The 55,147-nt window shown below is 67.5% G+C and carries 59 protein-coding genes (1 of these 59 cut by a window edge); 21 read left to right on the forward strand and 38 right to left on the reverse strand.

Annotated elements, in window-relative coordinates:
• A partial coding sequence (locus CA234_RS16625) for a hypothetical protein (protein WP_164521854.1) occupies positions 1 to 127 on the reverse strand: 127 nt, incomplete at its 3' end.
• Positions 128 to 708: 581 nt separating this feature from the next.
• Here CA234_RS16625 and CA234_RS16630 point away from each other — a divergent pair.
• The 3 genes from CA234_RS16630 (at position 709) to CA234_RS16640 (ending at position 4,874) form a co-directional block, all read left to right on the forward strand.
• Entirely contained in the window at positions 709 to 1,956 is a 1,248-nt protein-coding gene (locus CA234_RS16630) for an EAL domain-containing protein (protein WP_241213550.1), read from the forward strand.
• Between the two features lie 50 nt (positions 1,957 to 2,006).
• A complete protein-coding gene (locus CA234_RS16635) occupies positions 2,007 to 4,418 on the forward strand; it encodes an ATP-binding protein (protein ID WP_126002284.1) in 2,412 nt (803 codons plus the stop codon).
• 69 nt (positions 4,419 to 4,487) lie between these two features.
• Positions 4,488 to 4,874 (forward strand): response regulator, encoded by a 387-nt coding sequence (locus CA234_RS16640; RefSeq protein WP_125977211.1) that lies wholly within the window; start codon positions 4,488 to 4,490, stop codon positions 4,872 to 4,874.
• 3 nt (positions 4,875 to 4,877) lie between these two features.
• Here CA234_RS16640 and CA234_RS16645 read toward each other — a convergent pair whose 3' ends face one another.
• The 3 genes from CA234_RS16645 to CA234_RS16655 all read right to left on the reverse strand — a co-directional run bounded on the left by CA234_RS16645 (position 4,878) and on the right by CA234_RS16655 (position 8,371).
• Positions 4,878 to 6,164, reverse strand: a complete 1,287-nt coding sequence (locus CA234_RS16645) for an MFS transporter (protein WP_125977212.1) — start codon at positions 6,162 to 6,164, stop codon at positions 4,878 to 4,880.
• 192 nt (positions 6,165 to 6,356) lie between these two features.
• The gene (locus CA234_RS16650; RefSeq protein ID WP_241213551.1) at positions 6,357 to 7,637 is read right to left on the reverse strand and encodes an ATP-binding protein; all 1,281 of its coding nucleotides are present in this window, start codon (positions 7,635 to 7,637) and stop codon (positions 6,357 to 6,359) included.
• A complete protein-coding gene (locus CA234_RS16655; protein ID WP_125977213.1) occupies positions 7,634 to 8,371 on the reverse strand; it encodes a response regulator transcription factor in 738 nt (245 codons plus the stop codon). Before CA234_RS16655 ends, CA234_RS16650 begins: the two co-directional genes overlap by 4 nt.
• 222 nt (positions 8,372 to 8,593) lie before the next feature.
• Between CA234_RS16655 and rpsU the strand changes: the two genes are divergently transcribed.
• A complete protein-coding gene (gene rpsU / locus CA234_RS16660; RefSeq protein ID WP_010545388.1) occupies positions 8,594 to 8,800 on the forward strand; it encodes a 30S ribosomal protein S21 in 207 nt (68 codons plus the stop codon).
• A gap of 87 nt (positions 8,801 to 8,887) precedes the next feature.
• Positions 8,888 to 9,469, forward strand: coding sequence for an FKBP-type peptidyl-prolyl cis-trans isomerase (locus tag CA234_RS16665; RefSeq protein WP_125977214.1), 582 nt, complete (start codon positions 8,888 to 8,890; stop codon positions 9,467 to 9,469).
• Between the two features lie 158 nt (positions 9,470 to 9,627).
• Here the strand turns inward: CA234_RS16665 and CA234_RS16670 are convergent, their stop codons facing one another.
• From CA234_RS16670 to wecB, 3 genes are all read right to left on the reverse strand, one after another.
• Positions 9,628 to 10,386 (reverse strand): metallophosphoesterase family protein, encoded by a 759-nt coding sequence (locus CA234_RS16670; protein ID WP_125977215.1) that lies wholly within the window; start codon positions 10,384 to 10,386, stop codon positions 9,628 to 9,630.
• The gene (wecC, locus tag CA234_RS16675) at positions 10,383 to 11,681 is read right to left on the reverse strand and encodes a UDP-N-acetyl-D-mannosamine dehydrogenase (protein ID WP_126002285.1); all 1,299 of its coding nucleotides are present in this window, start codon (positions 11,679 to 11,681) and stop codon (positions 10,383 to 10,385) included. The genes CA234_RS16670 and wecC overlap by 4 nt, the downstream gene beginning before the upstream one ends.
• Positions 11,682 to 11,748: 67 nt before the next feature.
• Positions 11,749 to 12,888, reverse strand: coding sequence for a UDP-N-acetylglucosamine 2-epimerase (non-hydrolyzing) (gene wecB, locus CA234_RS16680; protein WP_126002286.1), 1,140 nt, complete (start codon positions 12,886 to 12,888; stop codon positions 11,749 to 11,751).
• Positions 12,889 to 13,001: 113 nt separating this feature from the next.
• Here wecB and galU point away from each other — a divergent pair, with 113 nt between their 5' ends.
• Positions 13,002 to 13,871, forward strand: a complete 870-nt coding sequence (galU, locus tag CA234_RS16685) for a UTP--glucose-1-phosphate uridylyltransferase GalU (protein WP_125977218.1) — start codon at positions 13,002 to 13,004, stop codon at positions 13,869 to 13,871.
• Positions 13,872 to 13,910: 39 nt separating this feature from the next.
• Here galU and CA234_RS16690 read toward each other — a convergent pair whose 3' ends face one another.
• From CA234_RS16690 to ubiE, 10 genes are all read right to left on the reverse strand, one after another.
• Positions 13,911 to 15,257 carry a nucleotide sugar dehydrogenase gene (locus tag CA234_RS16690; RefSeq protein WP_126002287.1) on the reverse strand — a complete coding sequence of 449 codons (1,347 nt, stop codon included), beginning with the start codon at positions 15,255 to 15,257 and terminating at the stop codon, positions 13,911 to 13,913.
• Positions 15,258 to 15,303: 46 nt separating this feature from the next.
• Entirely contained in the window at positions 15,304 to 16,323 is a 1,020-nt protein-coding gene (locus CA234_RS16695; protein ID WP_126002288.1) for an NAD-dependent epimerase/dehydratase family protein, read from the reverse strand.
• Positions 16,324 to 16,369: 46 nt separating this feature from the next.
• Entirely contained in the window at positions 16,370 to 17,134 is a 765-nt protein-coding gene (gene moeB / locus CA234_RS16700; protein WP_126002289.1) for a molybdopterin-synthase adenylyltransferase MoeB, read from the reverse strand.
• Positions 17,131 to 17,511, reverse strand: a complete 381-nt coding sequence (locus CA234_RS16705; protein WP_125977222.1) for a hypothetical protein — start codon at positions 17,509 to 17,511, stop codon at positions 17,131 to 17,133. The genes moeB and CA234_RS16705 overlap by 4 nt, the downstream gene beginning before the upstream one ends.
• Positions 17,508 to 17,954, reverse strand: a complete 447-nt coding sequence (gene dut / locus CA234_RS16710) for a dUTP diphosphatase (RefSeq protein ID WP_126002290.1) — start codon at positions 17,952 to 17,954, stop codon at positions 17,508 to 17,510. Before dut ends, CA234_RS16705 begins: the two co-directional genes overlap by 4 nt.
• A 2-nt stretch (positions 17,955 to 17,956) precedes the next feature.
• A complete protein-coding gene (locus tag CA234_RS16715) occupies positions 17,957 to 18,688 on the reverse strand; it encodes an alpha/beta hydrolase (RefSeq protein WP_241213552.1) in 732 nt (243 codons plus the stop codon).
• Positions 18,689 to 18,911: 223 nt separating this feature from the next.
• On the reverse strand, positions 18,912 to 20,084 hold the full coding sequence (gene coaBC / locus CA234_RS16720) for a bifunctional phosphopantothenoylcysteine decarboxylase/phosphopantothenate--cysteine ligase CoaBC (RefSeq protein ID WP_126002291.1): 1,173 nt from the start codon (positions 20,082 to 20,084) through the stop codon (positions 18,912 to 18,914).
• Complete coding sequence (locus tag CA234_RS16725; RefSeq protein ID WP_125977225.1) at positions 20,081 to 21,199, reverse strand: hypothetical protein; 1,119 nt, start codon at positions 21,197 to 21,199, stop codon at positions 20,081 to 20,083. Before CA234_RS16725 ends, coaBC begins: the two co-directional genes overlap by 4 nt.
• A complete protein-coding gene (ubiB, locus tag CA234_RS16730) occupies positions 21,196 to 22,728 on the reverse strand; it encodes a 2-polyprenylphenol 6-hydroxylase (protein WP_125977226.1) in 1,533 nt (510 codons plus the stop codon). Before ubiB ends, CA234_RS16725 begins: the two co-directional genes overlap by 4 nt.
• Positions 22,729 to 22,768: 40 nt before the next feature.
• A complete protein-coding gene (ubiE, locus tag CA234_RS16735) occupies positions 22,769 to 23,500 on the reverse strand; it encodes a bifunctional demethylmenaquinone methyltransferase/2-methoxy-6-polyprenyl-1,4-benzoquinol methylase UbiE (RefSeq protein WP_125977227.1) in 732 nt (243 codons plus the stop codon).
• 89 nt (positions 23,501 to 23,589) lie between these two features.
• Here ubiE and mutM point away from each other — a divergent pair, with 89 nt between their 5' ends.
• From mutM to CA234_RS16755, 4 genes are all read left to right on the forward strand, one after another.
• Positions 23,590 to 24,399: a bifunctional DNA-formamidopyrimidine glycosylase/DNA-(apurinic or apyrimidinic site) lyase gene (mutM, locus tag CA234_RS16740; protein WP_126002292.1), complete on the forward strand. Its 810-nt coding sequence runs from the start codon at positions 23,590 to 23,592 to the stop codon at positions 24,397 to 24,399.
• Positions 24,400 to 24,495: 96 nt separating this feature from the next.
• Positions 24,496 to 24,759: a 30S ribosomal protein S20 gene (rpsT, locus tag CA234_RS16745; RefSeq protein WP_125977229.1), complete on the forward strand. Its 264-nt coding sequence runs from the start codon at positions 24,496 to 24,498 to the stop codon at positions 24,757 to 24,759.
• A gap of 434 nt (positions 24,760 to 25,193) precedes the next feature.
• The gene (gene dnaA / locus CA234_RS16750; RefSeq protein WP_125977230.1) at positions 25,194 to 26,573 is read left to right on the forward strand and encodes a chromosomal replication initiator protein DnaA; all 1,380 of its coding nucleotides are present in this window, start codon (positions 25,194 to 25,196) and stop codon (positions 26,571 to 26,573) included.
• The gene (locus CA234_RS16755; RefSeq protein ID WP_126002293.1) at positions 26,570 to 27,058 is read left to right on the forward strand and encodes a GNAT family N-acetyltransferase; all 489 of its coding nucleotides are present in this window, start codon (positions 26,570 to 26,572) and stop codon (positions 27,056 to 27,058) included. Before dnaA ends, CA234_RS16755 begins: the two co-directional genes overlap by 4 nt.
• Here CA234_RS16755 and CA234_RS16760 read toward each other — a convergent pair.
• Entirely contained in the window at positions 27,053 to 27,877 is an 825-nt protein-coding gene (locus tag CA234_RS16760) for a hypothetical protein (RefSeq protein ID WP_125977232.1), read from the reverse strand. The two genes, CA234_RS16755 and CA234_RS16760, sit on opposite strands and share 6 nt — an antisense overlap.
• 205 nt (positions 27,878 to 28,082) lie before the next feature.
• Between CA234_RS16760 and CA234_RS16765 the strand changes: the two genes are divergently transcribed.
• Entirely contained in the window at positions 28,083 to 28,577 is a 495-nt protein-coding gene (locus CA234_RS16765) for a nucleoside deaminase (protein ID WP_125977233.1), read from the forward strand.
• Here CA234_RS16765 and CA234_RS16770 read toward each other — a convergent pair.
• The 9 genes from CA234_RS16770 to flgC all read right to left on the reverse strand — a co-directional run bounded on the left by CA234_RS16770 (position 28,574) and on the right by flgC (position 35,727).
• A complete protein-coding gene (locus CA234_RS16770; protein ID WP_126002294.1) occupies positions 28,574 to 28,891 on the reverse strand; it encodes a DUF3325 domain-containing protein in 318 nt (105 codons plus the stop codon). The two genes, CA234_RS16765 and CA234_RS16770, sit on opposite strands and share 4 nt — an antisense overlap.
• Positions 28,888 to 30,378, reverse strand: a complete 1,491-nt coding sequence (locus CA234_RS16775; protein WP_126002295.1) for a PepSY-associated TM helix domain-containing protein — start codon at positions 30,376 to 30,378, stop codon at positions 28,888 to 28,890. Before CA234_RS16775 ends, CA234_RS16770 begins: the two co-directional genes overlap by 4 nt.
• Positions 30,375 to 30,674, reverse strand: a complete 300-nt coding sequence (locus tag CA234_RS16780) for a ketohydroxyglutarate aldolase (protein ID WP_126002296.1) — start codon at positions 30,672 to 30,674, stop codon at positions 30,375 to 30,377. Before CA234_RS16780 ends, CA234_RS16775 begins: the two co-directional genes overlap by 4 nt.
• 8 nt (positions 30,675 to 30,682) lie before the next feature.
• On the reverse strand, positions 30,683 to 32,773 hold the full coding sequence (locus tag CA234_RS16785; RefSeq protein WP_126002297.1) for a TonB-dependent siderophore receptor: 2,091 nt from the start codon (positions 32,771 to 32,773) through the stop codon (positions 30,683 to 30,685).
• A gap of 101 nt (positions 32,774 to 32,874) precedes the next feature.
• Positions 32,875 to 33,948: a flagellar biosynthesis protein FlhB gene (flhB, locus tag CA234_RS16790; protein ID WP_125977238.1), complete on the reverse strand. Its 1,074-nt coding sequence runs from the start codon at positions 33,946 to 33,948 to the stop codon at positions 32,875 to 32,877.
• Positions 33,948 to 34,706: a flagellar biosynthetic protein FliR gene (fliR, locus tag CA234_RS16795; protein ID WP_125977239.1), complete on the reverse strand. Its 759-nt coding sequence runs from the start codon at positions 34,704 to 34,706 to the stop codon at positions 33,948 to 33,950. The genes flhB and fliR overlap by 1 nt, the downstream gene beginning before the upstream one ends.
• Positions 34,703 to 34,966, reverse strand: coding sequence for a flagellar biosynthetic protein FliQ (locus tag CA234_RS16800; RefSeq protein WP_125977240.1), 264 nt, complete (start codon positions 34,964 to 34,966; stop codon positions 34,703 to 34,705). The genes fliR and CA234_RS16800 overlap by 4 nt, the downstream gene beginning before the upstream one ends.
• Before the next feature lie 17 nt (positions 34,967 to 34,983).
• On the reverse strand, positions 34,984 to 35,307 hold the full coding sequence (locus tag CA234_RS16805; protein ID WP_125977241.1) for a flagellar hook-basal body complex protein FliE: 324 nt from the start codon (positions 35,305 to 35,307) through the stop codon (positions 34,984 to 34,986).
• A 12-nt stretch (positions 35,308 to 35,319) separates the two neighbouring features.
• Positions 35,320 to 35,727: a flagellar basal body rod protein FlgC gene (gene flgC / locus CA234_RS16810; protein ID WP_125977242.1), complete on the reverse strand. Its 408-nt coding sequence runs from the start codon at positions 35,725 to 35,727 to the stop codon at positions 35,320 to 35,322.
• A 116-nt stretch (positions 35,728 to 35,843) separates the two neighbouring features.
• Here flgC and CA234_RS16815 point away from each other — a divergent pair, with 116 nt between their 5' ends.
• From CA234_RS16815 to fliP, 3 genes are read left to right on the forward strand one after another with little or no spacing between them, the layout of a single operon-like run.
• A complete protein-coding gene (locus CA234_RS16815; RefSeq protein WP_121075729.1) occupies positions 35,844 to 36,080 on the forward strand; it encodes a FliM/FliN family flagellar motor switch protein in 237 nt (78 codons plus the stop codon).
• Positions 36,081 to 36,094: 14 nt separating this feature from the next.
• Entirely contained in the window at positions 36,095 to 36,772 is a 678-nt protein-coding gene (locus CA234_RS24650; protein WP_241213553.1) for a flagellar biosynthetic protein FliO, read from the forward strand.
• Entirely contained in the window at positions 36,765 to 37,520 is a 756-nt protein-coding gene (fliP, locus tag CA234_RS16825) for a flagellar type III secretion system pore protein FliP (protein WP_125977243.1), read from the forward strand. The genes CA234_RS24650 and fliP overlap by 8 nt, the downstream gene beginning before the upstream one ends.
• A gap of 188 nt (positions 37,521 to 37,708) precedes the next feature.
• On the opposite strand, the gene trpS is transcribed toward fliP, so the two are convergent.
• The 3 genes from trpS to secB form a co-directional block, all read right to left on the reverse strand.
• Positions 37,709 to 38,713, reverse strand: coding sequence for a tryptophan--tRNA ligase (trpS, locus tag CA234_RS16830; RefSeq protein ID WP_125977244.1), 1,005 nt, complete (start codon positions 38,711 to 38,713; stop codon positions 37,709 to 37,711).
• 137 nt (positions 38,714 to 38,850) lie between these two features.
• Entirely contained in the window at positions 38,851 to 40,419 is a 1,569-nt protein-coding gene (murJ, locus tag CA234_RS16835) for a murein biosynthesis integral membrane protein MurJ (RefSeq protein WP_126002298.1), read from the reverse strand.
• A gap of 93 nt (positions 40,420 to 40,512) precedes the next feature.
• Complete coding sequence (gene secB / locus CA234_RS16840; RefSeq protein ID WP_125977246.1) at positions 40,513 to 41,016, reverse strand: protein-export chaperone SecB; 504 nt, start codon at positions 41,014 to 41,016, stop codon at positions 40,513 to 40,515.
• A gap of 161 nt (positions 41,017 to 41,177) precedes the next feature.
• On the opposite strand from secB, the gene CA234_RS16845 reads away from it, so the two are divergent.
• The 4 genes from CA234_RS16845 to CA234_RS16860 all read left to right on the forward strand — a co-directional run bounded on the left by CA234_RS16845 (position 41,178) and on the right by CA234_RS16860 (position 45,534).
• Entirely contained in the window at positions 41,178 to 41,822 is a 645-nt protein-coding gene (locus CA234_RS16845; RefSeq protein WP_125977247.1) for a Tim44/TimA family putative adaptor protein, read from the forward strand.
• An 8-nt stretch (positions 41,823 to 41,830) separates the two neighbouring features.
• Positions 41,831 to 43,168, forward strand: coding sequence for a murein transglycosylase A (locus tag CA234_RS16850; RefSeq protein WP_125977248.1), 1,338 nt, complete (start codon positions 41,831 to 41,833; stop codon positions 43,166 to 43,168).
• A complete protein-coding gene (locus tag CA234_RS16855) occupies positions 43,165 to 43,770 on the forward strand; it encodes a Smr/MutS family protein (protein WP_125977249.1) in 606 nt (201 codons plus the stop codon). Before CA234_RS16850 ends, CA234_RS16855 begins: the two co-directional genes overlap by 4 nt.
• Positions 43,771 to 43,884: 114 nt before the next feature.
• Positions 43,885 to 45,534 carry an EAL domain-containing protein gene (locus CA234_RS16860; protein WP_125977250.1) on the forward strand — a complete coding sequence of 550 codons (1,650 nt, stop codon included), beginning with the start codon at positions 43,885 to 43,887 and terminating at the stop codon, positions 45,532 to 45,534.
• Between the two features lie 4 nt (positions 45,535 to 45,538).
• On the opposite strand, the gene dapE is transcribed toward CA234_RS16860, so the two are convergent.
• Positions 45,539 to 46,681 (reverse strand): succinyl-diaminopimelate desuccinylase, encoded by a 1,143-nt coding sequence (gene dapE / locus CA234_RS16865; protein ID WP_125977251.1) that lies wholly within the window; start codon positions 46,679 to 46,681, stop codon positions 45,539 to 45,541.
• On the opposite strand from dapE, the gene CA234_RS16870 reads away from it, so the two are divergent.
• Positions 46,681 to 47,142, forward strand: a complete 462-nt coding sequence (locus CA234_RS16870) for a cupin domain-containing protein (RefSeq protein WP_125977252.1) — start codon at positions 46,681 to 46,683, stop codon at positions 47,140 to 47,142. The two genes, dapE and CA234_RS16870, sit on opposite strands and share 1 nt — an antisense overlap.
• Positions 47,143 to 47,274: 132 nt before the next feature.
• On the opposite strand, the gene CA234_RS16875 is transcribed toward CA234_RS16870, so the two are convergent.
• Positions 47,275 to 47,937 carry a glutathione S-transferase family protein gene (locus CA234_RS16875; protein ID WP_125978251.1) on the reverse strand — a complete coding sequence of 221 codons (663 nt, stop codon included), beginning with the start codon at positions 47,935 to 47,937 and terminating at the stop codon, positions 47,275 to 47,277.
• Between the two features lie 122 nt (positions 47,938 to 48,059).
• Between CA234_RS16875 and CA234_RS16880 the strand changes: the two genes are divergently transcribed.
• On the forward strand, positions 48,060 to 50,012 hold the full coding sequence (locus tag CA234_RS16880) for a S9 family peptidase (RefSeq protein ID WP_126002299.1): 1,953 nt from the start codon (positions 48,060 to 48,062) through the stop codon (positions 50,010 to 50,012).
• Here the strand turns inward: CA234_RS16880 and CA234_RS16885 are convergent.
• The 6 genes from CA234_RS16885 to rpmH form a co-directional block, all read right to left on the reverse strand.
• A complete protein-coding gene (locus CA234_RS16885) occupies positions 50,009 to 50,341 on the reverse strand; it encodes a gamma-glutamylcyclotransferase family protein (RefSeq protein ID WP_125978255.1) in 333 nt (110 codons plus the stop codon). The two genes, CA234_RS16880 and CA234_RS16885, sit on opposite strands and share 4 nt — an antisense overlap.
• Positions 50,342 to 50,349: 8 nt before the next feature.
• Complete coding sequence (gene yihA / locus CA234_RS16890; RefSeq protein ID WP_126002300.1) at positions 50,350 to 50,985, reverse strand: ribosome biogenesis GTP-binding protein YihA/YsxC; 636 nt, start codon at positions 50,983 to 50,985, stop codon at positions 50,350 to 50,352.
• A gap of 212 nt (positions 50,986 to 51,197) precedes the next feature.
• The gene (yidC, locus tag CA234_RS16900) at positions 51,198 to 52,916 is read right to left on the reverse strand and encodes a membrane protein insertase YidC (protein ID WP_126002301.1); all 1,719 of its coding nucleotides are present in this window, start codon (positions 52,914 to 52,916) and stop codon (positions 51,198 to 51,200) included.
• A gap of 21 nt (positions 52,917 to 52,937) precedes the next feature.
• Positions 52,938 to 53,150 (reverse strand): membrane protein insertion efficiency factor YidD, encoded by a 213-nt coding sequence (gene yidD / locus CA234_RS16905; protein ID WP_010545929.1) that lies wholly within the window; start codon positions 53,148 to 53,150, stop codon positions 52,938 to 52,940.
• Complete coding sequence (gene rnpA, locus CA234_RS16910) at positions 53,147 to 53,506, reverse strand: ribonuclease P protein component (RefSeq protein WP_126002302.1); 360 nt, start codon at positions 53,504 to 53,506, stop codon at positions 53,147 to 53,149. The genes yidD and rnpA overlap by 4 nt, the downstream gene beginning before the upstream one ends.
• Before the next feature lie 14 nt (positions 53,507 to 53,520).
• Positions 53,521 to 53,655, reverse strand: coding sequence for a 50S ribosomal protein L34 (gene rpmH / locus CA234_RS16915; protein WP_010545931.1), 135 nt, complete (start codon positions 53,653 to 53,655; stop codon positions 53,521 to 53,523).
• Between the two features lie 238 nt (positions 53,656 to 53,893).
• Between rpmH and CA234_RS16920 the strand changes: the two genes are divergently transcribed.
• A protein-coding gene (locus CA234_RS16920) for a YifB family Mg chelatase-like AAA ATPase (RefSeq protein ID WP_126002303.1) crosses the window boundary here: on the forward strand, positions 53,894 to 55,147 show its 5' portion. Its footprint extends 255 nt past the window's final position; 1,254 of the gene's 1,509 nt are visible here — the first part of the coding sequence; it begins with the start codon at positions 53,894 to 53,896; the stop codon falls past the right edge of the window.

A 55,147-nucleotide genomic window follows, 5' to 3' on the forward strand; every position in this document is an offset into this window, starting at 1 on the left:
CATTCTGGTGGAGCAGTTCGATTTTCCGCGCGTCCTTGTCCACGCAGATGACTTCGTGGCCGAAGTCCGAGAAGCAGGCTCCAGATACCAGGCCCACATAGCCCGTGCCGATCATCGCAATGCGCACGATTTTCCCCTGTGCCGAAAGTGCTGTTTCCAGCGGTCCGGCAAAGCTCTTAACCGAACCTGCCGCGACCGCAACCCACTGCAGTGCAGCAATTGCGTCAGGCCGTTGGCCGCAAAAGAAAAAGGCCTGCGGGGGCAGGCCTTTTTCCTGGTTAATGTCAGCTGGCTACCTCGCGGCGCCGGCTTCCATATGGTTGAATTCAGAGCGGGCGGATGTCCGTGCCAGTGACGCCATCACGGAAGAAGAGGGTGAAGAACTTCATTTTTTTGGCTCCCATTTCTGCGCTGTTCCGCGCAAGTCATTTCGTTAATGAAAAATTTACTTTTCCGCAATCGGGGATTCTGCGGAGGGCGAGATTTGCGCATATGTGCAAATTCTCGTTTACCTTTTCTTTAAACGTGTTTCGTAATCCTCCTCGTCCGACGATTCCGGGCGGGTCCGCAGGGATCAGACAGGGGGCGGCAGGCGGCATGCAGTCGTAAAAAATGCCGGTTTTTGGCTGGTTTGCGCATCAGCCAGTAGTTTTTCGCGAATCTGTCCTTTATCGGTGTGTGGCCGAGCAGGCGGCGGGAGGGCATTCGGTGAGCCATGGCTTGAACGTGTCGGCATTGTGCCGCGTGACCAATTTCGAGACAGCGCGCCGCATTCTCGGCAAAAATGGTCTGCACTTTGCCGCCGAGACGCTGGCGGCCCGAATCGTCGCCCTCGCCCCGAGCGTCCAGCTGATCGGCGTCGGCCGAGACCTGATCGAATTCCACGTCGCTGCCGCGGATCGCGAAGAGGCTACGATGCGCCTGCGGTCGCTGCGCCACGACCTCGATGCGCATCAGCGCGATGCCCTGCCGGAAGTCCGGCTGGATTTCGCGATCGGTGCGGCATGTGCCGGGGTCGAGGAGGGCGACACGCTTCGGCTGCTCGAGGTCGCCGAAATCGCGCTGGAGCGCGCGGGGGATGCTGGCGGTTTCGAGCTGATCGATCTCTCGCTGGCCGACCACGCGGTCGATCGCCTGACGCTCATCGCCGATTTGCCGCGCGCGATCGCGGCGGGCGAGCTGTTCCTCCACTACCAGCCCAAGATCAATGTTCGCCAGCAACAGGTTTCGAGCGCCGAGGCGCTGATCCGCTGGCAGCACCCCGATCGTGGCCTGATCATGCCCGGCGATTTCATCGCGGCTGCGGAAGACTCTGGGCTGATCGGCCCGCTCACGCTGTGGACGCTGCGCCAGGTCATCGCCGACCAGCGCCGGCTTGCCGCGCTGGGGCACGATATCCCGCTGTTCCTCAACATCTCGGGCATGCTGCTCGCCAATGCGGGGTTCATCGACGAGGTCTGCGAGATCATCACCGCCAACCCGGCGGCGAAGCTCGGCTTCGAAATCACCGAAACGGCGGTGATCCGTGATCCGGAGAGCGCCATCCGCCACCTGCAGCGCTTCGCCGATCACGGCGTGGTGCTGGCGATCGACGATTATGGCGCGGGTCTCTCCTCGCTTGCCTATCTCAAGCAGCTCCCCGCCAAGGAGCTGAAGATCGACAAGATGTTCATCACCCAGCTCACCTCGAGCCATCGCGACCCGCTGATCGTGCGGTCGACGATCGATCTCGCGCACGCGCTGGAGATGGAAGTCACCGCCGAGGGCGTAGAGACGCCGGCGGCGCTTGCGCTGCTCAGCGTCATGGGCTGCGACCTTGTGCAGGGCTATCTGATCTCGCGCCCCGTGCCCTTCCCGGCGCTCTGTTCCTATCTCGGCGAGCAGGACCAGCTGGCCGAGACCATGGCGAGCCGCCCGGTGTTTCTCCGGTCCGGAAGTTCGTGGACGCGCGCGTGAGCTGTCGCGCTCTGCGCCACTCGCCTATCCTTTTTGCTGGATTGCTGCTCGTGGCCTCGCTCGGAGGCGCCGCGCACGCGCAGCAATTACCCAAGAATGTCGCGGCGCTGGTCGAGCAGGCCCGCAACCGCATCGTCGACCAGTCCGAAGATCCGAACCCGTTGATCCAGCAGATCGATGCGATGGCCGGCCGCAGTGCGGATCCTGCAGAACAGGCGCTGGTGCGGGGGACCGCACTGTGGCTGCGTGCCGAGGTGCAACTCCGCAGCGACCAGATCGGCCCAGCCAAGCGATCGCTGGACAGTGCCGCGCGCATCGTCTCGACGATCAAGGCTCCGGTCGCGCTGAAGGGCGATCTGCAGATCGCGCTGGGCAATCTGTTCCTGATGCAGGACAAGTCCGCCGATGCGCTCGTCGCCTTCCAGCGCGCTTATCGCGTGTTCGAGGACGTGCGGGAGCCGAGACGGCAGGCGATTGCGCTGCAGAGCATCGGCTCGCTATATGCAACGGCGTCCGATCACAACCGGGCCGAGCGCTATTATCGGCAGGCCGCCCTTGCTTACAGCGGCGACCCACTGCTTTCGCTTACGCTGCACAACCGCCGCGGCAACGTGCTGCTGCTGCTGGAGCGGTATCAGGAGGCGGACGCGGAATATGGCGCGGCGATCGCGCTGGCCCGCAAGCTCGGCAAGCCCATGCTCGAGGCGCGCATTCTCGACAACCTGGCGCGCAGCCAGGTCGAAGCGCGCGATCTGCAAGCCGCCAAGGCGACGCTCGCGCGTGCCTTCACGCTCGCGACCGGAAGCGATGCTGCCGGCTTACGGCGCCTGCTAAGCGCAACGGCGGCGAAATTGGCCTTTGACGAGGGGGATACGTCGAGAGCGGCGGCGCTGATCGGCCAGACCTTCGCCGGTCTCGATCTCGCCACCACCACTCAGGACTTCCGGATCCCGCACTTCTTCGCCTATCTCATCTACCGCAAGCTCGGCGAGGATCGGCTGGCGCTGCGGCACCTCGAAGCGCTCAAGCGCCTGAGCGACGAGGCGGCCAAGGTGGCGACCACCAACAGCGCCGCGCTGATGGCGGCCCGGTTCGATTATGCGAACCAGGAACTCACCATCCAGCGGCTCAAGACCGAGCAATTGCAGAAGGCCGCGCATTTCCAGCGCGTGCTGTTCCTCTCGCTCGGGCTCGCCACCCTGGTCGTCATCCTGCTGCTCAGCGTCGGGCTGTTTACCATCCGGCGTAGCCGCAACCAGGTGCGTGCGGCGAACCGCGTGCTCGCCTCCACCAATGCCGCGCTCGAAAAGGCGCTGCGTGCCAAAACCGAGTTCCTGGCGACCACCAGCCATGAGATTCGCACCCCGCTGAACGGCATCCTCGGCATGACCCAGGTGATGCTCGCGGACGACGCCATCGCTGGCGACGTGCGCGAGCGGCTGGAAGTGGTGCAGGGCGCCGGGCTGACGATGCGGGCGCTGGTCGACGACATCCTCGACGTCGCCAAGATCGAAAGCGGCAACCTCAGCGTCGACCCGGTGCCGATGGACTTCCGCACGCTCGCCGAGGAAGTCGCGCGGCTGTGGACCGATCCGGCGCAGGCCAAGGGGCTGGCGTTCGACGTTCAGTTGGACGGCGCGCCCGGCTGGATCGTCAGCGACCCCAGCCGGCTGCGACAGTTGCTGTTCAACCTGCTGTCGAACGCGCTCAAATTTACCGCGGCCGGTGCCATCGGGCTCACGGCAGAGGTTGCGCAGGGCGAAGGCGATGTCGGCGAACGCTTGCGGATCTCCGTTTCCGATACGGGAATCGGCATCCCGGCCGACAAGCTGGGTGAAATCTTCGAGAGCTTCCGCCAGGCGGATTCCAGCACCACGCGCCAATATGGCGGAACGGGCCTCGGCCTCACCATCTGTCGCAACCTCGCCGAAGCGCTGGGCGGCGCGATCTTGGTGGCGAGCACGCCGGGCGAAGGCTCGACCTTCACGCTCGACCTGCCGCTCCTGCGCGCCGAGCCACCGGCGACGCTTCCCGGCGCGGGCGAAGCGGGCACCGGCGTGCTGATTCTCGAGCGCAATCCGATCACCCGGGCGATGCTGCGGACCCTGTTCGAAGCCGAAGTCGACCGCGTGCGATTCGCCAGGGATCGCGATGAGGCCCTGCAGCTACTCGAATTGGAGCAGTTCGACGCGCTGGTCATTGACGAAGCGGCACTCGCCACCCCAACGCAAGATCTGGTGGAGCGGATCGCTATCCTATGCAGGATACAGTCCAATCTATGCGCGACCTTGCTTTGGAGCGGCAAGAACGCCGAACAACGTTCGCAATTTCTGGACGCCGGCCTAACACAGGTGATAGAAAAGCCGGTCGCTGGAACGGAATTGGTAGCAGCGGCACTGCCCGCGTCCGCGCGGAAAAAGAACAGACTGGGGAAAGACCCGCTTGTCTCGCAGGCGGCTTAGGGCGATAATACACCGAGACATGCACAACGTGGCCAGAACGCCGGTTTCTGCCCAGAAGGGCCAGTGTCGATGAACATCCTGTTCATCGAGGACGATCCGATGAATCGGCGCGTCGTGAAGGACATGCTCGATGTGGCCGGGGCGACGATGGCCGAGGCCGCCTGGGCCGAGGAAGGCCTCGCCCGGATCGACGACGAGACCTTCGACATTATCCTGGTGGATCTGCGCATGCCCGGCACCGACGGGTTCGAGACGATTCGCCAGATCCGCGCGCGTCCCGATGCCAAGGCCGACCTGCCGATCATCGTCGTCACCGCCGACACCGCGCTCGACCTGCGCGAGCGCTGCCTGGCGACCGGCGCCGACGACGTGCTGTTCAAGCCGGTGGCGATGGACGCGCTGTTCGATGCGATCGGCCGGGTGCTCGCCAAGCGGGGCGGGGCGATCCTCGCCTGATCCTCAGTCCTCCGCGATACGGCTGTTGCGGGCAGTGTCGCGCATCGTCGCATAGGTTATCAGCGAAATGCCGATCATCGCGGTGACGTACCAATAGAAGCCGCGCTCCCAGCCTTCCTGTTTGAACCACAGCGCAACCGACGGCGCCGTGCCGCCGAAGATGGCGTTAGCCATCGCATAGGGCAGCGCGACGCCGAGGGTGCGGATATGCGCGGGGAACAGCTCGGCCTTCACCACCGCGTTGATCGCGGTGTAGCCGGTGACGATCAGCAGCGCGGCGGTCATCAGCCAGAAGGCCGAGACGCCGTCGCGCACGCCTTCCATCGCGACGAAGATCGGGTAGGTGAAGCACACCCCCAGCACCCCGAACCCGATCATCAGCGGCTTGCGGCCGATCCGGTCGGACAGCGCGCCCGCCAGCGGCTGGACCAGCATGAACACGAACAGCGCCGCCGCATTCACCTGCGTGGCCGCGGCATCGGAGAAACCGGCGGTCTTCTTAAGGAAGGTGATCGGGTAGATGGTGTAGGCGTAGAAGGCGAGGGTGCCGCCGGCGGTGAGCAGCAGCACCAGCATCGCCTCGCGCGGGTGCTGACGAAAGAGCGCGAACGCGCCCGAGGCCGCCTTGCGGTCGCGCTTGGCGAAGCTCTCGGTCTCGGCGAGGCGGCGGCGCAGCCAATAGACCAGCAGCGCGAGCACGCCGCCCAGCGCGAAGGGCAGGCGCCAGCCCCATGCGCGCAGGCTCTCCTCGGGCAGCACCGCCTGCAGCGCGAGCAGCGCCACCAGCGCGGTGAGCTGGCCCGAGATCAGCGTGACATATTGGAAGCTGGAAAAGAAGCCGCGGTGCCGCCGCCCGGCCATCTCCGACAGATAGGTCGCGCTCGCGCCATATTCGCCGCCGAGCGACAGGCCCTGCAGCAGCCGCGCGAGCACCAGGGCCGCGGTGGCGGGCCAGCCGATCGCGCTGTAGCTGGGCGTCGCCGCGATCAGCAGCGAACCCGCGCACATCAGCGTCACCGACAGGCTCAGCCCCGCCTTGCGGCCGTGCCGGTCACCATAGACGCCCATCAGCCAGCCGCCGATCGGCCGCATGAAGAAGCCGATCGCGAAGACGATCCAGGCGTTCAGGTCTTGCGCGGTGCCGGGCGCGAAGAAATGCGGGGCGAGATAGCTGGCGAGCGCCGCATAGGCATACCAGTCATACCATTCGACGAGGTTGCCCGCCGATCCGCCGAGGATCGAGCGAAGACGGGTGCCGCGGTCGAGCGGAGCATCGGATATATCGGCCATCGCCCGCCTGTATAGCAAAGCTCCGCCCGCCGGAAAGGCGCGCACAGGGGGCGGCACGCCGCTCGGCGAGCGGAGATGCGATCGCGCGGAAAGCCGTACGCGCGATGCGGAGCCGCCGTTGGGGCTGCGGCTTGCACGAACCCTGGCGCAGGAACGTCGCCGGGCGATGTCGGAGCGTAACGAGGTGTTGCGTCAGGTTGCGAGCGGCAGCCGTACCCGCACCCGGCCGCCCGTGCCGCTGGGCCGGTTGGCCAGCATCACCTCGCCCCCGTGCAACTCGACGATGGAGCGCACGATGGCGAGGCCCAGGCCCGTGCCCCCCGTCGCGCGGTTGCGCGAGCTTTCGCCGCGGACGAACGGCGCGAAAAGATTCTCGGCGCGCGAAAGATCGAAGCCGGGCCCTTCGTCGTCGACATGGATCTCGCCATGCCCATTCCGAACGCTCCAGCTGATTCGAGCGGCATGGCCGTAGCGAATCGCATTCTCGATCAGATTGCCGAACAGCCGCCGCAGGGCCTGCGCATCGCCGATCAGCACCATGCGCGGGCCGGGTTCCACCGTTACGTTCGTACCCGCCGCGGCGAGATCGTCGGCAAGGCTGTCGATCAGCGAGCCGAGGTCGAGCCGCACCATCTCGCCGTGCGTGCGGTCGTCGCGGGTGAAGCGCAGCGTCGCGGCGAGCATTGCGCGCATCTCGCCGATATCGGCGACGGCGCGTTCGCGGGCCGCTTCGGGCAGTTGCTCGATCCAGAAGGCGAGGCGGGAGAGCGGCGTGCCCAGGTCGTGTGCCATCGCCGCCAGCATCACGGTGCGATTTTCGGCCTGCTGGAGGATGCGGACCTGCATCGCCTCCATCGCGCGGCCGAGTTCGCGGATCTCGCGCGGTCCGTCGAGCGGAATCGCCTCGGGGGCGCCGAGCCGGGCACGTTTCGCCGCTTCGGCCAGACGCCGGATCGGGCGCGAGATCCGCCGCGCCGCCGCCCAGGCGAGCAGCGACAGGATCACCAGCGTCAGCAGCATCCATTGCAGGATCGCGACTCGCCAACGGCCGAGCGTCGGCGCGCGGCTGACGGAGGCGACCAGCCAGCCCCTATCGGTGCGGCGCCCGATCGTGAAGCTACCATGGATGTCCTGGTCAGGATCGCTGGTCGGCCATTCATAATAGCCGCGCACGCTGCCCGCCGGGGCCGGGATCAGCGCGGCGATCGCCTGATCTCGCTCGGGAAAGGCGCGCTCTTCGGTGCGGCCGAAACGCTCGTTGTCGGCGTAGTAAAGGTGGATCGCCTCGCCATGGATGCGTACGGGCGCGCGGCCGGTGCGCAGCGCATCGGCGACCCGGGCAATCGGGATCGGCCCGAAGCCGGGAGGCGGGCCGTGAAACACCACCGCGAACTGGACCAGCATCACCACCGCCGCCGAGGTGATGGCGAACAGCATCATCGGCACCACGATCGACGCCGGGCGTCCGATCACTTGGTGGTGACCTCGGCGATGAACATATAGCCTTCGTTACGGATGGTGCGGATCAACTCGTCCGCGTCCGAGCGGGCGAGTTTCTTGCGCAGCCGGCTCATCTGCACGTCGATCGCCCGATCGAAATGCTCGGCATGGGCGCCGCGCGAATAATCGAGCAGCGCGTCGCGGGTGAGCACCCGGCGCGGCCGCTCTACCAGGGCGAGCAGCAGGCGGAACTCGCCGTCCGACAGGTTGATCAGCACGCCTTCGGGATCATAGAGTTGCCGCCCCACCGGATCGAGCCGCCACCCGGCGAAGCGCAGATAGCTGCGCTCCAGCGTACCCGTCGCAGTCGGCGCGGTGACGGCCCGGCGCAGTACCGAGCGGATCCGCGCCAGCAGCTCGCGCGGGTTGGCCGGCTTGGCAATATAATCGTCCGCGCCCATCTCGAGGCCGACGATCCGATCGATGTCTTCGCTGAGCACCGAATGGAGAATCACCGCCGGGCCGGCCTGGCGGTCCATCGTGCGCAGAATGGACAGACCATCCTCGCCGGGCATCATCAGGTCGAGCACGACCAGCGCATAGCTGTTGGCGGCGATCGCCGCGCGCATCGTGGTCGCATCCTCGGCCGTGTCGACGACATAGCCATGCTGGGCCAGGAAGGCGGCGGTGAGCTCGCGGATACCGGGATCATCGTCGACGATCAGGAGGCGGGTCTCTAGGTCCAATGCGGGGGCTGACTGCATCATGAAGTGGGTATTGGGACCCGATTCTATCGACCGGGTTGCAGCACTGCAATCTGCTGTAATCCGGGTTGGCGCGCAGCGGGCCCGCTAATCTACGGAAGCTGCTGCGCCGCGCACGCTTTTGCTTGAAGAATCGAATGGGCGCTGATAGGAGGCCCGTTCGACGCCGCACCTATGGTTTCGGCGGCCCATTGCTATTGAGTTTGATCGGAGCTGTACGACTTTATGCAAATCATCGTTCGCGACAACAACGTCGACCAGGCGCTGCGGGCGCTCAAGAAGAAGCTGCAGCGTGAAGGCGTCTATCGCGAGATGAAGCTGCGCCGTCACTACGAGAAGCCGAGCGAGAAGCGTGCGCGCGAGCGTGCCGCCGCCGTGCGTCGCGCCCGCAAGCTGGAGCGCAAGCGCATGGAGCGCGACAGCGCCCGTTGAGGCCTGACCGGCGCGCGTTGAATCAGCGCGCGCCGTCGTTTCTGTTTCCTACATAAACGGGGATGCCTTCCCCGCCGGAGTCCGATCATGTCGGTGACCGCCGTTCCGCTCCAGCCCGTCAAGGGCAGCTACAAGCTCTGGATCTGGTTGGGGGTGCTGGCAGCGGCTGCCATCGCCGCTGCGCTTGCCTGGACCGGCACGCGCACGCCCGCCGCGTCGCATCTCGATGCCGACGCGTTCATGGCGTGGCACAAGAACCAGTCGGGCATCCAGACCACTCCGTCGGGTCTCCAGTATCAGGTGATCGAGGCCGGAAGCGGCGCGAATCCTGCCGAGCAGGACGGTGTCGTCACCGAGATTCGCGGCGTTCTGCGCAGCGGCAAGGAATTCCAGCCGAAGACGCCGATGCGCTTTCAGATCGGCCAGCCGATGATCCCGGGCTTCACCGAAGGCGTGAAGCTGATGAAGAAGGGCGCCCATTACCGCTTCTGGCTCCCGCCGAAGCTGGGCTATGGCGCCGAGGGCGGCCAGCAGAACGAACTGTCCGACCAGGTGCTGATCTTCGACGTCACCATGCAGGAACTGGTGCCTGCCGCGGTCATCCGCCAGATGATGATGCAGCAGCAGGGCGGCATGCCGCAGGGTGCAGGCGAAGCCCCCGCCCAGTAAGCAGCTTCCGATTGCTAAGGTTTGAAAAGCCCGCGAGCGACTCTCGCGGGCTTTTTCGTGTGCACCGAAGGGCTTCGGGAGGGTGAAATCGCATTCCGCCCCGTCCGTCATCCCGGCTTTCGCCGGGATGACGGCTTGGCGCAGACGTCCGGCTCGGATCAGGCGCCGGTGGCGAGGAAGCGGCGGTCTGCGCCGTCGAGGCACAGCGCCGTAAGGCGGCCGGTGGCGCTGGCCCCGGTATCGATCGCGATTCGGTTGGGATGGATGTCGGGTTCGCCGACGACGGTGTGGCCATGGACGACAAGCACGCCGTGATCGGCGGTGCTGCGGAGGAACGGGGTGCGGATCCAGCGCAGGTCCTGCGGGTCCTGCGCGTCCAGCGCGACACCGGGGCGAATGCCAGCATGGACGAAAAGCACATCGCCGACTCGAAGCAAGTCGGGCAGCGCACGGAGCAGCGCGACGTGCGCCTCGGGAATCGCAGCGCGAAGCAGTGCGGGCGCACCTGCCGGGTCGGCGAGCAGCGCGATCGGGTCGAGCTCATAGCTGACCGCGCATTCCTCGCCGCCGAAGTGCAGCCAGCTTTCGAGATCGCGCAGATTGCCGTCGAGCATTGCGACGAGCATGGCTTCGTGATTGCCGCCGAGGATCGTCATGCTCGGGTCTGCGGCTTGTCGTTCGAGCAGCAGATCGAGCACGCCGCGCGAGTCCGGGCCGCGATCGATCAGGTCGCCGAGCAGCACCAGGTGCTCGCAGGGGCGGGGATCGGCCGCCCGCTCCGCGTCGATCCGGGCGAGCAGTTCCTCGAGCAAGTCGCGCCGGCCATGGACGTCGCCGATCGCATAGGCGCGGGTGTCCGCCGGCAGCGCATAGGCCGGCGGCTCGGCGCGGCGGAACAGTGCGGTGAGCCGGTTCACCCGGCGAGGCGCAGGCCGGCTGCGATGCTCTCCGGCGCGGGCTGGTCCGGCCAGATGCCGCGCGTGTCGTAGACCAGCTTGCCCGCGCGCTCGTCGAGCGGCACCGACTTGAACAGGTCATGGTCGACCAGCACGATGAAGATCGGGCAGCTTTCGATCGCGCTGTCGATGTCGGTCAGCGTCGCGCCCGCGGCGGCAAGGGCAGGGGGGAGCGCGTGGGCATAGGGTTCGACGATGCGGACGCGGGGGCCGTGTCGCTCGGCGATCGCCTGCGCGACCTTGAGCGCGGGGCTCTCGCGGAAATCGTCGATATTCGCCTTGAAGGCGAGGCCCAGGCAGGCGATCGGCGCGCCCGGCAGCCGGGCGATCAGCGCCTCGGCGCGCGCGATGCTGTGCGCGACCTTGCCGTCGTTCACTTCGCGAGCGGTGCGGATCAGCGGGCTCTGCGCGGGGTTAGAGTGGACAAGGAACCAGGGATCCACCGCGATGCAGTGACCGCCCACGCCGGGGCCTGGCGAGAGGATATTGACGCGCGGGTGGCGATTGGCGAGGCGGATCACCTCCCACACGTCGACGTCCATGCCCTCGGCCAGGATCGAAAGCTCGTTGGCGAAGGCGATGTTGACGTCGCGGAACGCATTTTCGGTCAGCTTGGTCATCTCCGCCGCGCGTGCGGTGGTGGTGACGCACGCACCGCGCACGAAGCGGCGGTAGAAGTGCAACGCCTTGCGCGCGCAGCGGGGCGTGATGCCGCCGATCACTCGGTCATTCTCGATCAGTTCGACGAGGATGCGGCCGGGCAGCACCCGCTCGGGGCAATAGGCGATGGCGATGTCCGCGCTGCCGCTGCAGTGCCCGGGCACCTTGAGGTCGGGACGCAGTTGGGCGAGCAACTCGGCAACCTTCTCGGTGGTGCCGACCGGCGAGGTGGATTCGAGGATGACGACGCCGCCGGCCTTGAGCACCGTGGCGATGGTGGTCGCCGCCTGCAGGACATAGCCGATGTCGGGCGCGTGGTTAGCGCCGAACGGCGTCGGCACGGCGATGACGAAGACGTCCGAAGGCTCGATCGCGAGTGCCGCCCGGAGATTGCCGCGTGCGACCACGCCCGAGACAAGGCCGTCGAGATCGATCTCCTCGATATGCACCCGGCCCGAGTTCACCGTCTCGACCACGTGCGCGTCGACATCGATGCCGAGCACCTGGGCGCCGGTCCGCGCGATCACCGCCGCGGTGGGGAGCCCGATATAGCCGAGGCCGAGCACTGCGACCTTCGGCTCATTGGTGACAAGCATCGCAAACTCCGCGCGAAATCAGGAGCGGCGACCTTGGCAGAGAGGCGTTAAAATATCGGAAGACGGCTCAGCCGACACGAAAGCCGGCGCGGATGATGTCGGCAATCCGCGCGGCGGCATGGCCGTCGCCGAATGGATTGTGCGCGCGTGCCATGGCGGCATGGGCCTGGGGATCGTCGAGCAGGCGGCAGACTTCCTTGACGATGCGATCGGCATCGGTGCCCACAAGCCTTGCGGTGCCGGCTGTGATGCCTTCGGGGCGCTCGGTGGTCTCGCGCATCACCAGCACCGGCTTGCCGAGCGCGGGCGCCTCCTCCTGCACCCCGCCCGAATCGCTGAGCACGAGATCGGCCATGCCCAGCGCGCGGATGAAATTGGGGTAATCGAGCGGGTCGATCCGCGCGATGTTGGGCTGTTCGCCGAGCGCTGCATCCATCACCGCAACGACGTTCGGGTTGGGATGCACCGGGAAAAGGATCGCGACATCCGATCGTGCTGCAATGCGGCGAAGAGCGTCGGCGATCGCGGCCATGCCCTCGCCGAAATTCTCGCGGCGATGGGTCGTGACAAGTACGATGCGCTTGCCCGTGAAGCGGGCCGCGATCGGGTCGAGTCCGGCAGCCATTTCGGGCTCGGCCTCAATCCTTTCGCGCGTGGTCAGAAGTGCGTCGATCACCGTGTTGCCGGTAACGTGGATGGTGGCAGCGGGCACATTCTCGTCGCGCAGCGCGTTGGCGGCGGTTTCGGTGGGGGCAAAATGCTGGTCGGCGATCGGCGCTACGATCCGGCGGTTCACCTCCTCCGGCCAGGGCTGGTAGATGTCGCCCGAGCGCAGCCCCGCCTCGACATGGCTGACGGGGATCTTGCGATAATAGGCTGCCAGCGCGCCCACCATCGCGGTGGCGGTGTCGCCCTGCACGATCACCCGATCGGGCCGCACCAAATCGAGCGCCCCGCCGATGCCTGTCAGCAGCCGCACCGTCAGCGCATCGAGCGACTGGCCGGGGGTCATCAGGTCGAGGTCGATATCCGGCGTGATCCCGGCAATCGTCAGTACCTGGTCGAGCAGGCCGCGATGCTGCGCCGTCACGCAGGTGACGACCTCTAAATCCGGCGATGCCTGCAACGCGCGAATTACCGGAAACAGCTTGATGGCTTCGGGGCGTGTGCCGAAGACGACGAACAGCTTTTTGCGAACCTGTGCCATTTTCACCAACTAGCGTAGATGCCTCACCGAACCATTACGGATCCCGCGCGTTTGCCACCCGCGCGGTATAAGGTTATGCCGCACTGCACCCAAAATTAACCACGAGGGGGGTTATGACGATCAAGCCGCTGCGTAAGGCCGTGTTCCCGGTTGCGGGTCTCGGTACCCGGTTCCTGCCCGCCACCAAGGCGATGCCGAAGGAGATGCTGCCGGTCGTCGACCGTCCGCTGATCCAGTACGCCGTCGACGAGGCCGTGGAAGCCGGTATCGAGCAGATGATCTTCGTCACCGGCCGCGGCAAGTCCGCGCTCGAGGACCATTTCGACATCGCCTATGAGCTGGAAGCGACGATGGCCGCGCGCGGCAAGTCGCTCGAGGTGCTGGAAGGCACCCGTCTGAAGCCGGGCAACATCGCCTATGTCCGCCAGCAGGAGCCGATGGGCCTCGGCCATGCCGTGTGGTGCGCCCGCGACATCGTCGGCGACGAGCCCTTCGCGGTGCTGCTGCCCGATGACTTCATGTTTGGCCAGCCCGGCTGCCTGAAGCAGATGGTCGATGCCTATAACAAGGTCGGCGGCAATCTTATCTGCGCCGAGGAAGTGCCGGACGACCAGACCCACCGCTACGGCATCATCACGCCGGGCAGCCGGGACGGCGTGCTGACCGAGGTCAAGGGCCTGGTCGAGAAGCCGGCACCGGGCACCGCACCGTCGAACCTGTCGGTGATCGGTCGCTATATCCTGCAGCCCGAAGTGATGCGCATCCTGGAGAATCAGGGCAAGGGCGCCGGCGGCGAGATCCAGCTGACCGATGCGATGCAGAGGATGATCGGCGACCAGCCCTTCCACGGCGTGACCTTCCAGGGCACGCGCTATGATTGCGGCGACAAGGCCGGTTTCATCCAGGCCAACCTCGCCGTGGCACTGTCGCGACCGGACCTCGAGCCGGCGGTGCGTGCCTTCGCGCAGAAGGCGCTGGGCTGAGCCCACCGGGCGGTGCGCCGGGCAGTCCGGCGCACCGCCTCAGGCGCGTGCGATGTTCTCGCCTGTGACGCCCGCCTTGCCGCAGGCGTTGCGGGTGTCGATTACCAGCTTCGCCGAGGCGGCCAGCGCCGCATAATCGAGCGCGTCGTGATCGGTGGCGATCAGCACCGCGTCATAGTCGGCGATCGCGGTTTCGTCCCATGCCACGCCATAGCGGTAGTTGAGCGTCGGGTGCTCGCGGGTGCCGTTGATCTGGGCGACGTGCGGATCGTGGAAATCGGCCGTCGCGCCGCGGGCTTCAATCAACTCCATCAGCCGGAGCGACGGGCTCTCGCGGATGTCGTCGACATTCTTCTTGTAGGCCACCCCCAGCACCAGCACGCGCGCGCCCCGCAGGCCCCGGCCAAAGCGGGCATCGAGCGTATCCGCCAGCACGCGGATCACGTGCTGCGGCATGCCGGCGTTGATCTGGCCGGCGAGCTCGATGAAGCGGGTATGCTGGTTGTACTCGCGGGCCTTCCAGGTGAGATAGAAGGGGTCGATCGGAATGCAGTGTCCCCCCAGGCCCGGGCCGGGGTAGAAGGGCATGAAGCCGAACGGCTTGGACTTGGCCGCGTCGATCACTTCCCACACGTCGATGTCCATCGCGGTGAAGATCAGCTTGAGCTCGTTGACCAGCGCGATGTTGACCGCGCGGAACACATTCTCGGTGATCTTCACCGCTTCCGCCGTCGCCGCCGAGGAGACCTGAATCGCCTGCGGCACGATGTGGCGGTAGAGCGCCATTGCCAGTCCCGCCGAGGCAGGATCGTCGGCGCCGACGACTTTTGGGATCTTGGTGGTCGAGAAGGTCGGGTTGCCGGGATCCTCGCGCTCGGGCGAATAGGCGAGGAAGAAGTCCTTGCCGGCGAGCAGTCCGTCCTCCTCGAGGATCGGCTGCATCACCTCGCGGGTGGTGCCGGGATAGGTCGTCGATTCGAGGATCACCAGCTGGCCCTTGCGCAGTGTATGGGCGATCGCGCGGGTGGTGTGCTCGACATATTTCAGGTCAGGCTCGAGATGCCGGGTGAGCGGCGTCGGTACGCAGATCAGCAGCACGTCGACTTCGCCCAGCCGATCGAGATCGGCGGTAGCGGCGAGGCGTTGCTCGGCCACGAGGGGGGCAATGCGGCCGCCGGGGATGTGCTTGATATAGCTGTCGCCGCGATTGAGTGCGACGACCTTGTCGGGGTCGAGATCGAAGCCGAGCACCGAGCAGCCCGCCTCGCCGAACGCCACCGCCAGCGGCAGGCCGACATAGCCCATGCCGATCACGCCGATCGTCGCCGCGCGCGTCTCGATCCGGGTCTGCAGCTTGAGTCCGTGCGCCGGCCACTCGAAGGTCATCTTGTCCGCTCCAATCGGGAGCGGCCCTTGTGCACCGGCGGCGGTTTCAGCTTCGATAATGCTCCAGATACCAGCGCACGAAGGCTGCCACGCCCTCTTCCGGCGTCGTCGAGGGAGCGTAGCCGGTTAGGCGGCGGAGCAGGTCCGACGAGGCTTCGGTGGCGGGCACGTCGCCGGCCTGCATCGGCAGGAAGTTCTTGATCGCGGTGCGGCCCAGCGCCTTCTCCGCCGCGCCGATATAGTCCATCAGCGGCGTCGGGCGGCCCGCGCCAATATTGACGATGCGGAACGGCGCGGCAGGGGAGAGGCTGTCGCCCTCCACCGGCACGTCGCCGGGGACGGCCTCGATCAGGCGGACGATGGATTCGGCGAGATCGTCGATGAAGGTGAAGTCCCGCACCATTGCGCCGTTGTTGTATACGTCGATCGGCTCGCCGGCGAGAATGGCGCGGGTGAACTTGAACAGCGCCATGTCCGGCCGCCCCCAGGGACCATAGACCGTGAAGAAGCGGAAGAAGGTCATCGGCGTGCGGAACAGGTGCGCATAGCTGTGCCCCATCAGCTCGGTCGCGCCCTTGGTGGCGGCGTAGAGGCTCATCGGGGTGGCGGTGCGCTGGGTCTCGCCGAAGGGCATGTCGGTATTGGCGCCGTAGACCGAACTGGTCGAGGCGGCGAGGAAGTGGCGGACCGGATGGTGGCGCGCCAGCTCCAGCAGGTTGAACGTGCCGACCAGGTTCGCGCCGATATAGCTGGCGGGCTGCTCGATGCTGAAGCGCACGCCCGCCTGCGCGGCGAGGTGGATCACCACGTCGGGCTGGAACGCGGTCCAGGCGTCGGCGAGCGCGGTCTGGTCCTCGATCGAGAGGCGCGCCACCCGGAAGTTCGGGTGGCTGGACAGCATGTCATTGCGCGCTTCCTTGAGCGCGACGTCATAGTAATCCGAGAAATTATCGATACCGAGCACCGTAGCGCCTGCCTGGAGCAGGCGACTGGCGGTGTGGAAGCCGATGAACCCGGCCGATCCGGTGACGAGCACGCGCGGGGGCTTGGCGGTCGGGTCGGTCATCTTGGCTCCTGTTGCTCGGTGAACGTCTCGCAGTAGAGCGTGGACGTTACCGGAGCGTTCCCGTGCCGCAAGCCGGGCAACCGGGGTCCTTGGGCAGCTGGAGGGTGCGGAAGCGCAGGGCGAGCGCGTCGACCAGCAGCAGCTTGCCGGCGATATCGTCGCCGAACGGCGTGATCGCGCGGATGACCTCCAGCGCGGCGAGGCTGCCGAGGATGCCGGTCAGTGCCCCCAGTACGCCCTGCTCGGAGCAGCTGACACCCTCGCGCTCGGGATCATGGCCGACGAAGCAGCGATAGCAGGGCTTGTCCGCCTCCCAGCCGCGGAACGTGCCGAGCTGGCCCTCGAACTCGGCCACGGCGGAGGAAACGAGCGGCACACGGGCGGCAAGCGCGGCATCGGCGACGGCGAGGCGCGTGGCGAAATTGTCGGTGCCGTCGAGAATGACGTCGTGTGCCGCGAGCAGCCCCGGCGCGTCGTCGGCGGACAGGCGGCGCGCCTCGACGCGCACGGCGACATTCGGATTGATCGCAGCGACGCGCGCGGCAGCAGCCTCGGCCTTGCCGGAGCCGATGTCGTCGGTGCCGAACAGCACCTGACGCTGGAGATTGGAGCGATCGATCACGTCATCGTCGACGATCGTCAGCGTGCCGACGCCGGCTGCGGCGAGATACTGGATCGCCGGGGCACCGATGCCGCCTGCGCCGACCACCAGCACTCGCGCCGCCTTGAGCTTCGCCTGACCCGCACCACCCACTTCGCGCAGGATGATGTGGCGGGCGTAGCGTTCCAGCTCCTCGTCGGAGAGCGTCATTTCGGCCAGGTGAAGGTGACCGTCGTGCGGTACCATTGGTCGGCGCTGGCCTGGCGCGGCAACAGGTTGCCGCGCGCGGCACCGGCGACCATCGCGGCGGCGTATTGCTCCACCGTCGGGCACTGGATCGCGCGCGGTACGGTCGTGCGGATATTGTCCTGCGCGTCGACCAGCACGGCGACGTCGACGCTCAGCGTCAGCCCCGGTCCGATTGCGACCGGGCATTTGCGGGTCGTCACTTCGTTGGCCACGAAGGCGAGCATGTCCGGCGTGATCTGCGGCTCGGCGCGATAGGGCAGCGGCGCGAGCGACGGCCAGTCGATCACTCGCGGCGGGTTCGCCTGGAGCGCGACGGCGAGGGCTAAGGTGGCGATCATCGCCCAGTCGAGCCGAAGCCGCCGGCACCCCGTGCGGTTTCGTCGAGGGTCGCAACTTCGTCGAGATCGGCGCGCTGGACCGGCGCGGGGACCAGCTGGGCGATGCGGTCGCCGCGGGCAATCGGGAAGTCCTCATTGCCAAGGTTGGCGAGGATCACCTTGATTTCGCCGCGATAATCGCTGTCGATCGTCCCCGGCGTGTTGAGGCAGGTGATGCCGTGCTTGAGCGCCATGCCCGAGCGCGGGCGGACCTGCACCTCAAAGCCGGCCGGGATCGCCATCGCGAAGCCGGTCGCGACGGCGTGGCGCGCACCGGGCGCAAGCGTCAGGTCCTCGGCGGCGACCACGTCCATGCCCGCAGCACCTCCGGTAGCGTAGCGGGGGAGAGGGAGGTTCTCGCCATGGGGCAGGCGCTGGATCGCGATACGGATCGGCGGCAGCAAGGTCAGCCTTTCGTGGGAAGCGCGGTCGCCAGCCGGATGGTTGCCGCCAGCACTTCGGGATCGTTGAGCAGATCATGTCCCCGTCCGGGGACGATGCGGAGATCGGTAGCGATGCCGCGAAGCGCAAGGGCCTCGGCATAAGCGCGCGACAGCGCTGGGGGCGTGATCTTGTCGTCGAGGCCGACCAGCACCGCGGCGCGCATGCCCGGCATCACTCCGCCCGCGGTCTTGAGCGGATCGAGGCTGGCAACCGGCGTCGACCAGGCCGCGCCGTGGCGCTGCTTCTGCATACCCTTGCGCCACTCGGGCAGCGCGCAGGGACAGCCGACCAGCACCATCGCGTCGACCAGATCGGGGCGGATGCCGGCGATGTCGGCGGCGATCGCCGCACCGCCCGAATCGCCGACCAGGATCAGCCGCGCGGAAGCGAAGCGGCGGCGGAGGATGCCGAGCGACTCCGCGATCGCGTCGATCCGCTCCTGCGTATAGTCGTCGCCGAAGCCTAGCCCGGCCTGGCCCGGCGAACGGTTGCCCGCGGCGTCGCCATAGCCCGGCCGCAGCAGCGCGACGGCGGCACTGTTGGGGATGCTCTGGGTGGCGGCCTCGGCGAACCGATAATGATCGCTGCGGGTTTCCGGGGTGCCGTCACCGTGCAGGACGACGATCAGCGTGCGCACCGTGTCCGGCGCGGTGGCGCCGAAGTTCCGCGCGTGGAGGTTGAGCGCGGGCTCCACCTTGGCGGCGGTGTGCGTCGTCGCGATGGGCGTGGTGCAGCCGGCGAGCAGCGCGAAACCGGCGAGAGCCGGCAGGACGAATCTGGCAGCCTGCGTTCCCCTTCCGCTTGCGGGAGAGGGTAGGGGGGGGGCTGAAGCCTCTCCGCATTTCTGCCACGTTGGTACCTCCCCCGAGCCCTCCCGCAAGCGGAAGGGGCGCGCAGGCTTGCGGTGCTGGGGCATTTCACAGCGCATCGGCGATCCGTTCGGCGAGGCGGCGGGCGACGTCGACCTTGGACGCGCGCTCCCAGCTTTCGACGCCCTGGGCGGTGACGAGATGGACGGCATTGGCTTCACCCCCCATCACATCGCCCGAAACATCGTTGGCGACAATCCAGTCCGCGTTCTTGCGCGTGCGTTTCGCGACGGCATGTTCGATCACTCGCTCGGTTTCCGCCGCGAAGCCCACCACGAGCCGCGGCCGGCGCAACCCTTGCGCCACCCCGGCGAGAATATCAGGATTCTGGGCGAGATGCAGCAGCGGCGCGGCGTCGCCTTTCTTGAGCTTCTGGGCAGCAGGTTCAACCCGCCAATCGGCTACGGCGGCAACCATGATGGCGGCATCGGCGGGCAGGGCAGCATCGACCGTTGCTGCCATCTCGCGCGCGGTCTCCACGTCGATCCGGGTGACGCCCGCAGGCGTAGGCAGCGTCACCGGCCCCGCCACCAACGTCACGCGCGCACCCAGTGCTGCCAGCGCGCCGGCAATGGCGAAGCCCTGCTTCCCCGAGGAGCGATTGGCGATGTAGCGCACCGGGTCGATCGGCTCGTGGGTCGGGCCTGCGGTGACGAGGACATGCTTGCCGACAAGTCGCTGCTCGACCGGCGAAAGCGCCTGCTGGATGGCGGCTAGGATCGCCTCGGGTTCGGGCAGGCGGCCGGGGCCATATTCGCCGCAGGCCATCGGACCCTCGTCGGGTTCCAGCACGGTCACGCCGTCGGCACGGAGCTGGGCGACGTTGCGGCGGGTGGCGGCGTGGCTCCACATCCGCACGTTCATCGCAGGTGCTGCGAGCACCGGCTTGTCGGTGGCGAGCAGCAGGGTGGTGGCAAGGTCGCTGGCGATGCCGCCGGCCATGCGTGCGAGCAGATCGGCGGTGGCGGGTGCTACTACGACGAGATCGGCCTGGCGGCTGAGCTGGATATGGCCCATCTCCGCCTCGTCCTTCAGGTCCCACAAGGTGGTGTAGACTTGGTTCTCGGACAGCGCGGCGAGCGTCATCGGGGTTACGAAATGCTGGCCGCCCTCGGTCAGCACGCAGGTGACGCCGATCCCCGCCTTGCGGCACAGGCGGACCAGTTCGCACGCCTTATAGGCGGCGATGCCTCCGCCGACGATGAGCAGGATGCGCTTCATGGGCCTATCGTTGTAACTGTGATCCGCCGCTTGTCGAGCGCACGGTGCCACAGGTCGGCCAGTGCATCGGGGACGAACACCAGCCCGAGCAGCGCGGCGGGAGCTATCATCAGTGCCCAGTAGAAATTGTCGAGCCGTGCGAAGATCGCAATCACCACGCCGTACGCGATCAGCAGCGCGAACATGCGCAGGCCGAGCGGTTCGTCCCAGCTCGCCCAGCCGAGCAGCGCCAGCACGATCAGCACCGCGCCGACCATCACCGGCAGGGCCTGAAGCGCGGTCGAGGTGACCAGCGCCCGAAGGAAGAAGCCGGGCCCGTTGAACGCGGACCAGCCCGGGGATGCGGCATCGAGTGGCCCGGTCACCCCCGTCACGGCATGCGCGTGCAGCGCCAGCACCCCGGCGAAGAGCAGCAGCGCCACGCCCCAGCCCAGCGCCTCACGCCGCCGGCCCTCGCCCCAGGCGAAGGCCAGCATGACGATCGCATAGAGTGCCGCCGTCTCGCGGATCAGCATCGCGGCGAGGCCGAGCGCGATCGCCTCCAGCGCGCGGCCGGGGCGGCGCAGCGCGAGCGACAGCGCGACGAGCAGGCCAGCCCAGACCTCATGGAACAGCACCAGGCCCGGCTGGAAGAAGGCCAGCATCGAGACCGCGAGGAGCATCATCATCACCGCGCGCGGGAACAGCCCGTTCAGCGCGACGCCGACGCGCGAGGCCCAGGCAAAGGCGGTCAGCGCGGCGAGCGCGAGCAGCAGGGCGATGCTCGCCCAGCCGGGGAGCAGCGCCTGTAGCGCCGCCAGCGCGGGCAGCCGCATGGTGAAGAACGGCCGCAGCGGATAGCTGCCGGCGCGCATCGCGTCGCTCGCCGCGACATAATAGGTGTCGCCGCCCTTCATCGCCGCGACGACCCGTTCGTACAGCCCGATATCGGTCATCCGATCGGCGGTGGCGGCAGCGGAGTCGCCGTCGCCGGTGAGCGAGGGCACCGTCAGCGCGGTCAGCGAAGCAAGCACCAGCAACAGCACCGCCAGCCACGCCAGCCGCGCGCGGCCCCGCGACAGGACGGCAAAGCGGCTCGGCTGGAGGGTCCAGAGGCGGCGCGTGCGCCCGCTCATTGCAGCAGCAGCGTTCCGGCCACCCCGGCCAGCGCGGCGACGATGCTGACCAGCGCATAGCGCCAGCCGCCGCCGACGCGCACGACCTGGATCTCGCGCAAGGGCGGCTCGGGCGGGGCACCGCCGGGAGCGGGGAAGCGCATCTCGATGTTGCGCACCAGCTCCGGCAGGCGGGCGAGGGTGCGCAGGTCCTCGATCAGCCGATCGGCGACCTTGGCCTCGGGCCCCAGCTCGGTGCGGATCCATTCGCGCACGAACGGTGCCGAGACTTCCCACAGGTTGATGTCCGGATCGAGCCCGCGCGCGACGCCTTCCACCATCACCATGGTCTTCTGGAGCAGCAGCAGATGCGGCTGCGTCATCATGTCGAAGTCGCGGGTGATCGAGAACAGGCCGTCGAGCATGCCGCCGATCGACATCTCCTTCACCGGCAGGCCGCGCATCGGCTCGCCCACCGCGCGCAGGGCGGTGGCGAACTCGGCGACATTGTGGTGGGCGGGAACATAGCCCGCCTCGAAATGGATTTCGGCGACGCGCTTATAGTCGCCGGTGATCAGGCCGTAGAGGATCTCGGCAAGCCATACCCGCGCGCGTCGGTCGATCCGGCCCATGATGCCGAAGTCGATCGCCGCGATGCGGCCATCGGGCAGGGCGAAGAGATTGCCCTGGTGCATGTCCGCGTGGAAGAAGCCCTCGGCGATCGCCTGGCGGAGGAATGCCTTGATCAGCTTGCCGGCGAGGCCCGGCATGTCGTGCCCGGCGCGGACCAGCGCCTCGCGATCGCTCAGCTTGATGCCGTCGATCCACTCGAGCGTCAGCACCTTGCCGGTGGTGCGCTGCCAGTCGATCTGGGGGACCATGAAGTCCGGCTCGGCGGTCATGCCTTCGGCGAGTTCGGAGGCCGAGGCGGCCTCGCGGCGGAAGTCGAGCTCGCGCGCGGTCCAGCGCTTGAAGCTTTCGATCACCAGGCGCGGGCGCAGGCGGCGCGCCTCGCCGCCATAGGCTTCGAGCTGGGCGGCGGCCCATTCATAGGTATCGATCGCGCGGGCGAAGTCGCTCTCGATGCCCGGGCGCAGCACCTTCACCGCGACGCGGCGGCCGTCGGTGGTCACCGCACGGTGGACCTGGGCGATCGAGGCTGCGCCGATCGGTTTTTCCTCCACTTCCGCGAACATCGCGGAGAGCGGGCGGCCATAGCTGGTCTCGATCCGCTCGCGGATGATGTCGAAGGGGACGGGGGGCAGCGCGTCCTGCAGGCGAAGCAGGTCGTGCGCGGCTTCCTCGCCGACGAGATCGGGGCGCGTCGCGAGCGTCTGGCCGAGCTTGATCGCGGCGGGGCCGATCGCCTGGAAGGCATCGGCATAGGCCGGGACGGCAGGCACGCGCGCGCCGAGCCGGGCGAGACGCGCGAGGCGGCGCACCGGACGGGGCGTGTTGGCGTCGCGCTCGATGCCGCGCAGCGCGCCGTGACGCGCGAGGATGCGGCCCCATTTGAGCAGGCGCCAGAGGTGGACGGCGGGGGCGGTCATGCCCAGATCCTCCCGAAGGAGGATCGAACAGGGGCTTGCATCAAATCTTCCAGCCGCTGTGGATCGCGACGAGACCGCCGAGCAGCGGCTCGACCTTGGTCTGCTGGAAGCCGGCCTCGGCGATCATCCGCTCGAAGCTCGGCATGTCGGGGAAGCGGCGGATCGATTCGATCAGGTAGCGATAGCTGTCCTCGTCCTGCGCCAGCAGCTTGCCGAGCTTGGGGACCAGCTTGTGCGAATAGGCGTCGTAGATCTCGGCGAAGCCCGGCCACTGGGTGGTCGAGAATTCCAGCACGAAAAAGCGGCCGCCGCGCTTCAATACGCGGTGCGCCTCGCGGAGCGCCTTGGGGATGTCGGTCACGTTCCGGATGCCGAACGCGATGGTGTAGGCATCGAAGAAGCGATCGGGGAATTGCAGCGTCTCGGCATTGGCCTCGGTCCATACCAGCCCGTCGATGCCGCGCTGGGCGGCGCGCTCGACGCCGACGGCGAGCATTTCCGGATTGATGTCGGCCACGGTGATCGCGGCGCCCGTCTCTGCCATGCGGAAGGCGATGTCGCCGGTGCCGCCGGCCATGTCGAGGATGTGCTCGCCCGCGCGCGGCTTGACCCGGCGAACGAAGCGGTCCTTCCACAGCCGGTGCATGCCGCCCGACATGGCGTCGTTCATCAGGTCGTATTTGCTGGCGACATTCGAGAACACCTCGCCGACGCGGCGGGTCTTGTCCTCAGGGGCGACGTCTTCGTAACCGAAGGAGACGGTATCGGGCATGGGGGTGCCTTAGCCGCAGGTGACGGCCAAACCAAGAGGGCTGAGGGGCAGGTGACATTCGGCCCCGCACTTCCTAGCTGTAGCCCCCGATGCCTGAGCTTCCCGAAGTAGAAACCACCGTTCGCGGCCTGGCCCCTGTGCTGGAGGGGCAGCGGATCGAACGCGTGGTGCTGAACCGCGCGGACCTGCGCCGGCCGTTCCCGGTCGATCTCGGCCAGCGGCTGACCGGGGCAACCGTCACCGGCCTGTCCCGCCGGGCGAAATACGGCCTTATATATACGGACCGCGAGGACACTTTGGTCTTCCACCTCGGCATGTCCGGGCGCTGGCGGATCGATCCTTCGGAACTCGGCAAGCACGACCATGTCGTGATCGAGACCGCGCGGCACCGGCTGTCGCTCAACGACCCGCGGCGATTCGGCTCGATGGATCTGGTCCCAACTGCCGAACTGGCCGAGTGGCCGGCGTTCAAGACACTGGGCCCGGAGCCGCTTGGGCAGGACTTTAACGCCGCGCATCTGGTTGCAGCCTTCGAAGACCGAATCGCGCCGGTGAAGGCGCTGCTGCTTGACCAGCGAATCGTGGCCGGTCTCGGCAACATATACGTGTGCGAGGCGCTGTTCCTCGCCGGCATCGCGCCGACCAAGCCGGCGGGCTTGATCGGGCGGGCAAAGCTCGAGAAGCTGGTCGAGGCAGTGCGCGAGGTGCTGGAGGCTGCGATTCGCGCCGGCGGCTCCACCTTGCGCGATTATGCGCGGCCGGACGGCGAGCTCGGCTATTTCGCCAAGGAGTGGCGGGTCTATGGTAGGGAAGGGGAGCCGTGCAGCTGCGGGCGCCTAGTGCAGCGCCGCGTGGATTCGGGGCGCTCCACCTTCTATTGTGGCAAATGCCAGCGCTGAAAGGTTGACCCGAATCGCTGCAGCCGGTAAGGGGCCCGTCTTTCCGGCGTGGGCTCGCTTCCGCGCCTCACCCATTTCGAGCAGGAACAAGACCGAATGGCGAATACGCCGCAAGCGAAGAAGCGCATCCGTCGCAACGACCGCCGCGCCGAGATCAACGGTGCACGCGTCGGCCGCATCCGTACCTTCATCAAGAAGGTCGAAGCTGCGCTGACCGCCGGCGACAAGGCCGCTGCCACCGAAGCGCTCGCCGCTGCGCAGCCGGAAATCGCGCGTGGCGTCGCCAAGGGCGTGCTCCACAAGAACACCGCAGCGCGCAAGTTCTCGCGCCTGAACAAGCGTCTTCAAGCGCTCGCTTAACCGTAACTATTCGGTAACGAAAAGCCCTGCCGGACTCTGTCCGGCGGGGTTTTTCGCGTTTGCGTCGCAGCAAAATGGTTAAAATTTGAGCAACGCAGGCGAATCGCGGGAATCCACGAGTCGGTCCGATTCGTCCTGCCGTGACTCTGGCTTTACCATCTTAACTATCGGTAATAGTTCGATAATTCCGGCGCCCCCACGGTTTTCCTAGGGGTTCGGGCTGTCAACAAAACTATTTCAGAAAGTTTACATGGGAGGCCCTTGCTCGACTCAGTTCGAGCTTCCTACAACGAACCTCCCGGCCACGATGCTGGTCGGGGACAACGAGTTCATCGCGCGTCTCCGGGGGCATGACCGGCTGCGATGAGCCTCATGATCGACAATGGTTTTGGAACGCGGGAATCGTCATTCCCGCGAAGGAAGGGTGCGTCAAAGTGACTCAGGTTCAACCGCTGGAACGTGAGGAAGGCCGCGACGTCGCCAAGGCTTGGGCGCATGTGCGCACCAATCTGCGCCGCTCGGCCGGCCAGCGGCTGTTCGACCAGTGGCTGAAGCCGGTGGTCCTGATCGAGGGCAGCGATTCGCACGCCGTGCGTCTGGGCCTGCCGTCTCCGTTCCTCACCCAGTGGGTGAAAAATCACTATGCCGAGCGGCTGCTGCTCGAATTCCGCGCGGTGCTGCCGAACGTGCACAGCGTCACGCTGGAGACGCTGCAGGATGCCGAGCAGCGCGTGCTCAGCGCCGAGCCGGCGCCCGCGCTGCGCAAGGAAACGCTGGTCGAGCCGGCCGAACGCCCCGCCTTCGATCCGCGCTTCACCTTCGATCGATTCGTGGTGAGCACGACAAACCGCGTCGCGTTCAACGCCGCGCGCACCGTTGCGCAGCCGGGCGTGCCGATGTTCAGCCCGCTCTACCTCCACGCCGGCACCGGCCAGGGCAAGACGCACCTGATGCACGCCATCGGCCACGCCTTTCTCGAGGCGAATCCGGGCGCGACCGCGATCTACTCGACCGGCGAACGCTTCATGTTCGAGTTCGTCCAGGCGCTGCGCAACAAAGACACGCTGGCGTTCAAGACCCGGCTGCGCTCGGTCGACCTGCTGATGATCGACGATCTTCAGTTCATCGGCGGCAAGGACGCGACCCAGGAAGAATTCTTCCATACGGTCAACGAGTTCATGAGCGCCGGCAAGCGGCTGGTGATCGCCGCCGACCGCGCGCCGCAGGCGCTGGAAGGCTTCGAGCCGCGCCTCGTCGGCCGTCTTGGCGCCGGGCTGGTGGCGGACATCAAGCCCGCCGAGCTGGACCTCCGCCGCGCCATCGTCGAGCGCAAGCTCAAGGACATGCCGGCAGTCGACATGCCCGCCGAGGTCGCCGACCTGCTGGCCGCGCGGATCACCACCAATGTCCGCGAACTCGAAGGCGCGTTGAACCGCCTCGTCGCCTATGCGAGCCTGTCGAACGAGTCGATCACCATCGATTTCGCGACCAGCGTGCTCGGCGAAGTGCTCCGCACCAGCCAGCGTCGCATCACCATCGACGAAATCCAGCGCGCGGTTTCCACCCATTTCGAGGTGAAGCAGCTCGACCTGATTTCGGCGCGCCGCGCGGTGGCGATCGCGCGCCCGCGCCAGATCGCGATGTATCTCGCCAAGCGGCTGACCACGCGGTCGCTGCCCGAGATCGGCCGCAAGTTCGGCAACCGCGACCACTCGACGGTAATCCATGCGGTCAAGCGGATCGAGGATCTGCGCAGCAAGGACGTCGAGATCGACGGCGCCGTCCGTGCGTTGATGCGCACCCTGGAGGGATGATCCCGGTGATTCGCCCCGCCGTTCGCCAAGACGGCGCGGCGATCTGGGCGATTCTGGAGCCGGTGATTCGCGCCGGCGAAACTTATGCGCTGGACCGCGGCCTGTCGCGCGACGATGCCCTGGCCTATTGGCTGGGTCCCGATCGCGCGAGCTTCGTCGCGGAGGCGGAGGGAAGGGTGCTCGGCACCTATTATCTCCGCGCCAATCAGGCGGGCGGCGGCGCTCATGTCGCCAATTGCGGCTATGCGACCCATCCCGAGGCACGCGGTCGCGGCATCGCGCGCGCGATGGCTGAGCACAGCTTCACCGAAGCCCGCGCACGCGGCTTTCGCGCGATGCAGTTCAACTTCGTGGTCTCCAGCAACGCGCCCGCCGTGCGCCTGTGGCACGCGCTGGGTTTCGCGACGGTAGGGCGGGTGCCCGAAGCGTTCGAGCATCCGGCGCAGGGGCTGGTGGACGCGCTGGTGCTGTATCGGCCGTTATGACGTGGCGCCTGGTGCTGTCGGCGCCGGGTGCGGCGCTTCTGCGAAGAATGCGGAGGTTCCGGCGGCGATCGTGTCTTTCGGCAAGGCATGGATGATCGCCAGCTCGAACAGGCGGCGGGCAAAGCGTACGCGATACCCGACATAGGCCACGAAGCAGAAGAAGCCCGTCACCAGCGAAACAAGCGCAAGGAACCAGGGGAGCGCATCGGCAAGGGGGGCGAGGGCGCCGCCGATGTGCGCTGGCGTGCCGGTCGTGTTCGCCAGCATTTCCCATCGGATGGACCGCCCGAGGGCGAACAGGGCGGCCGCCGCCGCGACCACGATCAACGAGCGGAACTGCTTCTGCAGTCCCTCGATTCGGTCCAGTTCGGCGGTGGCGACCGGGCAGTTCAAGCGCAGATAGTTCCACCAGAAGGATCGCGGCGTCCATGGAAGCTCGCGTCCGGACGGACCCGCGATCGGATTGATGTGGCGGGCCAGCGCTGCTGCCATCTGCTGCACCTCGCCCAGCTTCTCGATCTGCTCGGCCAGCGACTTCGGGCACCACCGGCTGGACTGCTGGTTGAGCCGCCGTCCCACATATTTGTCGACGGGACGGTCCAGGAGGCCGGCCAGACCTGCCAGGATCGAACCGATCGTCAGGGCTGCGGCGAGGAAGACGAGCACCAGAAGCGTGGCATCGGGGTTGCCCGAGCCTATTCGGAGTGGCTTCGACAGGGCCGGCAGGATCGGTGCGGGACACAGGATCAGGAACACGACCCCCGGCACCAGCAGCGACAGAAAGTCCCGTACGCCCAGGAAAAGGTCTTGCGGTTTCATGGCAGGTGCTCCCGGTTGAGCGCGGACGTCATACGAACAGGACCGGTCGCGAGCGACGAAGCAAACCTAGCAAGGACAGAGCGCGCTGTCATGGGCGTGTCGGCGGCATCACCGGGGGCGCGGGCGCGGGGGCCGCGGCGTGTCCCTTGGAACATGGCGGCCAAATCCGCGGGTGCGCGTTCTTGCCTGACCAGGGAGAATGCGCATGGCCGGTCAGGACGACGAACAGTGGATGCGGATGGCAATCGAGGTCGCGCGGTCGAAGGGATCGGATCCGTCGACCTCGCCGCTCGGCTGCGTGATCGTGCTCGACGGCAAGGTGCTCGCGGCTGAGCGCAACCAGACACATGAACTGCCCGATGCCACCGCCCATGCGGAGATGATGGCGATCCGCCGCGCCTGCGAGAGCACCGGCGAGCTCGAGCTGCGCGGGGCGACGCTCTATTCGACGCTCCAGCCCTGCGGGATGTGTACCATGGCGTCGATTTGGTCGAAGGTCGGGCGGGTGGTCTATGGCGCCGGGCGCAACGATGTCCACGCGATGTATTTCGAGGCGAAGCATGTCGATACGCTGAGCTTCATCGGCGACGCCTATCGTGACGACATCGTGATCAAGGGCGGCTGCCTCGCCGCCGAATGCGCGACGCTCTATTATCCACCCGATGCCGAGCTGCCGGTGGAGGAACAGGCCAATCTCTAGCGGAGCATCCCCGCCAGGATGGCGAGCGCCCCCACCATGGCTGCGGCGCGCGCCAAGCGAACGTCATAGGTCAGGCCGAGCAGGACGAGCGCGGCGCTGAACGGCAGCACGCCGCCCCAGGTCACCAGCGCGGTCGGCCAGTCGGATGCGGCGAGGGTGGCGGCCAGCGCCGCCAGCAGGAACGCCCATCCGGCGGTCCGCAACCGGGCGCTCGGCACGCGGCGTTCCCATGCCCCCAGCAGCGCCGGCGCGTGGCGGGGCATCGCGGCGGCCAGCGCGAACATGCCGAGCAGCGTCAGGCCGGCGGCGATCATGCGAGCTGCTCGCGGGTGCGGCGGCGGGTGGGCTTGGGCCGGGGGCGCCATTGGCGCAGGCCGAGCCAGCCGAAGCCCAGGGCGGCGCCAAGCAGGGTGAGGGTGACGCTCGCCTGCACGCTGTCCGCAAAGGCGCCGCCGAGGAGCGCCGCTGCCGCGCAGCCGAGCGCGAGCAGGGTCATGAGCAGCGGCCAGCTCCGCTTCGGCGCGAGGGCTGCGCCCAGCAGCAGCGCGGCGGCGGCGCTCCACAGCGCCGCGGAGACCTCCGCCTCGGCGCGCGCCGGCATCCCCAGCGGCAGCAGCCGGTTCGCCAGCAGGAAGGCGACGCAGCCGATCGGGACGCCGGCCAGCACGCCGGCATTGAGCCGCTCGACGATGCGGTTGCCGAGACTGAGCGGCGCGCGCTCGCGGCGCTTTACCACCCACAGCACCATCCCGCTCGCCACCGCCAGCGTCAGCATCGCCCCGCAGAGGAAATAGAGCCAGCGCGTCGCCAGCGGGGCGAAGCGGGCAAGGTGGAGGCCGTATGCCACGCCATAGGTCTGGAGCGCCGGGCGATTCTCGGTGAAGTCGGCGAGGACGCGGCCGGTCGCGCCGTCGAAGCTCACCGCGCCGGCGGCATAGGCGATCTGGCGGGCATCGTCGCGGAACATCGTCACCACCGCCGCGGTATCGCCGGGATGCTCGACGGTGACGCGACCCACCGGCTTGCCCAGCCGCCGCTCGGCCTCGGCCAGCATCGGGGCCAGCGGGGCGAGCGGCGCGGGCTTGCCCGCCGCCGGACGATCGACATGGCCGGGCTGGAAGGCCTGGAACATCGCCGCCATGTCCTGCCCGTAATTGGCGGTGACCGGCCAGGGCATGTTGATCGTCGCGAGCGTCAGCAGGCCGGTGAAGCTGATCATGATATGGAAGGGCAGGGCGAGCACGCCCAGCGCATTGTGCCCGTCGAGCCAGGAGCGCTGGCCCTTGGCGGGGCGGAAGGTGAAGAAGTCCTTGAAGATGCGGCGATGCGCGATGATCCCGGTGATCAGCCCCAGCAGCAGCACCATCGCGGCGAGCGAGGCGAGCAGCCGGCCCCAGGGGAAGGGGAGCTGCAGCTCGAAATGGAGCCGGTAGAAGAACTCGCCGCCCAGCGTCTCGCGCGGGGCGGGCGCGCCGGAGACGGGATCGAGCGCGCGATAGACGAAACCGGTGCCGGGATCATAGGTCGCCTCGACCGTGTTCATCCGGTCGTTGGGCAGGGTGAGGTACCAGCCGAACGAGTTGGGCGCATTTTTCGAGAGCCAGGCGGTGGCGGCGGTGAGCGCGGTCGCGCGATCGGCAGTGGCGATGGTCTCGGGCCGCATCCAGCGGCCGATCTCCGGTTTGAATACGCTGAGCGTGCCGCCTAGGCACATCACGAACAGCACCCAGCCGAGCAGCAGCCCGGTCCAGCCATGCAGCCACGCCATCGCCTGGCGGGCGCCCTCGCGCACCGCGCTCATGCCGGGGGCATTCCTGCCGCCCAGGCGATGCCGGCGAGCAGCGCGGCGGCGGCGAGGATGCCGCCCAGCGCGCGCAACGGTCCGGGGGCGAGAAAGGCCCAGATCGTCGCCACGGGGGCGACTAGGAAGGCGAGCATCGTCGCCGGCACGATCGCGTCGAGCCGGGGGAGGGGCAAAGTGCGCGCCGCCGCCGCGGCGAAGCACGCCGCGACCAGATAGGCGCCGAGGCTGCCGGCCACCGCGCGCGTCGCGATGTTTGCCCGATAGCCCCAGCCGCGACGGAAATGCGCCCCCATGCCCTGCCTCAATAGCTGAAGGTGATGCTGCCGAGCACGCTGCGCGGCGGCGCATAGAAGGCCTGGCCCCACATCACGCTGCCCAGATAGCTGCTGTCGGTCACGTTGCGGACGTTGATCGCGGCGCGGACATGATCGACCAGGCGGATGCTCGCCATCAGGTCGAGCACGGCATAGTCGCCCTGCGTGACGGTGAAGTCGGGGCTGCGGATCGTGTTCTGCCAGCGCAGCTGGGCGCCCATCTTCAGGTCGCGCAGCTCGGGCACCGCATAGGTGGTGGCGAGCTTGAGGCTCTTGGTCGGGATGAACACGCGCGCCGCCTTGCCGGCATCATCCTCGATCTCGAGGCCGGTATAGCCACCGCTGATCGTCCAGTTGTCGGTCACCTTGCCGGCCAGCTCGATCTCGAAGCCGCGCGAGGTGGTGTCGAGGCCACTATAGTAGCTGCTGCCCGGCTGGCCGGGGTCGCCGGGGCCGAAGGTGCCGGCGAAGGTCGCGAGGTTCTTCTGCTTGGCGCGGAACAGCGAGGCGGTGGCGTAGAGCCGCCCGCCGAACCATTGGGTCTTGAGCCCGCCCTCGATGCTGGTGCCGGTCACCGGATCGAGCCGGCGGCCGGTCCGGTCTACTTCGACCTGCGGATTGAAAATGTCGGTGTAGCTCGCATAGAACGAGACGTTCTTGGTCAGGTCGTAGGTCAGCCCGGCATAGGGGCTGACGCGGCTGTTCTTGCGATACTGGTCGGCGCCATAGGAATATCCGGTCGACTTCAGCCAGGTCGCGCTGCCGCCGGCCACTGCCTTGAGCCGATCGGTGACGTTGAGGTGCGCGGCTCCGTACGCCCGCGTGACCTCGGTGCGGCTGTCGGCCTCCAGCGTGATCGGCCCGGTGCCGGGATCGGCGATCACCGCGCTCGAAAGGTTCGGCACCGCGGGATAGACAACATAGTTGTTGCCGACGCCTTGCCACTGGCGGTTGTCGAGCCGGCCGGTCGAGACGCCGAACGCCAGTTGGTGCTCGCGGCCGAACAGGTGGAGCGGGCCCGAGGCAGTGAGGTCGCCCAGATACTGGTCGGTCGCGGACGGATAGGCGCCGACCTGGCCCGAGATGCCGAGCCCGGTCGCCTTGTCCGGCGCGCCGAAGGCGTACAGCAGCCGGGCCTGCTGCTTGTTGTTGCTATAGGTGAACACGCCCTTGGCCTGCCAGCCCTTGCCCAGGTCATAGGCGAGTTCGCCAAAGGCGCGCTGGTCGGTGGTGTCCCAATAGGTCCAGGGCGCCGAGGTGGTCGCCGAGCGCGCATAGGGAATGCGGCTGCCATCGGTATAGGTGAGCGGCAGCGCGCCCCACAGCACGCCGTCGGCATCATTATCCTGGCGGCTGTAGCCGACCGTGGCGGTGAGCTGCGGCGTCACCTTCCAGTCGGCGATCAGCCCGTACACATTGCGGTTGACGTGGTTGTAGTCGAGATAGCTGTCGCGCTGCTCATGCGCATAGATCGCACGAACGCCCACCGTCTCGGTGACCGGCACCGAGACATCGGCCTCGCCGCGCCAGCGGTTCCACGAACCCGCCTGCGCGGTGGCCGTCGCCTGCAGCGTGTCGGTCGGGCGCTTGCGGACATAGTTGATCGTGGCCGACGGGTTGCCCACGCCGGTCATCAGCGCATTGGCGCCGCGGATCGCCTCCACTCGCTCGAACAGCGCGGTGTCGAGGTCGCCGTACTGGATGCCATAGGGCAGCGGCAGGCCGATGCCGTCAACCTGGAAGCTGGTAATGTCGAAGCCGCGCGAATTGTAATAGGTGCGGTCGCTCTCGACGCGCTCGACATTGATGCCGACGGTTTGGTCGAGCAGGTCGTTGATGTTGGTGAGCTGGAAATCGCGGATCCGCGCTTGGTCGATGACCGTGATCGACTGCGGCGTCTCGCGCGGGGTAAGCGTCAGGCCGGTCGCGCTGCGCGAGGGCTGGGTGGCGACGCCGGTGACGACGATTTGGCTCTGCTGGTCGTCGCTGTCGGCATGGCCGTCCGGACCCGCGATGGCGACGCCGGGCAGGGCGAACAGCGCGGTGGTGAGCAAGGCGGTGCGAAGCGACAGGTGCATGATCCGGCAAATCCCTTTGGGTCTCGTTATCGGGCCGAGCCTTTAGGGATGCCGTGTATTGCGAGTCAATCGCATTATCAAATTTCTGGTCGGAATCGACCTCAGCGCAGGCCGCGCGCGATCCGCAGGACGTAGCTGATCACTTCCGCCACGGCGGCGTAGTGCTCCACCGGGATGGGCTGGTCGAGTTCGGCGCTGGCGTAGAGCGCGCGGGCGAGGGGGCGGTTCTCGACGAGCGGGATGTTGTGCTCGGTGGCGATCTCGCGGATCTTGAGCGCGATCGCGTCGACGCCCTTGGCTACCACCACCGGCGCGCCCATGCTGCCATGGTCGTATTGCAGCGCGATCGCATAATGGGTCGGGTTGGTGATGACCACGCTGGCCTTGGGAACGTTGGACATCATGCGGCTGCGCGACCGCTGCATCTGCATGCTGCGGATCTTGGCCTTGATCTTCGGGTCGCCCTCGCTCTGCTTGTATTCGTCCTTCACTTCCTGAAGGCTCATCCGCATGCGCTTCATGAACGACCGGCGCTGCCAGACGAAGTCGAACAGGGCGAGTGCGCCGACGAGAGTCGCGATCGGGCGGAGCATCGCGTGGACGATGTCGCTTGCCGCCGCGCCGGTATCGACCAGATCGGCACCGACCAGCCGGTCGATCGTCGCGGCATGCGGCCAGGCGATCGCCGCGCCGATGCCGGCGACCAGGCAGAGCTTGGCGAAGGTCTTGAAGAACTCCACCATCGCCTGCTTGCCGAAAAGGCGCTTGGCGCCGTTCATCGGGTTGAGCTTGTTCCACTTGGGCTTGACCCGCGACCAGCTGATCATCGGCCGACCCTGGAGGACGCCGCCCAGGATCGCGAAGCCGAACAGTGCCGCGAGGATCGGTGCCAGCGCGGTGCCGACCGCGCCGAACAGCCCTGTCGCGAAGCTCTGCGCGCCGTCGGGCTCCATCCGGAAATCGTCGGCGCCGCCCCACAGGCGGACGAACAGGTTGCCGAACTGCTGGATCGTGTAGGTGCCGAGACCGCCCATCACCACCAGCGCGGCGACGAACATCGCGGCGTGGCGCATTTCGGGTGCCATCGGCACGTCGCCGCGTTTTCGCGCGTCCTCGAGCTTCTTGTCGGTAGGTTCCTGGGTCTTGTCGTCCGACTCGTCGCCGCCGCCTGCCATCACCAGCCCTTTTGCAGCACGTCACCCATGGTCTGGGTGAAGAAGGTGAGCATGGTGCCGATGGTGGTGATCACCAGCGCAAGCCCGAGCAGCAGGTTGAGCGGCTGGGCGATGAAGAAGACCTGGATCATCGGCGCGACGCGTGCGGCGAGGCCGAGTGCGACGTTGAAGACGATGCCGTAGACGAGGAAGGGGGCCGCGAGGCTGATGCCCAGCGTCATCGAGCGACCGATCGCCTCGACCGCCAGCTCGGCGAAGTCGTGCATCGGGGGCATGCCGCCGATCGGGAAGGTCTGGTAGCTGTGAACGATCGCGCCGAGCCAGAGGTGGTGGACCTGCATGCTCATGCACATCAGCGCGGCGACGATGCCGACCAGCTTCGATAGGATCGGCGCCTGGCCGGACTGCGAAGGGTCGAAAATCACCGCCGAGGAGAAGCCGATCTGGAGGCTCACCAGCGAACCGGCCATCGAGATCGCAAAGAACAGGATCTTGACGATCATCCCCATGGCGAGCCCGGTGATCAGCTCGGTTACCAGGATCGCGGGGAGGACGGCGCCGGCCTGCACCGCGGCACGCGCAGGCTCGCCAATCAGGCAGTACAGGGCGAACGACATGGCGAAGGCGATGAACAGGCGGATGCGGCCGGGGATCGCGTCTTCGCCGAAGACAGGGAGCAGCATCAGCACCGCCCCGACCCGCGCGAAGACGATGAAGAAGGCCGAGGCCTGCAGCGCGAGATCGGGGGGGACGATCATCCGTGGATGATCATGTCGCTGATCTTGGCCATGAACTGGCCAAGCGCCTGCCCGATGGTGGGCAGCATCAGCAGGAACACCAGCCCCATCGCGACCAGCTTGGGCACGAAGGTGAGGGTGGTTTCCTGGATCTGGGTAAGCGCCTGGAGCAGGCCGACGAACACGCCGACGATCAGCGACGTTAGCAGCAGCGGACCGACGAGGGTGAGAATCAGCATCAATGCGGATTCGGTAAGGCTGATCAGCTGCGCGGGCGACATCTCTCGGCGTGCCTTCGTCAGATCTGCATGCGCATGATGTCGGTATAGGCGCCGACGACGCGATCACGCACCGCGACCATGGTGTCGAGCGCGGTTTCGGCGGCGCCGATCGCGGTGACGACGTCGATCAGGTCGCCCTTGCCGGCGACCTGCTTGGCCGAAGCGGCCTCCGCGGTGCGCAGCTTGTCGGCGGTGCCGCCGACCAGGTTCTCGACCATCGCGCCAAAGCCTGACTGCTTGTCGCCGCCGATCTCATCGCCGCCTGCGGCCTTGCTGAGCGTGTTGCCGATCGACGCAACCCGGCCATAGGCCTTGCTGGCGTCCAATGCTCCGATGGACATGATCCGAATTCCTTACTTGAGCAGATCGATGGTGCGCATCGTCAGGCTCTTGGCCGCTTCGATGGCGTTGAGATTGGCTTCGTAGCTGCGCTGCGCCGCCTTCATGTCGGCGCTTTCGATCAGCCCGTTGACGTTGGGGCGCAGGACATAGCCCTGCGCGTCGGCCGCCGGGTGACCGGGCTGATAGACCTTTACGAAATCCGACTGATCGTTCTGGATCGACTTCACCTTTACGCCGGTGCCACCGGTGGCGCGATCCATCGCCGCCTGGAAGCTCACGACCTTGCGGCGATAGGGATTGCCGCCCGGGGTGTCGGCGACCGAGTCCTGGTTCGCGAGATTTTCCGCGATCGTCCGCATCCGCAGCGACTGCGCGCGCAGACCCGAGGCGGAAACGCCCAGCGAAGCATCCAAATCCATTGTTGATCCTCCACGAGCCCGAAAGCGGCCCACGGCATCATTGTAGGCAAATTTTGCCGGGCTGGGCGCCGGGGGCGGAAAAAAGGTTCCTATAAGTCAGGGGGAAAGGGAGACGCATGTCCGTACTCGATGGAATCATGATCGAAATGTCGGTGGTGCTCGGTTCTACCGAAGTGCCGGTCCGGCAGATCCTGCAGATGAGCCGCGGGGCCATGATCCCGCTGGATTGCGGGCAGGACGATCCCAGCATGGTCTATGTCAATGGCGAGCTGGTCGCGCTGGGGCGCATCCTCGTCGACGGCGAGGTCATGTCGCTCGAAATCTCCGAACTCGTGAAGAAGTCGCGCCACTAATGGATCTTCTGTCGATGCTGCGTACGCTGGGCGCTTTGGGCCTGGTGCTGGGGATGCTGGCAACGGCATTATGGGTTGTTCGCCGCTATGATCTGAAGTTGCCGGGCCGCGTGACCGGTGGGGGCCGCAAGCGGGTGGAATTGGTCGAGCGGCTGGCGGTGGACGCCAAGCGCTCGGTCGCGCTGATCCGTCGCGACGGGTGCGAGCACCTGATCTTCATCGGCCCCGAGGGCCATGCCACGATCGAGACCGGCATCATCGCGCCGCCGCAACCTGTGGCGGAAGCCACTGCGGCTGCCGACGGCTCGACCAAGATCGAGGACGATCTGGCGGTGCTCAAGGCCGGCGTGGCCAAGCTGGCGGGCAAGCTCGACTTCAAGGCGATGGTCGACCGGGTGCGCCAGGATGCCATTCCGACTGCCGAGGTCGTGCCGGAAACGCCGGTGGAAGCACCGGTGGAAGCGCCCGTCGTCGCGGCTGCCGAGCCTGCAGCGAGCCTGCCGCTGGCAGCGAACGATGTGGAACCCGCCGCCGATGCCGACGAAGGCGAGGAGGCCCAGGAGGCTCAGGAGGCCGCTGCCGAATCCGCGCCGCGCGCCCGCAAGGCCCGGACCGCGTCTTCGCGTACCCGCATCCCGCGCGATACCACGCGCTGGAACAAGCGCGCCGTGCGCGAGGCTCTTAATGGGTAAACTGCTTGCCGCGGCCGCACTGCTGATCGTGCTGCCGGTCGCGGCGCACGCGCAAGCCGTTGCGCCCGCCGCCCAGGCGGCGGCGCAGGGCGCGACCATCAGCATCGGCGGCGAGGGCCCGCTTTCGGCCAAGGCCATCCAGCTGGTGTTGATGCTGACCGTGCTCAGCCTGGCCCCAGGCCTGCTGATGACGGTGACCAGCTTCACCCGCATGGTGGTGGCGCTCTCCCTGCTGCGCACCGGGATCGGTTCACCGGGCGTGCCGCCGAACCCGGTGATCATCAGCCTTGCGCTGTTCCTCAGCTTCTTCGTGATGGCGCCGACCTTCGAGAAGGCGTGGAACGAGGGGGTCGACCCCTATACCAAGGGCAAGCTGACCGAAGTGGCGGCGTTCGAGAAGACGACCGAGCCTTTCCGTCAGTTCATGCTCGGCCAGGTGCGCGACAGCGATCTCAAGCTGTTCGCCGACCTCGCCAACAAGAAGATCGCGTCGCGCGCCGAGGCGCCGCTGACCACGCTGGCGCCGGCCTTCATGATCTCCGAACTGCGCCGCGCGTTCGAGATCGGCTTTCTGCTACTGCTGCCGTTCCTAGTGATCGACCTGGCGGTGTCCGCGGTGCTGATGGCGATGGGCATGATGATGCTGCCCCCGCCGACGATCGCATTGCCGATGAAGATCATCTTCTTCGTGCTGGTCGATGGCTGGGCGCTGGTCGCCGGCTCGCTGGTGAAGAGCTTCACGCACTGAGCTGACCCGCCCTGGCGGGAGGGGGACGTAACGGATCGCGCATACTGCGCCCTTCCACAACCTGCCGTCATCCCGGCGAAAGTCGGGATCCATTCGCCTCTAGGTTTCAGCAAGAGCCGATGCGGAGTGGCCAGTGGATTCCGGCTTTCGCCGGAATGACGGTTTATAGGTTGATCAAAAGAACTCCGTTACACCTGCAGCCCGACCGCCTGCTGCGCCGCCTTCAGCGTCGGCGCCGCCAGCGCACTCGCCCGCGACGCGCCCTTGGCGAGCTTGGCGCCCACCTCCGCACGATCGTCCAGCAATGCGGTCAGCCGCTCGCGGATGGGTCCGAGCACCGAGATCGTCAGGTCCGCGAGCGCCGGCTTGAATGCCCCGAAACCCTGGCCGGCATATTCCTCCACCACCGATTGCGGATCGCGATCCGCCAGCGCCGCGAAGATCGTCACCAGGTTGCGCGCCTCGGGGCGGTCGGCGAGTGCATCGAACGAGTCCGGCAGCGGCTCGGGATCGGTCTTGGCCTTGCGGCATTTGGCGGCGATCGTGTCGTTATCGTCGATCAGGTTGATGCGGCTGAGGTCCGAGGGATCGGACTTGGACATCTTCGCATTGCCGTCGCGCAGGGACATGATCCGCGGCGCGGCCTTGCTGATCAGCGGCTCGGGCAGCGGGAACAGCTCGACGCCGAAATCCTGGTTGAACTTGGTGGCGATGTCGCGGGTGAGTTCCAGATGCTGCTTCTGGTCCTCGCCGACGGGGACGTGCGTCGCCTGGTAGACCAAGATGTCCGCTGCCTGGAGCACCGGATAGGTGAACAGCCCGACGCTGGCGCCGTCGCGGTTCTTGCCGGCCTTGTCCTTCCACTGGGTCATGCGATTGAGCCAGCCCATCCGCGCGGTGCCCTGGAGGATCCAGCAGAGCTCGGCATGGGCGGGGACGCGCGCCTGGTTGAACAGGATCGAGCGGTCGTCGATCCCCGCGGCGAACAGCGTGGCGGCCATTTCGATTGTCGAGTTGGCGAGTTCCTGCGGGGTCACGGTGCCGGTAAGGGCGTGGAGATCGGCGAGGAAGAACAGGCATTCGCCCCCATGTTCTTCAAGGGAGTCCTGCATCGCGACCCACTGCTTGATGGCGCCCAGATAATTGCCGAGGTGAAGGTTGCCGGTGGTCTGGATGCCCGAGACGACGCGCATTGATATTCACTCCGCACCCGGTTGACCGTTCGGCCGTTGGACCGGCCGCGGGTCCATGGCGGCGGGGGTGCTTGCGGCCGCGCGATCTGCCAGGACGCCGCGGCTCTAGAGCAGCTTGAGGCGGAGGGGAACCGGGCTCAGCGCGCGGCGCGGCGGCGAACCAGTGCCTTGAGGTCCGACAGCAGGAAGGCGCGGGTGGCGAAGCAGGCGGCGACATAGATCGCGCAGCCTGCGCCGACCAAGATCACCAGCCCGGTATAGCGCTCCCAGATCCGGCCGTTCAGCCAGGGATCGAGCAGCCCGGCACCCGCCCAGAGCGCCACGCCCATCAGGATCGCCGCGAGCGCGAGCCGCGGCACCCGCCGTGCGAGTTGGTCGTCCACGGTGAAATGCCCGCGCTTGCGCAGCGTGAGGTAGAGCATCGTCACATTGACGGTGGAGGAGAGCGCGGTGGCGAGCGGCGGCCCGAGATGCGCGATCAGCGGGATCAGCACGAGATTGGCGGCGATGTTCACCGCGACCGAGATCATCGCCAAGCGCACCGGCGTTTTGGTATCCTGCCGGGCGTAGAAGCCGGGGGTCAGCACCTTGACGAGGACGTAGGAGGGCAGGCCAATCGAGAAGCCGGCCAGTGCCCAGGCGCACTTCACCGTGTCCTCGGGCGTGAAGTGGCCGTACTGGAACAGCCCGCGCACGATCGGTTCGGCGGAAACGATCAGCGCGACCATCGCGGGCAAGGTGAGGAACAGCGCCAGCTCCATGCCGCGGTTCTGCGTCTCCATCGCTTCTGCTTCCTTGCCCGCGCCGAGCAGCCGCGAGACGGTGGGGAGCAGGATGGTGCCGAGGCCGATGCCGATCATCCCCAGCGGCAGCTGGTTCAGCCGATCGGCATAATAGATGTACGAAATCGACCCCTCGCCGAGCAGCTTGCCCGACAGCGCGGTGGAGATGACGAGGTTCAGCTGCACCGCGCCCGCGCCCACGGCGGCAGGCAGGATCAGCTTCATCAGCCGCCGGACGTCGTCGTCGATCCGGGGCAGGCGGGGGCGGAGCGACACGCCCGACGCGCGGCACGCGACCGCCAGCCAGCCGAGCTGGAGCAGCCCGCCCAGCGGCACCGCGATCGCCTGCACCCGCGCGGTTTCCTCCGGCGTGCCGTGGAAGAAGAACAGCCCGGTAACCATCGCGATGTTGAGCAGGATCGGCGCGGCGGCGTTGACCCAGAACTTGTCGAGCGAATTGAGGATGCCGCCGAGCAGCGAGGCGAGACAGATCAGCATCAGATAGGGGATGGTGATCCGCGACAGCTGCACCGCGAAGGCAAACTGCTCCGCCGTCGGGTGCTGCTTCTCGAACCCGCCCGAAAGCACGGCGGTGAGCGGCCAGGCGGCGGCGAGCGCGACCAGCGTCAGCGCGAGCAGGACCACGAAAAGGACGGAAAGCGTGCGCTCAGCGAAATCATAGGCCGCGCCGCGCTCGCCGTTCACGCCCAGCTTCTGGTTGAACATCGGGATGAAGGCCGATGCGAACGCGCCCTCGGCGAAGAAGGCGCGGAACATGTTGGGCAGGCGGAAGGCGACGAGGAAGGCGTCGGATGCGAAATTGGCACCGACATAACGCGCCTGGAGCGAATCGCGGACCAGCGCAAGGACGCGACTGGCAAGCGTGAGACCGCCCACCGAACCCAGGCTGCGCACAAGCTTCATCGAGATTTCGCCGTCCTAGAAAGAAAGGGCCTGGAAAGAAAAGGGGGCGCCACCGACGTGCGGCGCGCCCCCATGCTCAGGCTGCAGCCCGGATCAGGCGTGGCCGGCTTCTTCGAAGCCGATCGCGCCTTCCTGCTGGGCACGCTGCTGCATGTAGATGCCGGCGAAATCGATCGGCTCCAGCATCAGCGGCGGGAAGCCGCCGTCGCGGACCTGGTCGGCCAGCACGCGGCGGGCGAAGGGGAACAGGATGCGCGGCGCTTCGCCGAGCAGGAACGGATCGAGCGCTTCCTGCGGAATGTTGCGGAGCGCGAACAGGCCCGCATAGGTGAGGTCGACGATGAACGCGACCTGCTCGCCGGCCTGGGCGCGGACTTCGATCTTCAGCGCGACTTCGTACACGTCGTCACCGACCTTGTTCGAGCCGATGTTGAACTGCACGTCGATCGCCGGGGCGGTCTGCTGCTGGTAGATCGCCGGTGCGTTCGGATTCTCGAAGGAGAGATCCTTCACATATTGCGACAGCACGCCCGCCTGGGGCGCATCGTCCGCGCCGCCTTCGGCGCCGATTCCGGCGTAAATGTCGTTCTCGGCCATCCAACTTTCCTCTTTATGCAGGAGAATTTCGCGCCCTCGGCGCGTTACGGGGCCAGCGACTAGCAGGCGTGTGCCGGTGGCGCAATCGTACGGCCCATCGTACGGTTTGAATCCGGCGGCACGAAAGCCTATGTACTAGAGACGGAGGCTTTGGAGGGCCAGTGTTCTACGTCATTCTGTTCGCGATGGTGGCCGGTTTCCTGGCGCTTCGGCTGTATGCGGTACTCGGCAAGCGTACCGGGCATGAGCAGCCGCTGCCCAAGCCCGCCGAGGAGCGCGTCGCCGCGCCGCCCGTAACGCGGACGATCGAGGCGCTGCCCGAGGTCCGCGACTCGGCGAATCGCACGATCGACTCGGGTGCCGAGACCGGCCTGCGCGCCGTGGTCGCGGCGGACTCGAGCTTCGACGTCGCCAAGTTCCTCGAAGGCGCCAAGTCGGCCTATCGCATGGTGCTCGAAGCCTTTTGGAAGGGCGACGAGGAAACCCTGCGTTTCCTGGTCGATGACGAGGTGCGCGCCGCGTTCGAACAGGCGATCGCCGATCGCAAGGTGACCGGCGAGGTGCTCGACAACCGCCTGGTCTCGATCGAGCGCGCGACCATTTCCGAGGCCGGCGTGGAGAACAAGGTGGCTCGCGTCACCGTGCGCTTCGATGCCGATATCGTTGCGGTGACCCGCGATGCCGAGGGCAACGTGATCGCCGGCTCGCTGAGCGATGCGGTGACCACCCACGACGTCTGGACGTTCGCTCGCAAGCTGCGCAGCGATGATCCGAACTGGAAGCTGGTCGAGACTGACGAAGCCTGAGAGGCGCTATGCGGATTATCGGGGGATTGGCGCTCGCGGGGCTGCTCGGCGCATGTTCGAGCGGCATCGTTCCCCCGGAGGCGGGCACGCGGCCCGCGCCGGTCCGCCCGGAACCTGCGCCCGAGCGTCCGCGCCCGGGCGCCGCGCTGCCCGAGACGCCCGCCAATCTTCCCGCGCGCCAGCTGATCGCCGCGACGCCGCTGCCCGCAATGCCGGCCGCACCCGTTGTGACCGGCGCGACCACCGCGGCGATGGCCGGGCTGGTCGCCGGTCCGGCGATCGAAAACCTGCCGATCACCTCCGACAATGCCAAGCGCGCGCTCGCCGCGTTCAAGCTCAGCTGCCCGGGGCTGCTGCGCCGGACCGACACCTCGGGCCTGACCACCGGCACCGACTGGACCAATGCCTGCGCCGCCGCGGCGAGCTGGTCGGGCGACGCCGCGCCCTTCTTCGCCCAATGGTTCGAGACGGTGCAGGTCGGCAATGGCGCCGCCTTCGCCACCGGTTATTACGAGCCCGAGATCGCCGGCGTGCGGACGCGGCGCGCGGGCTATGACGTGCCCGTGTACGGCGTCCCCGACAATCTGATCGAGGTCGATCTCGGGCTCTTTTCCGATGCGCTGAAGGGCAAGAAGATTCGCGGCCGCGTCGATGGCCGCCAGTTCGTCCCCTATTACGACCGCACCCAGATCGAGCAGGGCGCGCTGGAAGGGCATGCCCCCGTGGTCGCCTGGGCGGCCGATCCGATCGAGATGTTCTTCCTGCAGGTGCAGGGCTCGGGCCGGCTCAAGGGGCCGGACGGGCAGGTGGTGCGCATCGGCTATGCCGGGCAAAACGGTCGCGACTATACCGGCATCGGCAAGCTGATGAAGGACCGCGGGCTGCTCGGCCCCGGCCAGACCTCGATGCAGGGCATCGTCGCCTGGCTGCGCGAGCACCCGGAAGAAGGACGCGCAATCATGCGCGAGAACAAGAGCTTCGTCTTCTTCAAGGAACTGAACGGCGCGGGGCCGCTCGGCGCGATGGGCTATCCTGTCGCCGGCTGGACCAGCGTTGCCGCGGACCCGAAGTTCATCCCGCTCGGCGCGCCGCTGTTCCTGTCGATGGACCGCACCGATGCCACCGGGCTGTGGGTGGCGCAGGATACCGGCGGCGCGATCAAGGGCGCCAACCGCGTCGATACCTTCTGGGGCGCGGGCGACGATGCGCGCGCGATCGCCGGTGGCATGGCCGCGCGCGGTACCGCTTGGCTGCTGCTCCCCAAGGGCACGCTTGCCCGGCTGAACGCAACTCAGACGGTTACGTCGCAGCCTGTACCTCCCCAGCCTACGATTCCTCAGCCATGAGCGGGCGCGGGCGCCGCGATCTGGCGCCCGAGGAAGCGGCGCTGTGGCAGAAGGTGATTGCGAGCGTCACGCCGCTCCATGTCCGCACCGCGCCCAAGCGACTGGCGCCCGAGCCGGCACCGGCACCGGTGCCGCAACCCGTTGCCCGGCCGGCCCGCGCGCCGCTCGTCATACCGATCGGCAAGCTCACGCCGACAAGGCCGGCCCGCCCGGCGATTACCCTCTCGACGCCGATGCCCGACACGCACGAGCGCCGCACGCTCGACGCGAGCTGGGACCGCCGGCTCTCCCGCGGGCTGGTGGCGCCGGAAAGCTCGATCGACCTGCACGGGCACAATCTCCACGCCGCCTATGATCGACTCGATGCGGGGCTCGCCCAGGCAATCGCACGCGGTGACCGCGTGTTGTTGCTGGTCACCGGCAAGCCGCCGCGCCCCGAGTCGGAGCGGCCGCACGCCCGCGGCGCCATTCGGGCGGCGGTGGGGGACTGGTTGGCGGCTTCGCGGCATTCGGACAAAATTGCCGCGGTACGTCAGGCGCATCCGCGCCACGGCGGCGCAGGCGCGCTGTACATTGTGTTGCGGCGCCCCCGGTCTTTGTAGAAGTCCTGAATTTCTTAACTAATGCATGCGAAGTCTACAGCGGCGCCATCTACTGTCGGTGCCGCTGGGGATCTTTTGGAGCGTCGATCGGCAATGCGCTGGGGGGAGCGAGGCATGGGAAGGGGAGTGGCAGGCGCGGCTGCGCTTGCAGCCTGCCTGCTCGTCGGTGCCGCATGGGCGGCCGGCGCGACGCTGAACGTGCTGGGCGTCGCGGTCGCGCTGGCCGTGCCGCTGGTCGTTCTCACCGTTCTCGCCGTGCTGGTCCTGCTCCAGCCGCGCCGCAACGCCGCTCTCACAGCCGCGGTCGATCGGTTGCATGCCGCCGCGCTGGGCGACCTCGAAAGCCCGCTGCCGATCGCGCTCGCACAAGGCGCCCCGCGCCTCGCCGAGTCGATGGACGAGCTGTTCCTCAAGCTGCGCGGTAATCTGGAGAGCGTGCACCGGCTCGCCATGTTCGATACGGTGACCGGCCTCGCCAACCGCCCGCATTTCCGTCGCAGTGCCGAGCGGATGCTCGAAGACGCGCACGCGGAAGCACGCGCGGTGCTGTTCTTCATCGATCTCGATCGCTTCAAGGCGGTCAACGACACGTTGGGCCATGCGGTAGGCGACGTGCTGCTTGGCATGGTCGCCAACCGGCTGCGCGCCGTGGGCGACCAGTGCGCCGCGTTCAACCATGGCGAGACGCCGCTGATCGGCCGCCTCGCCGGCGACGAGTTCACCCTGTTCTTCGCCGATCTGCCCGATCCCCAGGCGCGCGAGCGGGTGGGCGCGAAGGTGCTGGACGCGCTGTCCGAGCCGTTCGACCTTGCCGGCCAGCAGGTCTGCATCGGGGCGTCGGTCGGGCTGGCGCTCTATCCCGATCACGGCGTGACGCTGCACGAGCTGATGGGTGCCGCCGATGCGGCGATGTACCAGGCCAAGACCCAGGGCCGCGGCCGGGTCGAAACCTTCAGCGACGGCCTCGCCGCGCAGATGATCGCGCGGGCCCGGCTGGAGACCGAACTCCGCGCCGCCATCGAGCATGACGAATTCGCGCTGGTCTTCCAGCCGCAGGTCTCGGCGAGCAGCGGTGCCATCGTCGGCGCCGAGGCGCTGCTGCGCTGGCAGCATCCGGACGGCACCAAGCTGCCGGGCTCGTTCCTGCAGCGCGCCGAGGAGACCGGGCTGATCGTCGAGATCGGCGACTGGGTGGTGGCGACGGTGGCGAACACCATCGCGCGCTGGGCCCGGCTCGGCATCGAGCAGCGGCTGGCGGTCAATGTCAGCCAGCGTCAGATCGATCATGCCAGCTTCTTCCGCCACCTCCGCGCGGCGATGCTGGCTGCGCAGGCGCCCGCCCGGTTGCTCGAACTGGAGATCAGCGAGACGCTGGCGATGCACTGCTCGGAGGACGTGCTGCGCGCGATCGCGACGCTGCGTTCGGCCGGCGCCACGATCGCGGTCGATGATTTCGGCACCGGCTATTCGAACCTCGCGCGGCTGCGGCGGCTGCCGATCGACCGGGTGAAGCTCGACCGCAGCCTGATCGAGCATGTCGCGACCAATCCGGAGGCACGCGCCGTCGCGCAGGCGGTGATCGGCCTCGTCCACGGAATCGGCTGCGAGGCCGTGGCCGAGGGCATCGAGAGCGAGGCCCAGGCCGCGGTGTTGCGGGTGATTGGCTGCGACGTGCTGCAGGGCTATGCGATCGGCGCGCCGATGGGCGAGGCGGACTTCCTCGCCTGGGCGCAGGACATGGCGCCGCGCCGCGCTACCGCCTGACCCGTCAGACCCGCCGCAAGATTTCCACATAGACCTCCGTCAGCGCGCGCAGGTCGGCGAGCGCCACCGCTTCGTCGAGCTTGTGCATCGTTGCGTTGAGCAGGCCGAATTCCACCACCGGGCAGACGCGCGAAAGGAAGCGCGCGTCCGAGGTGCCGCCGGTGGTCGACAGTTCGGCGTCCACCCCCAGCACGTCGCGGATCGCGCCGCTGACCAGCTCCGAAAGCGGGCCGGGCTCGGTGAGGAACGCCTCGCCATAGACGCGGCCGGTCACTTCGGCATGGGGGGCGTGGCGGGCGACCACCTCGCGGATGCGGTCGATCAGATCGGGGCCGCGTTGCTGGTCGTTGAAGCGGATGCTGATGCGCGCGGCGGCGCGGGCGGGGATGACGTTGGTCGCCTTGTTGCCGACGCCCAAGTCGATCACCTCGATGTTGGAGGGCTGGAACCAGGCATTGCCCTCGTCCAGCACGATCGCGTCGATCTCGGCCAGCGCGTGGACGAGGCGGGGGACCGGATTGTCGGCGAGGTGGGGGTAGGCGACGTGTCCCTGGCGGCCGATCACCGCGATGTCGATCACCGTCGAGCCGCGTCGGCCGATCTTGATCGTGTCACCCAGCCGCTGCGCCGAGGTAGGCTCGCCGACGACGCAGCAATCGGGGACGAGGCCGCGCTCGGCCATGCGTTCGATCAGCTTGGGCGTGCCATAGGTGGCGGGGCCTTCCTCGTCGCCGGTGATGATCAGGCTGGTGGTGCCGCGTGCGGGCACCTGCGCGGCGGCGGCGACGAATGCGGCGATCGCGCCCTTCATGTCGACGGCGCCGCGGCCATAGAGCAGGTCGCCGCGGATCTCGGGGGCGAAGGCGCCGCTGGTCCAGCCCTCGCCGGGCGGCACGACGTCGAGATGGCCGGCAAAGGCGAGGTGCGGGCCGCCGTGCCCACGCACCGCGAGCAGGTTCTCGACCGGGCCGTCGGGCGCCTCGCCCTCGACGAAGCGCTCGACGCGGAAGCCGAGGGGCAGGAGCGCCTGCTCGAGCACGTCGAACACGCTGCCGCGCGCGGGCGTGACGCTTTCGGCGCCGATCAGGGCCTTGGTGAGTTCGACGACGTCCGGCACACTACCTCCCAAACACAAGGGAGGCGACATTGCCCAAGCTGGACCTGGATACAATCCCGCAGACGAATGCCACCGGCTATCCGCCACCGTTCGACGCGCCGGTGGCAGGCCGCTGGTATCGCAGGCTGGCGCCGCCAAGCGGGCTGACGGCGATGGGGGTGAGCCATGTCGTGCTCAAGCCCGGCGCCTGGTCGTCGCAGCGCCACTGGCACGATCAGGAGGACGAGTTCGTCGTGATGCTGGCGGGCGAGGCGGTGCTGGTGGAGGATGGCGGCGAGACGCTGCTGCGTGCCGGCGACTGCGCGGCGTTCCCGGCCGGGGTGGCCGATGGGCATCATCTGCAGAACCGGTCGGACGCTGACGCCGTGTTCCTGGCGATCGGGGCGGGGCCGCGCGGGAGCGGGGACTATCCCGACATCGACATGGTATTCACGCCCGAAGGCTATTTCCGCAAGGACGGCACGCGGTACCAGACCGAGCGGTTGAAGTAGGTCCAGATCTTAAGCCCCTCCTCCTTGGAGGAGGGGTTGGGGGTGGAGGGATTCCAGAACGTCTGTTGGTCTCTATCGAGACACAGCCCCACCCCAACCCCTCCCCTAAAGGGGGGGGGCTTAGGTACGGTTTCACACCACCGGCAGTTCGTACTTCTCGATAACCCATTCCTCTTCCTGCGCCCCGGCGATCCAGTCCTGCATAAAGGGATGCTGGAGCACGGCGAGCATGTAGCTCTGCGCAAAGCGGGGGACGGGCAGCGAATAGGTGACGATCCGCGTCACCACCGGTGCGAACATGATGTCGGCCGCGCCGAATTTGCCGAACAGGAACGGCTCCTCGCTGCCATAGCGGGCGCGGGCCTGGGCCCAGAGCTCCATGATCCGCGCGAGATCGGCTGCCACGTCCGCATCGACCGGCGCGGCCGGATAGACCTGGCGCACGTTCATGCTGTGCTTGCTGCGCAGCGCGGTGAAGCTCGAGTGCATCTCCGCCGCCATCGACCGCGCCATCGCCCGCGCCGCGGGGTCTTCCGGCCAGAACAGGGTGTTGCCGGTCTTGTCGTTGAGATATTCGACGATCGCCAGGCTGTCCCACACCACCGCGTCGTCGTCCCACAGGATCGGCACCTTGCCCGAGGAGGGGGCGAACTCCGCGCCCTGGCGGCGCTTGTCCCAATCCTGGTCGTACATCGGCACGACCGTCTCCTCGAACGGGAGCCCGGAGAGCTTGCAGGCGAGCCAGCCGCGGAGGGACCAGGAGGAGTAGGCCTTGTTGCCGATGATGAGCTTCATGCCCCCGGGATAGCCTTGGGCGGGGAGGACAGCAACCATCGCCATTGCGCGTTATGGAAATCGGTCGCAGCTTGCCTGCTATCGCGACGGGGGCCGCGAATCGATGCTATCCGGGGGCAAGAATGCAGAAGAAGGGGCGGCTGCTGGCGGCGGCGGCGATGCTGTGCGGGCTGGCGATTCCGGCGGGCGCGCAGCAACAGGCGACGGCCGATGCGGGCAAGGCCGCGGCGCCGGCGCGGCTCGATGTCGCGGTGTTCGCCGAACTGCCGGCGGTGCAGCGCCCGGAGCTGTCGCCCGACGGCAAGCACATCGCGGCCAAGCTCGCGATCAACGGCGCGCAATATTTCGCGGTGATGGATCTCGACGGCGGCAACCGCAAGGTCATCGGCGCCGGCGACATCGACATCAACTGGTGGCGCTGGGTGAACGATGCCTGGCTGGTGATCGGCGTCCGCCGCGAAGTGGACGTCGAAGGCGACAAATGGCCGATCACCCGCGCGATCAGCGTCGAGGCCGCTACGGCCAAGCTGGTATCGCTCAACACCCGCGACACCGCCCAGAATGGTGACGACGTGCTGTGGATGCCGCATGACGGCTCGACTAGGGTGCTGCTGTCCGCCCAGACCTCGATCTACACCAACGAACCCGGCTTCTGGCCGAAGGTGGACGAGGTCGACGTCACCACCGGCCGCCACCGCCCGGTGATGGAAGGCCGCGAAGGGGTGATGGACTGGTATGCCGATGGCAGCGGCACGGTCCGCATGGGCGTCGGCGCGTCGATGGACGGGCGCCAGCGCCGGCTGCTCTATCGCCCCAGCGCGCGCGACAGCTTCCGGGTGATCGATCGCGCCAAGGGCATCAACGACGACCTGCTGATGCCCAAGCTGTTCCTGTCGGACCCCGGCAAGGCACTGGTGGTGCAGGACGACGACGCGGGCTTTTCGACGCTCTGGGAATATGACCTGACGACGATGCAACGGGGCAAGAAGGTGTTCGGCGTCGCCGGCTACGACATCGACGGCCCGGTGATCGACCCGCGCACCTCCACGCTGCTGGGGGTGGGAGTGACCGAGAAGGCGGCCCGCACCGAATGGTTCGATCCCGGCATGGCGGCGCTGCAGCGCAAGCTCAGCGAGCGGGTGAAGGGCGCGCGCGTGCAGATCACCAGCTACAGCGCCGATCGCTCGGTGGTGATCGCCCATGTCGGCGACGCGAGCGCGCCGGGCGCCTATTTCATCTACACCGCCGCCGACGACGGGATGACGGCGCTGTCGATGAACAACCAGACGCTGGGGCTGCGCCGTCTCCACCCGGTGACGACAATCCAGTACAAGGCGCGCGACGGCCTCGAAATCCCCGCCGTGCTCACCCTGCCGCGCGGCAGCACGGGCAAGAACCTGCCGCTGATCCTGATGCCCCATGGCGGCCCGCAGGCGCGGGACGAGGAGAGCTGGGACTTCATCGCCCAGTTCCTTGCCGACCGTGGCTATGCGGTGATCCAGCCCAATTATCGCGGCTCGTCCGGACTCGGCACCCCGTTCCTCCGCAAGGGCGACGGCCAATGGGGCCTGGCGATGCAGGACGACCTCAACGATGCGGTGAAGGCATTGGCCGACCGCGGCATCGCCGATCCCAAGCGAGTGTGCGTGGTCGGCGCCTCCTATGGCGGCTATGCGGCGCTTCGGGCGGCGCAGCGCGACGGCGCGCTGTTTCGCTGCGCCGTGTCCTATGCCGGCGTGTCCGACCTCCAGCGGATGGTCAGCTATGACTCGCAGTTCCTCGGCGGCGGCGCGGTGAAGGACTATATCAAGTCCAAGGCGCAGGATTTCCGCGCGGTCTCGCCGTACTTCCACGCGCAGGATTTCTCGATTCCCGTGTTGCTGGTGCACGGCAAGAAGGATCGGCGCGTGCCGTTCAACCAGAGCAAGGTGATGGCCGACGCGCTCAAGTCGGCAGGCAAGAGCTATGAGTTCCTCGAACAGCGCGAGGCCGACCATTTCTTCAGCCGCGCCGACGATCGGCTGACCTTCCTCAAGGCGATGGAAGCCTTCCTCGCCAAGTACAACCCTGCCTAGGCCTCGGCCTTTACATACACCCAAGCGTGGGTGCCCGAGGCGAGGGGCACCCGCACCCGGACATAATTCTCGCTTTCGTAGACGTCGGCGGCTTCCAGCTCCTTCGGGGTGAGCTGGAAGACCTTGCCCGCAATCGGCGGGCCGTCGCCGGGGACCAGCGCGAGATGCGTCTCGATGCCACTGGCGTCGAGCACGGCGGGGTCGCGGATCTGGATCTCGGTGATCACATAGCCGTGGAGCACGTCGTCGGTGCCGTCGAGCAGCCGGCCGAACTGGCGGCGCTGTACCTGCTCGAGCTGGAGCGTGCCGTAGGAGAAGAGCGGCTCCATGCCCGGGCTCAGCCGATCGCTTCGAGCACCGCGGCGCGCAGTTCGGGCAGGCCCATGCCCTTGTCGCTCGACGTCGCGAGGATCTCCGGGTGGGCGGCGGCGCGCTTGCGCGCCTCGTCCACCGTGCGCGCGGTGACCTCGGCCAGCTCGCTCGCCTTGATCTTGTCGGTCTTGGTGAGGACGATGCGGTAGCTGACGGCGGCATCGTCGAGCATCTCGAGGATCTCGCGATCGACATCCTTGATGCCGTGGCGCGAATCGATCAGCACCAGCGCGCGCTTCAGCTCCTGCCGGCCGCGCAGATAGTCGTTCACCAGGTAGCGCCACTTGCGGACCATGTCCTTGGGCGCCTTGGCGAAGCCATAGCCGGGCATGTCGACCAGGCGGAAGCGCAGCGGCTCGCCGACGTCGAAGAAGTTGAGCTCCTGCGTGCGGCCGGGCGTCACCGAGGTGCGGGCGAGGCTGTTGCGGTTGGTCAGCGCGTTGATCAGCGACGACTTGCCGACGTTCGAACGGCCCGCGAAGGCCACCTCCGGCACCGTCGGCGCGGGCAGATGCTCCAGCGCGGGCGCGGACTTGAGGAAGGCGATGGGGCCGGCGAACAGCTTGCGCGCGGCTTCGATCTGGTCGGGGTCGAAGGACATTTAATTCACACGCCTTGCTGCGGGAAATTCCTCCCCGGAACGGGGAGGGGGACCATTCGCGCCAGCGAATGGTGGAGGGGCCGCCGCGTCGGCGGCGGTGCTCCCGGTGTGCCGCGCCATTCCGCGCCTTGCGGCGCGGCCCCTCCACCACTCGCCTTCGGCGAGCGGTCCCCCTCCCCGTGCCGGGGAGGAGTTGGAAGGGTGCGCCGTCGTCACTTGGCCTTGGCCGTGCTCGGCTTCTCGACGGGCACCTTCATTTCCGGGTGGCGCGCATAGAGCCACTGCTGCTGGAGCACGGTCAGCACGTTCGAGGTGATCCAGTAGAGCTGCAGGCCGACGGCGAAGGGCGCCATCAGGAACATCAGCATCCACGGCATGATCGCGAACATCTGCTTCTGCATCTCGTCCATCGGCGCCGGGTTCATCCGCATCTGGAAGAACATCGACACGCCGAGCAGCACCGGCACCACGCCGATGGCGAGGAAGCTGGGCAGGGTGAAGTGCAGATAGCCGAACAGGTTGAGGATCGTCGCCGGATCGGGCGCGGACAGATCCTTGATCCACAGCACGAAGGGCTGGTGGCGCATTTCGATCGTCAGCAGCAGCACCTTGTACAGCGCGAACATGATCGGGATCTGCAGCAGCATCGGCGCGCAGCCGGCGAGGGGATTGACCTTCTCCGCCTTGTACAGCTGCATGATCTCCTGCTGCTGGCGCTGCTTGTCGTCCTTGTAGCGCTCCTGGATCGCCTTCATCTTGGGCTGCACCTGACGCATCTTCGCCATCGAGGCGAACTGCTTCTGCGCGATCGGGAAGAGCAGGCCGCGGATGGTGATCGTCAGCAGGATGATCGCCACGCCGAAATTGCCGACCAGCTTGAACAGCCAGCTGAGGTAGGTGAAGATCGGGCGCTCGATGATCTCGAACCAGCCCCAGTCGATCGCGCGCTCGAACTTCGCGATGTCATACTGCTTCTGGTACGCGTCGAGCAGCTTCACTTCCTTGGCACCGGCGAAGAAGTGGCTGGTATAGGTCGCTTCCTTGCCCGGGCGGATCGCGATCGGCTGGGCGAGCGCGACATCGGCCTGGTACTGCTGCGCCGCGGTGCCGCGCTGCTGGATGGTCACCCCGCCGCGCTGGTCGGGGATGGCCGCGGTCAGCCAGTAATGGTCGCTGAAGCCGACCCAGCCGCCGGTGGTGGTGAACTGCTGGGGCGTGCTCTCGATGTCCTTCCAGTCGATATAGTGCGCCGCATCGTTGGTCGCGGCGACCGGGCCGACATGCGCGGCCCACTGGCTGGTATCGGTCGAGCGCTGGCCGCGCGAGATCAGCGTATAGGGCGTCACGGCCACCGGCGCGCCGCCGCGATTGGCGACGGTCTGGCGGACGGTGAACATATAGTTCGAATCGACGCCCAGCTCGACCGTGAAGGTCTGACCGGCGCTGTTGGTGGTGGTGAGCCTGACCGGCGAGGCAGGCGTCAGCGTCTCGCCATCGGCCTTCCACACGGTGTTGCCGTCCGGCGCGCCAGCGCCCTGCCAGCCGAACTGCGCGAAATAGCTGCCCTCGGCACCGCTCGGCGAGAGCAGGCGGATCGGCGGCGAATTCTTGGCGACGGTCTGGTCATATTCGCGCAGGACGAGATCGTCGATGCGCAGGCCCTTGAGGTTGATCGAGCCCTTCAGCGCGGGCGTGTCGATCGCCACGCGGGGGCTGTCGGCCAGCACCGCGTCGCGGCTGCGAATCGTCTTCGGGGCGTTGGTCGCCGGATCGACGCCCGAATTGGGCACCGGCTGCAGCTTGCCGTCGACCATCTTCGCGGGGGCGGCCGGCTGCTGCGGGAAAAACCAGTGGCTGATCATCGGCCAGCCGAGCAGCACGAGCGCCGCGAACGCCGCGAAGAGGATGAAATTCTTCTGTTCTTCTTTCACCGATAATCCCCGGAAGGAAACTCAAGGAACGGGATCTGGGCCGTGCCCGCCCCATGGATGGCAGCGCGCGATGCGCCGGAGCGCAAGCCAGCCGCCTTTCACCGCCCCATAGCGGCGAAGCGCCTCGATTGCATAGGCCGAACAGGAAGGCTGGTAGCGGCAGGTGGGCGGCAGGATCAGCGACGGCCCCAGCTGCCAGGCGCGCGCGAGCAGCATCAGCAGGCGCGCGATCATGATTCGACCTTGGGGTCGGCCTTGGGGCGCACGCGCCGAAGCGCCTTGGCGAGTTCCGCCTTCAGATCGGCATAGGGGCGTTCGATTCCGCCATTCCGGCCGATCAGCACGTGATCCGCGCCGGCGATCCCCGCTTCTGGCAGGATTTCGCGCGCGAGCATGCGAAAGCGCCGCTTCATCCGATTGCGGATAACGGCGTTGCCAACTTTCTTGGATACGGTAATGCCGATCCGCATCGACGGATCGGCATCGTTCCGTTCGCGCACCAGCAGGACGAAACCGGGCATCGGTGCCCGCTTTCCCCCGTTGGCGGCGAGATAGTCCTTGCGCTGCGTGAGCCGGTCGAGGCTCAGCAAGGGCGTGTCGGTGCTTACGCCGACAGCTTCTTGCGGCCGCGGGCGCGGCGGGCGCGGATCACATTGCGACCGCCCGGGGTCGCCATCCGTGCACGGAAGCCGTGCCGGCGCGCACGCACCAGGTTGCTCGGCTGAAAGGTCCGCTTCATCGCTCATCCTCGAGTATCTAGAACGTAAAAGGGCCGCCACAGGGGCGGCCGCGTGTCGAGCGCCATTACGGGCAAGTGGCGCCAGAGTCAACGCAGGATGCGGAGATAGGCCGGGTTCGGAGCACATCGCCCCGAAGATGGGAGGAGTGTGGTGCTTGTGCAATACGCTCCCCGTCGATCGCACCGCTTCCGTAGCGCGCAAAAGCCGCTATGCTCCCAAATCGGGGAGGGGGCTCTCTTGGTCGCCAGCGTCTCGACGGTAGCCTATCTGGGGTTGGAAGCGCGCGCGGTGGAGGTGCAATGCAACCTCGTCGCCGGGCTCCCCAAGTTCGTCGTCGTCGGCCTGCCCGACAAGGCGGTGGCGGAAAGCCGCGAGCGGGTGCGCGCGGCGATGGCCGCGATCGGCCTCGCGCTGCCGCCCAAGCATATCGTGCTCAACCTCTCGCCCGCCGACCTGCCCAAGGAAGGATCGCATTTCGACCTGCCGATCGCGCTGGCGCTGCTTGCCGCGATGGGCGCGGTCGATGCCGAGACGATCGCGGGCTATGTCGTGGTCGGCGAGCTGGCGCTCGACGGGCGGATCGCGCCGTCGCCGGGGGTGCTGCTCGCGGCGATGCACGCGGCCGAGGCGGGCAAGGGACTGGTCTGCCCCGCCGCGCAGGGGCCCGAGGCGAGCTGGGCGGGGCAGGTGGAGGTGCTCGCCGCGCCCGACCTGATCAGCCTGCTCAACCACTTCAAGGGCAACCAGCTGCTGCCCAGCCCGGTGCCGGGCGAGGTCGATGCGCCGGGGGCGGGGCCGGACCTCGCCCAGGTGAAGGGGCAGGAGACCGCCAAGCGCGCGCTGGAGATCGCCGCGGCGGGTGGGCATAATCTCTTGTTCGTAGGGCCGCCGGGCGCGGGCAAGTCGCTGATGGCGGCGTGCCTGCCGGGCATCCTGCCGCCGCTCGAGGCGGCCGAGGCGCTGGAAGTGTCGATGGTCGCCTCGGTCGCGGGCACGCTGCAGGGCGGGCGGCTGACGCGCACCCGGCCGTTCCGCGCGCCGCATCACTCGGCGTCGATGGCGGCGCTGACCGGCGGCGGGCTCAAGGTCAAGCCGGGCGAGGTGAGCCTCGCGCATCTCGGCGTGCTGTTCCTCGACGAGCTGCCGGAGTTCCAGCGGGCAGTGCTCGATTCGCTCCGCCAACCCTTGGAAGCAGGCGTGGTGAGCGTCGCGCGGGCCAATGCGCATGTGACCTTTCCGGCGCGGGTGCAGCTGATCGCGGCGATGAACCCCTGCCGCTGCGGGCATCTCGGCGACCCGGCGCTGGCCTGCGCCCGCGCGCCGCGCTGCGCCGCGGACTATCAGGCTAAGGTCTCCGGGCCTTTGCTCGACCGCATCGACCTGCATGTCGAGGTCCAGCCGGTCACCGCCGCCGACCTCGTCCTGCCGCCCCCCGCCGAGGGATCGGCCGAGGTGGCGGCGCGGGTGGCGGCGGCGCGGGGGCTCCAGACG

Origin of the sequence: Sphingomonas sp. ABOLE (genome assembly GCF_003950455.1) — a bacterium.
GTDB classification, from domain to species: domain Bacteria; phylum Pseudomonadota; class Alphaproteobacteria; order Sphingomonadales; family Sphingomonadaceae; genus Sphingomonas; species Sphingomonas trueperi.

Coding starts and splice junctions, on each gene's coding strand:
- CA234_RS16640 (WP_125977211.1), top strand. CDS start 4,488: ATGAACATCCTGTTCATCGAGGACGATCCGATGAATCGGCGCGTCGTG.
- CA234_RS16645 (WP_125977212.1), bottom strand. CDS start 6,164: ATGGCCGATATATCCGATGCTCCGCTCGACCGCGGCACCCGTCTTCGC.
- CA234_RS16655 (WP_125977213.1), bottom strand. CDS start 8,371: ATGATGCAGTCAGCCCCCGCATTGGACCTAGAGACCCGCCTCCTGATC.
- rpsU (WP_010545388.1), top strand. CDS start 8,594: ATGCAAATCATCGTTCGCGACAACAACGTCGACCAGGCGCTGCGGGCG.
- CA234_RS16665 (WP_125977214.1), top strand. CDS start 8,888: ATGTCGGTGACCGCCGTTCCGCTCCAGCCCGTCAAGGGCAGCTACAAG.
- wecC (WP_126002285.1), bottom strand. CDS start 11,681: ATGCTTGTCACCAATGAGCCGAAGGTCGCAGTGCTCGGCCTCGGCTAT.
- wecB (WP_126002286.1), bottom strand. CDS start 12,888: ATGGCACAGGTTCGCAAAAAGCTGTTCGTCGTCTTCGGCACACGCCCC.
- galU (WP_125977218.1), top strand. CDS start 13,002: ATGACGATCAAGCCGCTGCGTAAGGCCGTGTTCCCGGTTGCGGGTCTC.
- CA234_RS16690 (WP_126002287.1), bottom strand. CDS start 15,257: ATGACCTTCGAGTGGCCGGCGCACGGACTCAAGCTGCAGACCCGGATC.
- CA234_RS16695 (WP_126002288.1), bottom strand. CDS start 16,323: ATGACCGACCCGACCGCCAAGCCCCCGCGCGTGCTCGTCACCGGATCG.
- moeB (WP_126002289.1), bottom strand. CDS start 17,134: ATGACGCTCTCCGACGAGGAGCTGGAACGCTACGCCCGCCACATCATC.
- CA234_RS16705 (WP_125977222.1), bottom strand. CDS start 17,511: ATGATCGCCACCTTAGCCCTCGCCGTCGCGCTCCAGGCGAACCCGCCG.
- coaBC (WP_126002291.1), bottom strand. CDS start 20,084: ATGAAGCGCATCCTGCTCATCGTCGGCGGAGGCATCGCCGCCTATAAG.
- CA234_RS16725 (WP_125977225.1), bottom strand. CDS start 21,199: ATGAGCGGGCGCACGCGCCGCCTCTGGACCCTCCAGCCGAGCCGCTTT.
- ubiB (WP_125977226.1), bottom strand. CDS start 22,728: ATGACCGCCCCCGCCGTCCACCTCTGGCGCCTGCTCAAATGGGGCCGC.
- ubiE (WP_125977227.1), bottom strand. CDS start 23,500: ATGCCCGATACCGTCTCCTTCGGTTACGAAGACGTCGCCCCTGAGGAC.
- mutM (WP_126002292.1), top strand. CDS start 23,590: ATGCCTGAGCTTCCCGAAGTAGAAACCACCGTTCGCGGCCTGGCCCCT.
- rpsT (WP_125977229.1), top strand. CDS start 24,496: ATGGCGAATACGCCGCAAGCGAAGAAGCGCATCCGTCGCAACGACCGC.
- CA234_RS16755 (WP_126002293.1), top strand. CDS start 26,570: ATGATCCCGGTGATTCGCCCCGCCGTTCGCCAAGACGGCGCGGCGATC.
- CA234_RS16760 (WP_125977232.1), bottom strand. CDS start 27,877: ATGAAACCGCAAGACCTTTTCCTGGGCGTACGGGACTTTCTGTCGCTG.
- CA234_RS16765 (WP_125977233.1), top strand. CDS start 28,083: ATGGCCGGTCAGGACGACGAACAGTGGATGCGGATGGCAATCGAGGTC.
- CA234_RS16770 (WP_126002294.1), bottom strand. CDS start 28,891: ATGATCGCCGCCGGCCTGACGCTGCTCGGCATGTTCGCGCTGGCCGCC.
- CA234_RS16775 (WP_126002295.1), bottom strand. CDS start 30,378: ATGAGCGCGGTGCGCGAGGGCGCCCGCCAGGCGATGGCGTGGCTGCAT.
- CA234_RS16780 (WP_126002296.1), bottom strand. CDS start 30,674: ATGGGGGCGCATTTCCGTCGCGGCTGGGGCTATCGGGCAAACATCGCG.
- CA234_RS16785 (WP_126002297.1), bottom strand. CDS start 32,773: ATGCACCTGTCGCTTCGCACCGCCTTGCTCACCACCGCGCTGTTCGCC.
- flhB (WP_125977238.1), bottom strand. CDS start 33,948: ATGGCAGGCGGCGGCGACGAGTCGGACGACAAGACCCAGGAACCTACC.
- fliR (WP_125977239.1), bottom strand. CDS start 34,706: ATGATCGTCCCCCCCGATCTCGCGCTGCAGGCCTCGGCCTTCTTCATC.
- CA234_RS16800 (WP_125977240.1), bottom strand. CDS start 34,966: ATGTCGCCCGCGCAGCTGATCAGCCTTACCGAATCCGCATTGATGCTG.
- CA234_RS16805 (WP_125977241.1), bottom strand. CDS start 35,307: ATGTCCATCGGAGCATTGGACGCCAGCAAGGCCTATGGCCGGGTTGCG.
- flgC (WP_125977242.1), bottom strand. CDS start 35,727: ATGGATTTGGATGCTTCGCTGGGCGTTTCCGCCTCGGGTCTGCGCGCG.
- CA234_RS16815 (WP_121075729.1), top strand. CDS start 35,844: ATGTCCGTACTCGATGGAATCATGATCGAAATGTCGGTGGTGCTCGGT.
- CA234_RS24650 (WP_241213553.1), top strand. CDS start 36,095: ATGCTGCGTACGCTGGGCGCTTTGGGCCTGGTGCTGGGGATGCTGGCA.
- fliP (WP_125977243.1), top strand. CDS start 36,765: ATGGGTAAACTGCTTGCCGCGGCCGCACTGCTGATCGTGCTGCCGGTC.
- trpS (WP_125977244.1), bottom strand. CDS start 38,713: ATGCGCGTCGTCTCGGGCATCCAGACCACCGGCAACCTTCACCTCGGC.
- murJ (WP_126002298.1), bottom strand. CDS start 40,419: ATGAAGCTTGTGCGCAGCCTGGGTTCGGTGGGCGGTCTCACGCTTGCC.
- secB (WP_125977246.1), bottom strand. CDS start 41,016: ATGGCCGAGAACGACATTTACGCCGGAATCGGCGCCGAAGGCGGCGCG.
- CA234_RS16850 (WP_125977248.1), top strand. CDS start 41,831: ATGCGGATTATCGGGGGATTGGCGCTCGCGGGGCTGCTCGGCGCATGT.
- CA234_RS16855 (WP_125977249.1), top strand. CDS start 43,165: ATGAGCGGGCGCGGGCGCCGCGATCTGGCGCCCGAGGAAGCGGCGCTG.
- CA234_RS16860 (WP_125977250.1), top strand. CDS start 43,885: ATGGGAAGGGGAGTGGCAGGCGCGGCTGCGCTTGCAGCCTGCCTGCTC.
- dapE (WP_125977251.1), bottom strand. CDS start 46,681: ATGTCGCCTCCCTTGTGTTTGGGAGGTAGTGTGCCGGACGTCGTCGAA.
- CA234_RS16875 (WP_125978251.1), bottom strand. CDS start 47,937: ATGAAGCTCATCATCGGCAACAAGGCCTACTCCTCCTGGTCCCTCCGC.
- CA234_RS16880 (WP_126002299.1), top strand. CDS start 48,060: ATGCAGAAGAAGGGGCGGCTGCTGGCGGCGGCGGCGATGCTGTGCGGG.
- CA234_RS16885 (WP_125978255.1), bottom strand. CDS start 50,341: ATGGAGCCGCTCTTCTCCTACGGCACGCTCCAGCTCGAGCAGGTACAG.
- yihA (WP_126002300.1), bottom strand. CDS start 50,985: ATGTCCTTCGACCCCGACCAGATCGAAGCCGCGCGCAAGCTGTTCGCC.
- yidD (WP_010545929.1), bottom strand. CDS start 53,150: ATGATCGCGCGCCTGCTGATGCTGCTCGCGCGCGCCTGGCAGCTGGGG.
- rpmH (WP_010545931.1), bottom strand. CDS start 53,655: ATGAAGCGGACCTTTCAGCCGAGCAACCTGGTGCGTGCGCGCCGGCAC.